Below are 55165 nucleotides of genomic sequence, written 5' to 3'. Positions count from 1 at the left end.
ATCGGCGTGAAGTGGTTCGCCGAGATGGAGTTCTGGTTCGCGCTGATCAAGGTGGTCGCCATCGCGCTGTTCCTGATTGTCGGCGTGGTCTTCCTCGGCACCGGCACCCCGGTCGCCGGCCACACCACCGGCATGCACCTGATCACCGAAAACGGTGGCATGTTCCCGCACGGCCTGCTGCCGGCGCTGGTACTGGTGCAAGGGGTGATCTTCGCCTTCGCCGGCATCGAGCTGATCGGCACCGCCGCCGGCGAGTGTAAAGATCCGGCCAAAATGATGCCCAAAGCGATCAACAGCGTGATCTGGCGTATCGGCCTGTTCTACGTCGGCTCCGTGGTGCTGTTGGTGCTGCTGCTGCCGTGGAACGCCTACCAGGCCGGCCAAAGCCCGTTCGTCACCTTCTTCAGCAAGCTGGGCGTGCCTTACATCGGCACCATCATGAACATCGTGGTGTTGACCGCCGCGCTGTCCAGCCTCAACTCCGGCCTCTACTCCACCGGCCGCATCCTGCGTTCGCTGGCGATGGGCGGCTCGGCGCCGAAGCTGATGGCCAAAATGAGCAGCCAGCAGGTGCCTTACGCCGGCATCCTGGTCACCTGCGGCATCTACGTGATCGGCGTGGTGCTCAACTACCTGGTGCCTTCGCAGGTATTCGAGATCGTGCTGAACATCGCCTCGCTGGGCATCATCGCCTCATGGGCGTTTATCATCGTCTGCCAGATGCGCCTGCGCAAAGCCGTGCGTGAAGGCCGCGCGCAGCCGGTATCGTTCAAAATGCCGGGCGCGCCGTTCACCTCCTGGCTGACGCTGGCGTTCCTGCTGATCGTGGTGGTGATGATGGCGTTTGACTACCCGAACGGTACCTGGACCATCGCCACCATTCCGGTGCTGGCGGTACTGCTGACGCTGGGCTGGTTCGGCCTGCGCAAGCGCGCGCAGGAAGTGAAGCGGGAACAGCAGGCTCACGAAGAGCAGAACCCGCACTGAATCGACAAACCGCCCTCCGGGGCGGTTTTTTTATCCGCTATAACCGGCCGTAGAACGTCATTCTGGCGCTTTCCGACAGCATCACGTCCGGCTGCGCATTGTAGGCCAGCACCACCAGCATGCGCGTGATGTCGCCTTCGGTCGGCGTCACCCGGTGCATGGCGTTGCGCCCGCGAAACAGCACCAAATCCCCCTCCTCCATCACCAGCCGTTTGACCGCCCGCTCGCCGTCCAGCACCTGCGTGACCCCGGCATAGTTCATCTCGCCGCGATCGGCGTCGCGCAGGTTCTCCACGTATTCGAAACGGCCGCCCGCCGCCGGTTTCTGGATCAGCAGCGTGATGGCGAACGACGAGTTGTCGAAGTGCCAGCCCAGCTCCTGGCCGGTGTGGGCGTAATGCAGGTTGATCGACGACAGCCGATCGGCGTAGGGATACAGCTGCGCCTCATCCAACACCGCGCAGAGGAACGCGCGAAACGCCGGGGCGTCGTACAGCGCACGCAGCGGCGACTGCGGCGGAATATCTTCGTCGGTAATGCAGCCCTTGGACGACACCACCAGCCGGTTGCGCGCGTGATCGGCCGGCAGCGCGTCGTCCTGCGGCCGTAGATACACGTTGTGTTTGCTGGTGGCGTAAAACGCCGCATGGTGCTGTTCGGCGCCTTCCAGCCTTACCGTCGCCAGCGCGGCGGCGCTCAGAAATCCCGGCAGCACCAGCGCGCCGCTGCGCTCCAGCGTTTGCCGGCAACGGGCGCGGAACGCGGCGTCGTCGATGGGATGGGCGGACAGATCGATAATATCGGCAAGTTGCGGCATGACGTTCCCCTCGTGTGCGATAGCCGGATGCCTCTCACTGTAGCGAATGCCGCATTGCCGCCATAACAAAAATACGTTATGGATAAGCTAACCAATTCTTAGCGATAGCCCTGCCCATGCACTCACCGTCCCGCGCGCGCTTGCCCAAGCTGAGCGCCATTCTGGCGTTCGAAACCGCCGCCCGCACCGGCAGCCTGGCCCGCGCGGCGGATACGCTGGCGTTGACCGCCGCCGCCGTCAGCCAACAGATCCGCCAACTGGAGCAACACCTGGGGATCACGCTGTTCATCCGCGCCAAAAGCGGCGTCACGCTGACCGAACAGGGCGCGGACTACCTGGCCTACGTGCAGGAGGCGTTCGAAACGCTGCGCGTGGCGCAGCAACACGTCGAGCGCCAGCGCGGCAAACAGGCGCTGACGGTGTTCGCCCTGCCGGCGTTGGCCTCCAAGTGGCTGAACCCGGCGCTGGGCGACTGGCTGGCACAGTGCCCCGACGGCGATCTGCGGCTGCACGCGACCCATGCGGCGGTCGATTTCGCCTATTCGGCGGCGGACTTCGCCCTGTGCTTCGGCGATCAGGATTATCCGCTGCTGGAAAAGGTGCGGCTGTTTCAGGATCGGGTGCAGCCGGTGTGCAGCCCGGCGCTGCGCGATCGCGGCGACTGGACGCAGCTCCCGCTGATCCACGTCGACTGGGGCAAAGAGAGCCAGTTTCTGCCGGGCTGGCACGAGTGGTTTACCGCCGCCGATCGAATGCCGCCGGCGCGGCGCGGGCTGACCTATAACCTGACTTCACTGGCCATCGACGCCGCCGTGCAAGGGCGCGGGGTGCTGCTCGGCCAGCGGCGGCTGATCGGCCGTGAACTGGCGGAGGGCCAGTTGGTCACCCTGGCCGAACCGGCGCTGCCGCTCAGCAAACCCTACTACGTGGTTTACCCGCCGCACACGCTGGAAAAACCCGGCGCAGCGGCGTTTCTGGCCTGGTTGCAAACCATCGCATCTACAGACCAAGCCTGAACCCCAACGGCGATGTTTGCTGGCGTCAGGCACAACCCTGAACGCTTAAGCCTCTCACCTCAGCCTGTTAATTTATCTCTGCCGGCCGGGATCGCGAACCGATCCGCCCTTCGGCCACAATGCCATTTCCCTATGCCGCCGCCCCTGCAATCGCCATATTGCATCGGCCTCTTACTGTTCAAAATGAGGGTTACTCCATGATTTCATTAAATGATTACGCCAACCTACGCAGCTATGCCGGTAGCGAAACCGCGGTGATGCTCGAAAACCGCTACCACCACGGCGTATTTACCCGAGACGATGCAGATACCACCAGCCAGGACAACGGCGTCACCCTGCTCGTCGACGCGCAAAACCGCCGCTGGAAGCGCATCATCAATGACGGCGATTACAGCATCGATTGGTGGCACCTGCCGGGCGATGAACTGGATTACTCGCTGACCATTACCCGCGCGTGCAACTTCTTGCAGGTCAAAGGCGAAGAGTGGTGGCAATTGCCTATCCCTACGACCCCTGCGGGGATTACCTTGGTTGGCCCCGGCGGCGTTCGCCCTTGTAAAACCACCGCCAACCTGAAGCTGTGGAAAAACGCCGTCGATTTTAAGGGCACCATTCTGGACTTCAGCGGCGCCGCCAACATCGAGTGCGTACGCGTGCAATATTCGCTGGGAGCGCCGGCGATTTATAACCTGCGCATCGTGGGTGCCCCTGGCGCGGCGGCCAATCTGCGCGGCCTGTGTGTCTACAGCGATGCCTCAAACATGCACGGCCTGCCGGCCTGCCAACTGCTGGTGCAAAACGTCTGGCTGACCAACCTGTATAAAGGCATCGTCTTCGGCAATAACGCCTATATCCAGAGCTGGCACAGCATCATGGTGCGGGGCTGCTTCTGGCCGATCTGGTCTGAAACCACCGCCAACGCCGGCGAAAAAATCGTCTTCTACAAATGCCTGTTCGGCGACAGCCGAAACTATTATCAGGGAGTGCATAACCTGGCCTTCCGCGATTGTTCGTTCGACTACAGCGGCTTTAACAATGAAACCGAACAGTTGGCCAATACCGACTATGGTTTGTTCGACCTTAAGGGCGGCACGCTGGACTTTAAAAATTGCCACTTCGAATGGGGTAACGCCAACTGCCGCAACTACCGGCCGGTCTTTACCAGCAACAACGGTGGTACGGTAAAAATCAAAGACAGCCAATGGCACAGCGTGATGACCAACAACACCGATGCCGGCAGCAGTGTGCCCTACCAATACGTCGAGTATTTCTTCTTCGATAAGTCCAGCGAGCTAAGCGGAAAATGTTATATCGACGGTTTCGATCTGGTGAACGCCGACATTAAAAAAGGCTGGTCCAACAACCATATCGAGATGAAAAAGATCGTCGCGCCCGGCTACATCAACATGTGGCGCCTGCTCTATCTGGGCGATGGCGTCAACCATCTGCCGGAGCCGAGCTGGAAAGAGAGCGGCGCGCTGGCATTGAATAACGTCTACGCCTTCGGCGGCGCACGCCTCTCGCAAACGGAGACCGCCGATCTGGCGGTGACGCTACAAAACGGCGTGCTGACCGCCACCACCAAAACGGCGACAACGACGGACAAACGCGTCGAGATCTACTTCCCAATCGAGAAAAACGATCTGGTGCTGTGGCGCGCCACGCTGGCAAACCTGAAAGGCCAGAACAGCCTTGATGTCACCATCGGCACTTACCAAGGCAAGTATGTCCTGAACGGCGATGCCGGCGTCACTACCCTACTGGAAAAAGCTTGCCAGTGGGGGCGCACCGGCACGGTAACGCCGGCCGCTTCGGCAACGATGACCTCGGATCGGATCACTGCGCTTAACTCGTCGGAATATTTGCCGCTGCCTGAGGGCTATGTCAATTACGCCCGCATCGCCATCGTGCTGAAAAACTTTACCGGCAGCGCCGCTCAGCCCACCTCGGTGGATATCACCCAACTGTTGTGTCAAAAGATCGACATCGTCTCCCGCAACCCGCGTAAATCCTGGTAACCGAACGGGCCCCGTCAGGGGCCTGTCTTCCATTAACGCGCGGTATAACCGCCGTCGATGCTGTAAAACGCGCCGGTGGTGAAACTGCTGTCGTCCGAGAGCAGGAAAGCCACCGTTTTCGCCACCTCTTCCCGCGTCGCCATTCTCCCCATCGGGTGCGAAGCGGCCATCTGCGCCCGCGCCGACGCCGGCAGTTCCCTCATCGCCGGCGTCTCCACATAGCCCGGCCCGACGGCGTTGATGCGCACGCCGCGCGTGGCGAACTCCAGCGCCGCCGAGCGCGTCAGGCCCAACACGCCATGCTTGGCGGCGGTATAAGGCGCGATCCCGGCAATGCCCACCACGCCGTTGGCGGAAGAGAGGTTCACCACCGCCCCGCCGCCGCCGGCGACGATCGCCGGCAGGCCGTACTTCATGCCGAAAAACGTGCCGCTCAGGCAGGTGGCGATCACCTCATGCCAATCTTCGACCGCGTACCGATCGATGTCCACCTCATGCGGGCCGGTGATCCCGGCGTTGTTGACCAACAGATGCAGCGCGCCGCAGCGCCGCACCGTCTCTTCAATACCCTGCTGCACCGACGGCGCCTCACGCACGTCCATCCGCAACGTCATCACCCGTCGGCCCTCGGGATCGAGCCGCGCGGCGGCGGCGGCGAGAGGCGCGGCGTGGCGGCCGGTCATCACCACCGTGGCACCGCGCCGAAACAGTTCGGCGGCGATCGCTTCGCCGATGCCGGTGGAAGCGCCGGTCACCAGCGCCACCCGATGTTTGAAATCTTGCATAGCCGTTCTCCTGCCAGATTGAACTCAGGGGAACAGGCTAGCGCCGGCCAGTGACAGTTTGCGGCAGCAGCGACAGCGCAGCACGTAATGCGCTCACAAAAGCCGCAAAGCCCGCTATTTTATGCCTACTTTTTCTCATGCGAGACTCCCTGTGGATACCCAACGCTACCTGCAGCATATCGGCTTTACCGGCGCCGCCCGCCCAGACCTCCACACGTTGCAACAGCTGCACCATCGCCACATGCTGAGCGTCCCGTTCGAGAACCTGAGCATTATTTATCATCAGGGTATTCAGCTGGCGCCGGAGGCGCTGTTCAGCAAGGTGGTCGAGCGCAACCGCGGCGGTTTCTGTTATGAGCTGAACGCGCTGTTCGCCCTGCTGCTGCGGGAGATCGGTTTCAAGGTGAGCTTCATCTCCGGCGAGATCCGCGCGCGCGACGGCCATTTCGGCCCGCCCTACGACCATCTGGCGCTGCGGGTGGATCTGGCGAGCCAGGCCTGGCTGGTGGACGTCGGTTTCGGCGATTCCTTCCTGACGCCGCTGAAGATCGTCGCCGCCGAGCCGCAACCGCAGGCCAGCGGCACCTTCCACCTGGAGCGGGAAGGCGACTATTACCTGCTGGAGCGCCGCAACGGCGACCAACGTTCGCATGCCAAAACCCTGTATCGCTTTACCGTTCAGCCGCGCGAGCTGCATGAGTTCGACGAGATGTGCCGCTTCCACAGCACCTCGCCGCAGTCGCACTTCACCCAGCGCCTGGTGTGTTCACGGCCGACGAACCACGGCCGGGTGACCCTCAGCGACATGAAGCTGATCGTGACCGAAGATCATCAGCGCCACGAAACGACGCTGCATTCGGAAGAGGAGCGGCGCGCCGCGCTGTGGCAGCATTTCGCCATCGATTTGGATCGTTGACGGCGCAGGCGGCGCCCTTTTATTACGATTCTGTTACACCGATTGCATAACCGCGCTTGGCTGATTGCCAGCACCGCGGCGGCAGGCATCATAGGGCCATGATTCGGCAACAGAGTGCGAAAAATGATCCGTGTGATACTGGTGGATGACCATGTGGTGGTGCGCTCCGGCTTTGCGCAATTGCTCAGCCTCGAGGACGATCTCGACGTGGTGGGGCAATACAGCAGCGCGGCGGCGGCCTGGCCGGCATTGCTGCGCGACGACGTCAGCGTCGCGTTGATGGACATCGCCATGCCGGATGAAAACGGCCTCAGCCTGTTGAAGCGCCTGCGGGCGCAGAAGCCGCAGTTCCGTGCGATCATCCTCAGCATCTATGACTCCCCCACCTTCGTGCAAAGCGCGCTGGACGCCGGCGCCAGCGGCTATCTGACCAAACGCTGCGGGCCGGAAGAGCTGGTGCAGGCGGTGCGTTCCGTCGATATGGGCGGCCATTACCTGTGCGCCGACGCGCTGCGAGCGCTGCGCGGCGGCGAGCAGCCGGCCACGGCGCTGGAAGCGCTGACCCCGCGCGAGCGTGAAATCTTCGATCTGCTGGTCAAAGGCGACAGCGTAAAGGAGATCGCTTTCAAGCTCGCGCTCAGCCATAAAACGGTGCACGTGCATCGCGCCAACGTCCTGGGCAAGTTGCAGTGCAACAGCACCATCGAGCTGGTGCATTTCGCCCTCGACCATCAGCTGCTGGCGGGGCATTGATGTCGCCCAAACTCCGGCCCTGGGTTATCTCGCTGTTTATCCTGTTGGCCTGGGGCAGCGGCTGGCTGATGCTGTGGACGCTCGGCTTCTATCTGACCCACAACGGCAACCAGGCGGCGCTGTTTCTGCCGCACGGCGTCTATCTCGCGCTGCTGATCCTGCTGGCGCGCCGCTATTGGCCCGCCCTGATAATTCCGCCGGTGCTGTTGCTGTTCTGGCTGCACGGCGAACGCCTGCTGAGCGGCTACGGCCTGCTGGCCGCGCCGTTTATCACCCTGCTTCCGGCCGCGGTCGCGCAACGACTCTGGCACCGTTTTCCGCTCTACTGGCAGCGGCTGACGCTGCTGCTGGCTGCGGTGACCGCCGCCTCGCTGCTCAACACCGCCCTGCTTTCGCCGTTTGTGCCAAGCCCGGCGATGCTGCTTGGCCTGGCGTCGTTTACCGGCGGCGTCTTGCTGACCCCGTTCGTCTACCTGATCTTTGAATTTCTGCGCCAGCAGCACCGTTACCACCTGCTGGGGCTGGACACCCCCAACCCGCCGCTGCGCGCGTCCTTAATCATCTGGTGCAGCCTGTTTTTCGTTATCGGCATCGGCACGCAGATGGTGCTGTCGCCGGAAATCGAACGCCTGCTGCTGATCGTGGTGTTTCTGCCGAACGTGGTGATGGCGTGGAAGTTCGGCTGGCAGGGCGGCGTGCTGTCCGGCCTGCTCGGCAGCATGATGATCACCCTCGCCCGGCAGGTCGGCGTGGGGTTCGGCAATCTGGTCGAGCTGGAAATCTTTCTGGCGACGCAGGCGCTGCTCGGCATCGGCTTGGGCATCGCCATCAGCCGTCAGCAGCACCTGGCGCAAAACCTGCACCACTATCAGCGTCGCCTGGAAGAAGAGCTGGCGGCGCGGCGGGCGCTGACAGAAAAACTGATCCACACCGAAGAAGACACGCGGAAAAATCTGGCGCGCGAGCTGCACGATGAAATCGGCCAGAACATCACCGCGATTCAAATCCAGTCGCAGCTGGTCAAACGGGCGCGCGATCCGGCGCAAACCCAGGCCGCCGCGCACCAGATAAGCGAGCTCGCCCGGCGCATTCATCACTCCACGCGCCAGCTGCTGCGCCAGCTTCGCCCGCCCGCGCTGGACGAACTGGCGTTCAAAGAGGCGCTTCACCACCTGCTGAGCGAATTCGCCTTTGCCGAACGGGGCATCCGCTGCCGTTTCGACTACCGACTCATAGACACGCCCGCCGGCGAAACGGTGCGCTTCACCCTCTACCGGCTGCTGCAAGAGCTGCTCAACAACGTGTGCAAACATGCCGAAGCCAGCGAAGTCGCCATCGTCTTGTATCAACAGGGCGCGCTTTTGCACCTCGAGGTGCGGGACAACGGCGTCGGCATCCGCGCGGACAAGGCGCCCGGCCTCGGCATTCAGGGGATGCGCGAGCGGGTCAGCGCGCTGGGCGGCGAGCTGACGCTGGAAACGCATTGCGGCACGCGGGTAATTGTTAACCTGCCCACAAATTTGCAACAAACCATCGACTAACTAGGAAAAAGTCTTAGCCACTCCGGACTTTCTCTCATCCCCTTTCCCTTTCACCTTCTTATAGTCAGCACCAGGGAGGCGGCTATGCAGGCACGCTCGGCATCTGAAATCGATCATCGTTACCGCGCGCTGCGCCCGCGACTGCTGCTGTACATGGTCATCGGGTACGCCGCCTTTTACCTGACGCGCAAAAGCGTGAACTACGTGCTGCCAGCGCTGCAAACGGATTTGGGGCTGGATAAAGGGGACATCGGCCTGCTCGGCTCGCTGTTTTACCTGAGCTACGGCCTGTCGAAATTCGCCGCCGGACTGTGGCACGACGGCCACGGGCAGCGCAGGTTTATGGGGATCGGCCTGTTCGCCACCGGCTTGCTGAACGTGGCGTTCGCCTTCGGCGAATCGCTGACGCTGCTGCTGGCGGTCTGGGCGCTGAACGGCTTCTTTCAGGGCTGGGGCTGGCCGCCCTGCGCGCGGCTGCTGACCCACTGGTATTCGCGCAACGAGCGCGGCTTCTGGTGGGGCTGCTGGAATATGTCGATCAACCTCGGCGGCGCGATCGTGCCGCTGATCAGCGCCTTCGCCGCCCAGCGCTGGGGCTGGCAGGCGGCGATGCTGATCCCGGGCGCCGTCAGCATGGTGTTGGGCATCTGGCTCACGCGGCGGCTGACGGGCACGCCGCAGGAAGAAGGCCTGCCGTCGGTCGGCCGGTGGCGCCACGATCCGCTGGAACTGCGCCAGGAACAGCAAAGTCCGCCGATGGGGCTGTGGCAGATGTTGCGCACCACGATGCTGAAGAACCCGATGATCTGGCTGCTCGGCGTCTCTTACGTACTGGTCTATCTGATCCGCATCGCGTTGAACGACTGGGGCAATCTCTGGCTGACGGAAAGCCACGGCGTCAACCTGCTCAGCGCCAACGCCACGGTGATGCTGTTCGAGGTAGGCGGCCTGCTCGGCGCGCTGTTCGCCGGCTGGGGCTCGGATTTGCTGTTCGGCGGGCAGCGCGCGCCGATGATTTTGCTGTTCACGCTCGGGCTGATGGTTTCCGTCGCCGCGCTGTGGCTGGCGCCGGTGCATCACTACGCGCTGCTGGCGGGCTGTTTCTTTACGGTGGGCTTTTTTGTCTTCGGCCCACAGATGCTGATTGGCCTCGCCGCCGTGGAATGCGGGCACAAAGGCGCAGCGGGCTCCATCACCGGTTTTCTCGGCCTGTTCGCTTACCTGGGGGCCGCGCTGGCGGGCTGGCCGCTGTCGCAGATCATCGAAGGCTACGGCTGGTCAGGCATGTTCAGTTTGCTGTCGATCGCCGCCGTTCTTATGGGTTTATTGCTGATGCCGCTGCTGATGGCGAGCGTTACCACCTCTACCGAGAGAAGGATAAAACAATGAAAAAAACCTTAGTCACTACCCTGATAGCTTCCGGCATCGCGCTGGCCACGCTGAGCGGCGCCGCGCACGCCAAGGGCCGCCTGGTGGTCTACTGCAGCGCCACCAATGAAATGTGCGAAGCGGAAACCAAAGCCTTCGGCGAGAAATATGACGTGAAAACCTCGTTCATCCGCAACGGCTCCGGCAGCACGCTGGCGAAAGTGGACGCCGAGAAGAAAAACCCGCAGGCGGACGTCTGGTACGGCGGCACGCTCGATCCGCAATCCCAGGCCGGTGAAATGGGGCTGCTGCAGCCGTACAAATCGCCGAACCTCGAACAGGTGATGCCACAATTCCGCGATCCGGCGAAGCTGAAAGGCAACTACTCCTCGGCGGTCTACGTCGGCATTCTCGGCTTTGGCGTCAATACCCAGCGCCTGAAAGAGAAAAACCTGCCGGTGCCCAAGTGCTGGAAAGACCTGACCAAGCCGGAATACAAAGGCGAGATTCAAATCGCCGATCCGCAGAGCTCCGGCACCGCCTACACCGCGCTGGCGACCTTTGCCCAGCTGTGGGGAGACGATCAGGCGTTCGATTACCTCAAGCAGCTGAACGCCAACGTCTCGCAGTACACCAAATCCGGCATTGCCCCGGCGCGCAACGCCGCCCGCGGCGAAACGGCAATCGGCATCGGTTTCCTGCATGACTACTCGCTCGAAAAGGAACAGGGCGCGCCGCTTGAGCTGATCTCGCCTTGTGAAGGCACCGGCTACGAAATCGGCGGCGTCAGCATCCTCAAAGGCGCGCGCAACCTCGACAACGCCAAGCTGTTCGTGGATTGGGTGCTGTCGAAAGAGGCGCAGGAACTGGCATGGCAGAAAGGCAAGTCCTATCAGATCCTGACCAATACCACCGCCGCTACCTCGCCGAACTCGCTGAAGCTCGACGATCTGAAGCTGATCAACTACGACATGGACAAATACGGCTCGACCGAGGTCCGCAAGGCGCTGATCAACAAATGGGTCAGCGAAGTCAAGATGGGTAAATAAGCCCACATTCTGCGCCTGTTGCCGGGTAAGCCTCACGCCTTACCCGGCCTGAACATCCGGGAAACTTATGTCACATACACATGCTCTCCATCTCGTGGAAAAACGAGATGCGATATTCCTTTGGGTCTTGCTTGGCTGGCTGGCGTTCGCCCTGCTGCCGAGCTGGAGCCTGGATTACGGCCTGCTGGAGTCCACCGGCGATGAAATCCTCGCGGCCTACGGCTGGTCACACCGCAATGTCAGCTGGCTATGGTGCCTGTTGCCGAGCCTGCTGCTGCTTCGCCCCTACGCCCCGGCGGGCAGTGAACGGCGGCGGCGCCACGCGTTCGATGCCGGCTGGGCGCTGCTGTGCATGGCCTTTATCGTCGTCAGCGCCACGGTGGCGGGGCGCGGTTTAGGCTACGCCACCCTGGTGCAATTGACCGCGCTGGGCGCCATCATGACGCTGGCGCTGACCCGCCTCGAATGGCTGGGTGGCGACCGTTTCGTTATCGGTGCGCTGGTCACCATCGTGGCGCTGATCGGCGTCTTCATCGTCTGGCCGAGCATCGCGATTTTCATTCCGATGTTCACCGACCAGACGGGTGCGTTCGCGCCGCTGGCGTTTATGAACGTGCTGTCGCAGGCGCATATCGTTCAGGTGATCCTCAACTCCATCGCCCTGTCGATCGCGGTGGGCGCCGGCTGCACCTTCTTCGGCCTGGTGCTGGCGATTTACACCACCCGCATCGCCAGGCGCAGCGCCATTATCGGCCGCATCTTCTCCATCCTGCCCATCGTCACGCCGCCGTTCGTCGTCGGCCTGGGCGTCACGCTGATGATGGGGCGCTCCGGCTACGTCACCGAGTGGATGGTGGCCTGGTTCGGCCTGACCAACACCAACTGGCTGTACGGCTTTACCGGCATCTGGCTGGCGCAGGTGCTGGCGTTCACGCCGATGGCGTTCATGATCCTCGACGGCGCGATCAAGACCATTCATCCTTCGCTGGAAGAAGCCTCCTACACCCTGCGCGCCAGCCGCTGGCAAACCTTTAACGGCGTGTTCGTGCCGCTGCTGAAACCGGCGCTGGCCAACGCGTTTTTGATCGTGGTGGTGCAATCGCTGGCCGACTTCAGTAACCCGCTGGTGCTCGGCGGCAACTTCGACGTGCTGGCGACGCAAATCTATTTCTACATCACCGGCTCGCAGCTCGACTATCAGGCCGCCAGCACCCTCGGCGCCTTCCTGCTGCTGTTCTCGCTGCTGGTGTTCTGCATCCAGTACCTGTGGATCGGCAAACGCTCTTACGTCACCGTGTCCGGCAAATCCTATCGCGGTGACGTACAGCCGCTGCCGGTCACGCTGGTGTGGGGCGTGATCGCGTTGCTGGCGGTGTGGATAGCCTTTAACGCCCTGCTCTACGGCAGCATTTTCTACGGCAGCTTCACCGTCAACTGGGGGGTGGATTACACGCTGACGCTGGATAACTTCATCAAGCTGTTCGGCCAGGGCATGAGCGACGGCGCGTGGCCTTCGCTGCTCGACACGCTGCTGTACGCCGGGATCGCCGCGCCGATCACCGCCGCCTTCGGCCTGCTGATCGCCTGGATCGTGGTGCGCCAGCAGTTCAAGGGCAAAAAGACCATCGAGTTCACCACCATGCTGTGCTTTGCGGTGCCGGGCACCGTGGCCGGCGTCTCTTACATTCTCGCCTTCAACAGCGCGCCGGTGTACCTCACCGGGACGGCCGCCATCGTGATTATCTCGATGGTGATGCGCAACGTGCCGGTGGGCATTCGCGCCGGGATCGCCGGGCTGGGCCAGATAGACAAATCGCTGGACGAAGCCTCGCTCAGCCTGCGCGCCGGCTCGCTGCGCACCATCACGCACATCCTGCTGCCGCTGCTGCGCCCGGCGATCCTGTCGGCGCTGATCTACAGCTTCGTGCGCGCCATCACCACCGTCAGCGCCATCGTCTTCCTGGTCACCCCCGATACCCGGGTGGCCACCGCCTACATCCTCAACCGCGTGGAAGACGGCGAATACGGGGTGGCGATCGCCTACGGTTCAATTCTGATCGTGGTGATGCTGGCGATTATTTTCCTCTTTGACTGGCTGATCGGCGAGGCACGCATCTCCCGTTCAAAAGCCAAAAACCAGGCGTAATGGAGCCCATGATGAGCCAGAAAAATTTCGTTGAACTGCGCAACGTCTCCAAACGGTTCGGCAGCAACACGGTGATCGATAACATCGCACTCACCATCCCTAGGGGGCAGATGGTGACGCTGCTCGGCCCTTCCGGCTGCGGCAAGACCACCATTTTGCGCCTGGTCGCCGGGCTGGAGAAACCGAGCGACGGGCAGATATTCATTGATGGCGAAGACGTCACCCATCGTTCCATCCAGCAGCGTGACATCTGCATGGTGTTCCAGTCTTATGCCCTGTTCCCGCACATGTCGCTGGGGGAAAACGTCGGCTATGGCCTGAAGATGCTCGGCATTCCGCGCGCCGAAGTGAAAGCGCGCGTGCAGGAAGCGCTGGCGATGGTGGATCTGGCGGGGTTCGACGATCGCTATGTCGATCAGATCTCCGGCGGCCAACAGCAGCGCGTGGCGCTGGCGCGCGCGCTGATCCTCAAGCCGAAAGTGCTGCTGTTCGACGAGCCGTTGAGCAACCTCGACGCCAACCTGCGCCGCAGCATGCGCGAAAAGATCCGCGAGCTGCAAAAGCAGTTTGATATCACTTCGCTGTACGTCACCCACGATCAGAGCGAGGCTTTCGCGGTCTCAGACACCGTGCTGGTGATGAACAAGGGGCATATCATGCAGATAGGCTCGCCGCAGGATCTCTATCGGCAGCCGGCGTCGCGCTTTATGGCGAGCTTTATGGGGGACGCCAACCTGTTCCCGGCCGGCTTCAGCGCGGACTATGTCGATATCAGCGGCTATCGCCTGCCGCGCCCCGCGCACTTTGCCACCGAAGGCGCCGGCACGGTGGGCGTGCGGCCGGAAGCGATCACGCTGAGCGAGCACGGCGAGGAAAGCCAGCGCTGCGTGATCCAGCATGTCGCCTACATGGGGCCGCAGTAGGAGGTGACGGTGGCGTGGCATGGGCAGCAGATTTTGCTGCAGGTTAACGCCACTCGCCTGCAGCCGAACGTCGGCGAACATTATTATCTGGAAATTCACCCCTACGGCATGTTTATGCTGGCGGACGCGGCATAATAAGCATCACTCTTAAGCGTTAGAATAACGGCCATTCCGCATGGAATGGCCGGAAATAACCGTCTCAAAAACCGTATTTATCTATTTTTACAATTCCGCCCAAGTCCTTGTTCAATCGAAAAATAAATACATCCGCATTCACTCAAAAATAACCACCAGGGCCGACAAGGGTGATATTTTTATTTAGATAGGGTAATCTTAATCCCGCAGTCGAAATTATTTAACGGCCAACTCAAGGAGAAATTCATGAGCAACAATGCAAACGCACAGGCGCAGCTGGATAATTTACGCAACGTCGCTTCCCAGCTGAAGGAAATGCGCCACTATGCGCAGTCGAATACCGAGACGCTCTCCGCACACTGGCTGGCCTTCGATCAGGGGGAATGCAAAAATAAGGCATTCGCCGAAGCCATTAACGACCTGTTGAATAAACAGGGTGCCTGTCTGGAAGGACTGGAAAAAACCATTCAGGATATCGAGATAGAATTGAACCGTCTCGACAACGCCGCCTGATAATACCGATTTAAATAAACCCGCCGCGTGCGGGTTTATTTTTAGCTGCGGCAGATGACGCGCGCAATATCCCCTGACGTCGTCAGCGCGCGTATTTCGCTGAACAGTTCGGTGGCTTCGTCATATTCCTTGCGCAAATAGCCCAGCCACTGTTTGATACGCGCCACGTGATACAGGCCGGTGTCGCCCTGCTTTTCCAGATGGACGTATTTTTGCAGCAGCTCAACCACCTGCGGCCAGGGCATACGCGGTTCGTTGTACTTCACCACCCGGCTCAGGTTCGGCACGTTGAGCGCGCCGCGCCCCAGCATGATGGCGTCGCAGCCGGTCGTCTGCAGGCAATCCTGCGCGCTCCGGTAATCCCAGATCTCGCCGTTGGCGATCACCGGAATGCTCAGCCGTTGGCGGATCTCGCCGATCGCCGCCCAGTTGATGCGATCCGCCTTGTAGCCGTCCTCTTTGGTGCGGCCATGCACCGTCAGCTCGCTGGCGCCCGCCTGCTGCACCGCATCGGCGATTTCAAAACTGCGGTTGGAGGAGTCCCAACCCAAACGCACCTTCACAGTGACCGGCAGATGGGCCGGCACCGCCGCGCGCATCGCTTTGGCGCCCTGGTAGATCAATTCCGGATCTTTGAGCAGCGTCGCCCCACCGCCGCTGCCGTTCACCAGCTTGGACGGGCAGCCGCAGTTGAGATCGACGCCGTAAGAGCCCAGCTCCACCGCGCGCGCGGCGTTCTCCGCCAGCCACTGCGGGTGCTGCCCCAGCAGCTGTACGCGCACCAGCGTGCCCGACGGCGTGCGGCTGGCGTGGCGCAGCTCCGGGCACAGCCGGTAGAACGACTTGGCCGGCAGCAGCTGATCGACCACGCGCAAAAATTCGGTGATGCACAGATCGTAGTCGTTCACCTCGGTGAGCAACTCACGCACCAAAGAATCGAGAACGCCCTCCATCGGAGCCAATAATACGCGCATGACCAATCCCAGCTAAAAAAAGACCCGCAATGATACGGGTGAATGCCCGCGCCAGACAAGCCTCTGCGGGCATTAAAAGCGCCGTCAGCCCAGCCGGCGGATCGGTTGGCCGGCGAGGAACGCCGCAATATCCTCGACCGCCTCGGTGAAGTAGGCGCGGTAGTTGTCGTCCGCCACGTAGCCCACATGCGGCGTCGCCAGCACGTTGGGCAGCTGACGAAACGCATCGTCGGCCGGCAGCGGCTCCGTCTCGAACACATCCAGCCCGGCGCCGGCGATCTTCCGCTGTTGCAGCACGTCCACCAACGCCGCCCGATCGACGATCGCCGCACGCGAGGTGTTGATCAGGTAAGCGGTGGGCTTCATCGCCGTCAATTCGTCACGCCCCACCAGCCCGCGGCTGCGATCGCTCAGCACCAGGTGGATAGAGACAAAATCGCTCTGCTCGAACAACGTCCGTTTGGACGGCGCCAGTTCAGCCCCCTCCTGCGCCGCCCTTTCCGCCGTCAGGTTCTGGCTCCAGGCCAGCACCCGCATGCCGAACGCCTGCGCCACCCGGGCCATCTGGCCGCCGATCTTGCCCAGCCCCAGCAGCCCCAGCGTTTTCCCCTGCAGGGTGACGCCGAGATCCCGCTGCCACGGGCCGTTGTTTTGCAGCCCGACGCTTTCCGGCACGATATGCTTCGCCAGCCCGAGCAGCAGCGCCCAGGTCAGCTCCATCGGCGCCGCCGACCCGCTGCTGGTGCCGCACACCACCACGCCGCGCTCGGCGGCGGCGGCCAAATCGATAGCGGCGTTGCGCATGCCGGAGGTGATCAGCAGCTTCAGCTTCGGCAGCCGCGCCAGCAGCGAGGCGGTCATCGGCGTGCGCTCGCGCATGATGACCAGAATGTCGCACTCCTGCAGATGCACCGCCAGCTCCGCCTCATCGGTAAAGTGCGCGCTGATGGCGGACACCTCCACCCGCTCGGCCAGCGCCGACCAGTCCGCCATCTTGAGCGCCACCTGCTGGTAATCATCGAGAATTGCGCACTTCAATTTCATCTCCGTCTCCTGGAATCTAGGGGTAGCCACCGTCCAGCCTAGTACGAAAATGCCGTTCCGCCAGGCAAAAAAAAGCCGCCCGTATCGGCGGCTTACTCTTAGAGCAATCAGGCTTATTCGGCCGGTTTGCGATTGCGCGGGCGGCGCGAAGGCGCGCCGGAACGGCGCTGGCCGTCACCCTGCGGGCGGGCGTTACCGTTGCCGTTGCCGTTGCCACGGTTTTCACGCTGGCCGCCGTTCGCGTTACCGCTGCGCTGACCGCCGCCGTTACCGGAACGCTGGCCACCGCCGTTGCCGCGCGGCGCACCGCGCCCGCCACCCTGGCGGCCGTTGATGATCGGCTCGGCCTTGATGGTCGGATCCGGCTCGTAGCCCGGCAGCGCGATGCGCGGAATTTCACGCTTCAGCAGACGCTCGATGTCGCGCAGCAGCTTGTGCTCGTCCACGCACACCAGCGAGATAGCTTCGCCGGTGCGCTCCGCGCGGCCGGTACGGCCGATACGGTGCACGTAGTCTTCCGGCACGTTAGGCAGCTCGTAGTTCACCACGTGCGGCAGCTGGTCGATATCCAGACCGCGCGCCGCGATGTCGGTGGCCACCAGCACGCGGATGCGGCCGTCTTTAAAGTCCGCCAGCGCACGGGTACGGGCGCCCTGGCTCTTGTTGCCGTGGATAGCCGCGGCGGTGATGCCGTCTTTGTTCAGCTGCTCCGCCAGGTGGTTGGCGCCGTGCTTGGTGCGGGTAAACACCAGCACCTGTTTCCAGTCGCCTTCGCCGATCATCTGCGACAGCAGTTCCCGCTTACGCTTCTTGTCGACGAAGTGCACGCTCTGTTCGATCTGCTCGGACGCGGTGTTGCGGCGCGCCACTTCTACCGAAGCCGGGTTGTGCAGCAGCTTGTTGGCCAGCGCCTTGATGTCGTCGGAGAAGGTGGCGGAGAACAGCAGGTTCTGACGCTTGGCCGGCAGCTTGGCCAGCACGCGGCGGATGTCGTGGATAAAGCCCATGTCCAGCATGCGGTCCGCTTCGTCCAGCACCAGAATTTCGATTTTGGACAGATCAACCGCGTTCTGATGTTCCAGATCCAGCAGACGGCCCGGCGTCGCCACCAGGATATCGACGCCGCCGCGCAGCTTCATCATCTGCGGGTTGATGCTCACGCCGCCAAACACCACCAGCGAACGCAGGCGCAGGTGTTTGCTGTAGGCATCGACGTTTTCGCCGATCTGCGCCGCCAGCTCACGGGTTGGCGTCAGGATCAGCGCGCGCACCGGGCGACGGCCCTTGACCGGATGGTCATGCTTGCTCAGCAGCTGCAACAGCGGCAGGGTAAAACCGGCGGTTTTACCGGTGCCGGTCTGGGCGCTGGCCATCAGGTCACGACCTTCCAGCACGACAGGAATAGCCTGACGCTGAATTGGCGTCGGTTCGCGATAGCCCTGTTCTTCAACAGCGCGCACAATTTCAGCACTTAAGCCGAGGGTTTCAAATGACATAAAGAGAAAAACTCCAGATCCCCCCTAACCTAACGGTGTTCGGTGCAGTTTCCTGGGAGGATGATCAGACGGGGCATTAAGCATGACCACGAGGGATTGGCACAAACTGCAGTGCACCAGGCGGCGATTGTAACAGAAGTCGCGCAATAAAAAGCACTTTTACGCGTGGAGAGCACAATCTGCCGTAAATTCAGCATTGTCTGAAGCCGATCACATAACGCATTGTGATTAGCGGTTGCGTTTTAAACAATCTGGCATAAAGTTAATCATATGATTGATTAACTTCGAGCGTGACCCATGCCAGCTTCCGTACCTCATCAGGCCGCCGGCCGGGCGCGCGGCGAGCAAGCGCGCCGGCAGCTGCTCGCCGCGGCGACCGACCTGTTCGGCGAATATGGCCTGCAGGGCGCCACCACCCGCGATATCGCCCAGCGCGCCGGCCAGAACATCGCCGCCATCACCTATTACTTCAGCTCTAAAGAGGGGCTGTACCTGGCCGTGGCGCAGTCGCTCGCCGATTTCATCCAGCAGGCGTTCGCTCCGCTGGCCGAAGAGGTCGATCGCTTCTGGCAACAGCCCGTCGCGCTGCGCTCACCCGACGCGGCGCTGCGTTTGCTGCAGCGTGGCCTGCTGGCCTTCAGCGAACTGATGACCCAGCCGCACACGCTGAACCTGAGCAAAATCATGTCGCGCGAACAGCTCGCCCCGACCGACGCCTACCCGCTGATCCACAGCCAGGTGATCGCGCCGATGCACGAGCGGCTGTGCCGCCTGCTGGCGGCCGCCACCGGCATCGACGAACGCGCCCCCCGCCTCGTGCTGCATACCCATGCGCTGATCGGCGAGGTGCTGTCGTTCCGCGTGGCGCGCGAAACCATCCGCCGTCAGGCCGGCTGGCAAGAGATTGGTGAGGGCGAAGCGGCGCAAATCGCGGCGGTGCTGAGCGAGCATATCGAGATTCTGGTTGTTGGGCTGCGCCAACGTCACGGCGCGTAAATTCAGGCAGGGAGTGTTATGAACAAAAAACGCAGTGCCTTGATCGTGTTGTTAATTCTGCTGATCGCGGCCGCCGCTTACGGGGTATGGCATTACCAACAGCAGCAGGATAAGCCGCTGACGCTGTATGGCAACGTCGACATCCGCACGGTGAACCTCGGCTTTCGCGTCGACGGCCGCCTGGCGTCGCTGACGGTGGATGAGGGCGATGCCGTTCAGCCGGGCCAGCTGCTCGGTAAGCTGGACGACGCCCCCTACCGCAACGCGCTGCAGCAGGCCGAAGCCAACGTCGGCAGCGCGCGCGCCAAGCTGTCGTTGCTGCAGGCCGGTTACCGCGCCGAAGAGATCGCCCAGGTACGGTCGGAAATGGCGCAGCGCCAGTCCGCCTTCGCCTACGCCGACAGCTTCCTGAAACGCCAACAGGGGCTGTGGGCGAAAAACGCTACCTCCGCCGACGCGCTGGAGGATGCGCGCACCGCCCGCAATCAGGCGCAGGCCAACCTGCAGGCGGCGAAGGACAAGCTGTCGCAATACCGCAGCGGCAACCGCCCGCAAGAAATCGAACAGGCCAAGGCCGACGTGGCGCAGAGCGAGGCGGCGCTGGCGCAGGCACAGTTGAACCTGCAAGACGCCACGCTGGTTTCCCCTTCCGCCGGCACGGTGCTGACCCGCGCGGTGGAGCCGGGCACCATGCTCGGCGCCGGCGGCACGGTCTTCACCCTGTCGCTGACCCGGCCGGTGTGGGTGCGTGCCTACGTCAACGAAACCAGCCTGAGCCAAGCGGTGCCCGGCACCGAACTGGAGATCTACACCGACGGCCGCCCCGGCAAGCCTTATCACGGCAAGATCGGCTTCGTCTCGCCGACCGCCGAATTCACGCCGAAAAGCGTTGAAACGCCGGATCTGCGTACCGATCTGGTGTACCGCCTGCGGGTGATCGTCACCGACGCCGACGACGCGCTGCGCCAGGGCATGCCGGTCACCCTGCGCTTCGCCAAACCCTGAGGCCGGCCATGGAACAGGCGCACACCATTGAGCTGGAAGGGCTGGAGAAGCGCTTCCCGTCGCTTGAGAAACCGGCGGTCGCCAGCCTGACCACCACCCTGCGCAGCGGCGCGGTGATCGGGCTGGTCGGCCCGGACGGCGCCGGCAAAACCACCCTGCTGCGCATGCTGGCCGGGCTGCTGCAGCCCAGCAGCGGCAAACTGCGGGTCGCCGGGCTGGATCCGATCGCGCAGGATCGTCAACTGCACGCGATCCTCGGTTACATGCCGCAGAAGTTCGGGCTGAATGAGGATCTGACGGTGATGGAGAACCTGACGCTGTACGCCGATCTGCGCGGCGTCACCGGCGATCTTCGCCGCCAGACCTTCGAGCGGCTGTTGAAATTCACCGATCTGACCCGCTTCACCGAGCGCCTGGCGGGCAAGCTGTCCGGCGGCATGAAGCAAAAGCTGGGCCTGGCCTGCACGCTGCTGGGCGAACCTCAGGTGCTGTTGCTGGATGAGCCGGGCGTCGGCGTCGATCCGATCTCGCGCCGCGAGCTGTGGCGCATGGTGCACGAGCTGGCCAACGACGGCATGTTGATCCTGTGGAGCACGTCTTATCTCGACGAAGCCGAGCAGTGCCGCGAAGTGCTGCTGCTCAACGAGGGCGAGCTGCTGTTCAGCGGCGCGCCGCAGGCGCTGACCCGCCGTATGGCCGGGCGCACGGTGTTGATCGCCGCGCCCCCCGGCAGCCATCGATCCTTGCTGCAGCGGGCGATCTGCCTGCCGGCGGTCACCGACGGGGTGATCCAGGGCAAGTATCTGCGCCTGATCCTGAAAGAAGGCGAAGATCACCGGCAGCTGCTGCAGGCGCTGGATCTGCCGGACGTCGAACTGGACGAAGCGGATCCCCGCTTCGAGGATGCGTTTATCGATCTGCTCGGCGGCGGCCCCAACCACCGCTCGGCGCTGGCGGAGATCATGCCGACCGTCAACGGCGCAAGCGGTGAAACGGTGATCGAAGCGGTGCAGCTGACCAAAAAATTCGGCGACTTCGCCGCTACCGATCACGTTGATTTCCAGGTGCGGCGCGGCGAAATTTTCGGCCTGCTCGGGCCGAACGGCGCCGGCAAGTCCACCACCTTCAAAATGATGTGCGGCCTGCTGATCCCCTCCAGCGGCAAGGCGTTGGTGCTGGGGATGGATCTGAAGACCAGCTCCGGCAAGGCGCGCCAGCGGCTCGGCTACATGGCGCAAAAATTCTCGCTGTACGGCAACCTGACGGTGGCGCAGAACCTGAAGTTCTTCTCCGGCGTCTACGGCCTGAGCGGCAAGGCGCAGCGCGACAAAATCGACGAGATGTCCCGCGCCTTCAACTTCGCGCCGATCCTCGATCAGACGCCGGACGCGCTGCCGCTCGGCTTCAAACAGCGCCTGGCGCTGGCCTGCGCGCTGATGCACGAACCGGATATCCTGTTCCTCGACGAACCGACTTCCGGCGTCGATCCGCTGACGCGGCGCGAGTTCTGGTTGCACATCAACGGCATGGTCGACAAGGGCGTCACGGTGATGGTGACCACCCACTTTATGGACGAGGCGGAGTACTGCGACCGCATCGGCCTGGTGTACCGCGGCAAGATCATCGCCGCCGGCACGCCGGACGATCTCAAACAGCAGGTGGCGCGCGACGACAATCCCAACCCCTCGATGGAGCAGGCGTTTATCGAGCTGGTGCAGGGCTACGATGAGGAGAAATCACGGTGAGCGATAACCGAACCCCAATCGACGACGGCGGCTTCTCCTGGCGCCGGCTGCGCGCGCTGTGCCTGAAGGAAACGCGGCAGATACTGCGCGATCCCAGCAGCGGCCTGATCGCCTTCGTCATCCCGCTGATGCTGCTGTTTATCTTCGGCTACGGCATCAACCTGGACTCCAGCAAGCTGCATCTGGGCATTCTGATGGAGCAGCAGAGCGAAGACGCGCGCGATCTGGCCCACGCCTTCGCCGGCTCGCCCTATATCGAACCGACCATCAGCGACAACCGCCAACGGCTGATCCAGCAGATGCAGGCCGGCACGATCCGCGGCCTGGTGGTGATCCCGGTGGATTTCGACCAGCGCATGGCGCGCCCGCACGACAGCGCCCCGATCCAGGTGATCACCGACGGCAGCGAGCCGAACACCGCCAACTTCGTGCAGGGTTACGCCCAGGGCGTATGGCAAGTTTGGCAGCAGCAGCGCGCCACCGATCGGGGCAACAGCGACAAACCGCTGATTGACGTGCAGATGCGCTACTGGTTCAACCCGGCGGCCATCAGCCGGCACTACATCATTCCCGGCGCCATCACCATCATCATGACGGTGATCGGCGCCATCCTCACCTCGCTGGTGATCGCCCGCGAATGGGAGCGCGGCACCATGGAGGCCCTGCTGTCCACCCAGGTGACGCGCAGCGAGCTGCTGCTCTCCAAGCTGATCCCTTATTACTTCCTCGGCATGGCCGCCATGGCGCTGTGCATGGCGGTGGCGGTGTGGGTGCTCGGCGTGCCCTATCGCGGCTCGCTGCTGATCCTGCTGCTGATCAGCAGCCTGTTCCTCGCCAGCACCCTCGGCATGGGCCTGCTGATCTCCACCCTCACCCGCAATCAGTTCAATGCGGCGATGGTGGCGCTGAACGCCGCCTTCCTGCCGTCGATCATGCTGTCCGGCTTCATCTTCCAGATCGACAGCATGCCGGCCATCGTGCGCGCGGTGACCTACATCATTCCGGCGCGCTACTTCGTCAGCACGCTGCAAACGCTGTTCCTGGCGGGCAACGTCGGCACCGTGCTGCTGATCAATCTGCTGTTCCTGATCGCTTCCGCGGTGGTGTTCATCGGCCTGACGGCCTGGAAAACCCAGCGCCGGCTGGATTGAGGAGAAAAGTGATGTTTCATCGTCTGTTGACGCTCATCATCAAGGAAATGCAGGCGCTGCTGCGCGATCCGCAAACCCGCGCCATTTTAATCATGCCGGTGATCCTGCAGGTGCTGCTGTTCCCGTTCGCCGCGACGCTGGAAGTCACCAACGCCACCATCGCGGTCTACAGCGAGGACAGCGGCCAGGCCTCGGTAGAGCTGACCCAGCGCTTCGCCAAGGCCAAGGCCTTTCAACACGTGCTGCTGCTGCGCAGCCCGCAGGAGATAAAGACCACCATCGACAACCAGCGGGCGCTGCTGCTGATCCGCTTCCCGGCGCAGTTCTCGCGCGATATCGCCACCGGCAACACCGCGCCGCTGCAGCTGCTGCTCGACGGGCGCAACTCCAACAGCGCGCAGATCGCCGCCAACTACGTGCAGCAGATCGTGCAGGAATATCAGAACGAGCTGCTCGGCAACCGCGCTAAACCCAACAACAGCGAGCTGGTGGTGCGCAACTGGTATAACCCGAATCTGGACTACAAATGGTTCGTGGTGCCGTCGCTGATCGCCATGATCACCACCATCGGCGTGCTGATCGTCACCTCGCTGTCGGTGGCGCGCGAACGCGAACAGGGCACGCTGGAACAGCTGCTGGTCTCGCCGCTCACCACCTGGCAGATCTTTATCGGCAAGGCGGTGCCGGCGCTGATCGTCGCCAGCTTCCAGGCCAGCATCGTGCTGCTGATCGGCATCTTCCTGTATCAGATCCCGTTCGCCGGATCGCTGCTGCTGTTCTATGCCACCATGCTGATCTACGGGCTGTCGCTGGTCGGTTTCGGCCTGCTGATCTCGTCGCTGTGCGCCACTCAGCAGCAGGCGTTCATCGGCGTGTTCGTGTTCATGATGCCGGCGATCCTGCTCTCGGGTTACGTCTCGCCGGTAGAGAATATGCCGGTGTGGCTGCAGGATCTGACCTGGGTTAACCCGATACGCCACTTCACCGACATCACCAAGCAGATCTACCTGAAGGACGCCAGTTTCAGCATCATCTGGCACAGCCTGTGGCCGCTGCTGGTGATCACCGCCACCACCGGCAGCGCCGCCTACGCGCTGTTCCGCCGCAAGATCGCATAAAAAGGTTCATAACGCTTTACCGGGAAACGCTGCTTTGATTTTCAAAAAGAAGCAATCGCTATCCCGGTATCCCTAGGCCATTCTTTTTATCGCCTTCATTTAATTATTCTGATCCTACCCAGCAAAAAGCGCCGCGTCTTGCGAATGAGTTGCCGCAATAAAACATCAAAACCATCGCAGCAAGCCTACGGCGTCAGAGACTTCGTGCGAAAGCAGCCCGAAACAGTTCAAAAATCAGAACCTCGCTTAGGGCTGTGTCCATATTACATGGGTAGGATCAGTTTTTGGTCTAATATCTTCCTCAAACTTAGATAAATCAATGAGATAGCTGCCATTTCCCTCTATATCAACGAGTACGGGCTGAGTGCCAATTGAATTGATAACAACAACTGTTGGAGCTGCAGTATTAGCTACTGTGATTACTTCATCCCCAGTACAAATACCGACAGCTCTGAGAGACAGCATTAAAGCGTTCGTGCCGTTATCAACGCCAATACAATGACGAGAGCCATGGTACGAAGCGAATTCTTCCTCGAACCCGGCTACACTTCTGCCCAAGATCAGTTGGCCCGAACTAAAACCCTGTCAACCGCAGCAAGTATTTCCGCTCGTTCATTTTCGTATTCTCTTCTGGAGCTCCAAACGCCAACATCCATTTTTGAAACACATCTCCTCCTTAAGAATTCACTTCTCTAATCAAGACTGCTCTACATTTCTTGGACGAACATCACAGTATTTCCGGCTGGATCGCTGACCTGCGCAAGCTTTATAAATCCTAGATCCTGTGTTTCGCTAACGGTAACACCAGCGTTTTGACAAATCACCCTCTGTGCTTCGATATTACGAACACAGCAAACTACAAATGACTTACCAGCAAGGTTTGGATCAGGAGCAACCGAAACTTGAATCAAAGCATTTTCTACCAGCTGCCATTCGGCGATTCCCTCATCAGGTGTAACATCTGGCTTGCGCCCAAGCCATTTGGCGTACCATTCAACAGCTTCGTCGAAATCACTTACGTGAAGAACGGAAACAAGACTCGTAAAGTTATTATTTGACATTATCTTACTCTCCTAATTAAGTTGAAAAATCCTTTTTTTACTATCTTGGTAGTCTCAAGCCATTGCTCGATTATTAATCACAAAATAAATTCATTTTCAACTCCAACTCAAAAATTAAATTTAGCAATTAAAAAAATGAGAGCCGCCTCTAACTTTGTTAAACTCAATGTATAAGGCTAACTTATGTCATTATTTGGAGGTATATCTATAACTTTAATTAATAATAGTTAAATGTATTTATTAAATCATAGTGAGCCACACTGTTTCACCAAGACATCGAATGTCCTTTTTTTCAAAACTCATGGTTAGGAAAATGATGTGACCGCAATATTTGTCGATTTTGTTGAATAAATCAGCATTAACTGGCCGGACAACATCAGCGCTTTGACCATCGCTATCGCTTAACCGATCTGAACATCATAGTCTCTCAGGTTCAGATAGCACACAGCGATGTACTGATATAAAAAAATTATTAAAACTTTCAAAAAAAATCAGATAGCACTGCACGAAGGAATAAATTTGGTGTCCAAAAAATCGTAAAAATTTGACTCTTGAACCTCCCCTGAAATTGAATCGGGCGATTTGCCCTAGACGAATATTTCCTCAGCACCTCCACCTGTTTCTAACAATATTTTATTATAATCTCATCGGCTGTTGCCTTCTGGATGTTCCGTTTTATGTTACCCCCTCTTCTTTTCTTGAAAAATTCGAATGATATAAATATTAATATTAGTAAAACAACGCCAATTTCCGTCTCAGTTGCGCCAGAAGATTTTCTGTCTCGGAACCTAGACATGGTGCGATTCGTAGTACTAATATTAAAAAGGTGCTAAATCATCCAAATCAACTTTTTGAAAAAATCGAACTATTGAGTGTATTAGATAATTGGCTGTTCTGAAGACCACATTCGTTTTAACACCAGGTCACCATGGCAAAGTAGAATTTTAAAATCACTAACTGGCCCGCATACAAAAAATACGCCAAGGCAACACGACTCCCTGACTCTATGGCTTGATGAACTCGCCATCGCTGCATGGACTACCAGTACAAAGACTGGGGGGCATGGTCAGCCACTTCATCAATATGGCGATCACGACAGTACTGATTGATAAAACGCGTGTTCAACCTGTTACTCCAGACATTACAAGGTGTTGTGTGTTCAATTTTCAAGCTGATGGGGCTTTCGTTGTCCTGCCCTAATTACTCTCTGATCAGCAGGTAGATCGCATAATGGGTGAAACGGATGCAGTCTTGCCAATTAACTCTGATTTATTCGCCAAATCCGACTAAATCCACCAAGAACCCAACAACGTGAAAGGAAAAATTATGATAAAGCTTGCAGATATGATGCTAGAGGAGGCAGCTCCTGCACTCCCAGATGAAATTGCAACTCCCTGGAAGGCCCTCCGCACCGCGCAAGCGAAATCTTGCTGAGAATAGAGCCGCGACGCACATTCCCAGATGGTTCGCGTAGCTACAAAGCTACGTCGCAGACAACTATTGAAGTGGTTGTCGGAACAAAACATGACGAGCCTAATGCCCCGCGCTAGCGGTTCGAGTTCCCTGACACTGAGTTCGCGAGCATGAACGGTACCATTTGGCTAGACCTGCAAATGAAGAACTATCGAACTGAGACGATGAGCAAAGTCCTTTTCCCCGGCCAAACTGTCGCTCTCGGTGTGGGCACTTCTTTTAATGCCGATCTTAAACCTTCGATTGGCCATCTGGAAATTCCTCTTGGAACAGAGTTCGGGCCGCTATCGTTGCCAGCCACCAAGCTGTTCGAGTTTGCCGTTGATGAAAACGTTGGGGGAGCCGGTGACGATATTGTCTTTGGGGGTCAGGCTACCGGTACCAGCAATGCCGTCGCGAGAAATATTGTTCGAGGGGAAAACGTTCATCACCGGCCAGAAGCACTTTGACGGAGCGATCGGGGTAACCACCCGGTAGGACCGCACTGCCTTCGATAAAGATACAGCGGAAAGTATCGGGCATCATGCAAAATCCTTTTGCTTAACGAAAGCTTAAGCATCGCAAAATCGCATAAAAAAGGCTCTGCATGTCACATGCAGAGCCTGGTAAGTCCTATGGATTTCAAGCTGCTGCTTGAAAGGCCACGGATTTAGCGACGGTTGCCGAAGATACGCAGCAACATCAGGAACAGGTTGATGAAGTCGAGATACAGCGTCAGCGCGCCGACGATGGCGTACTTGCGGAAGCTGTCTTTATCATCGGCATTCAGCTGCTCGCCCATCGCCTTGAGTTTTTGCGTGTCGTACGCGGTCAGGCCGACGAACACCACCACCCCGATGTAGGTGATCGCCCACATCAGCGCGGTGCTTTTCAGCCAGATGTTCACCAGCGAGGCCAGCACGATGCCGATCAGCGCCATGAACAGCATGCTGCCGAAGCCGCTCAGATCTCGCTTGGTGGTGTAGCCATACAGGCTCATGGCGCCGAACATGCCGGCGGTGACCACGAAGGTGCTGGCGATCGAGCTGTAGGTGTAGGCAATGAAGATGCTCGACAGCGTCAGCCCGGTCAGCGCCGAGTACAGCATGAACAGCGAAGTGGCCACCGCGCCGCTCAGGCGGTTGACCATGCCGGAGATCACGAACACCAGCGCCAGCTGGGCGATGATCAGGCCGAAGAAGGTGATCTGGCTGGAGAAGATGAAGTTGAGGATCGCGGGCGTGTTGGCCGCATACCAGGAAACGAACGCCGTCAGCAGCAGACCGCAGGTCATCCAGCCGTAAACCTGCGCCATGTAGGCCTGAATGCCGCTGTTGGCACGTTCGACGATTGAACCATTAGAGCGTGGATATCGGTCCATGACGGTTACCTTTTGCGTTGTAAACAAGATTCCGAAGCCCCGCGAACGGGGCTTCGCCTGCTATAAGCGTACCACAGAATATGCCGGGCGAAAGCGGCAAAGGTCTTGATTTGTTTCCGCTGTTGACGCGTTATTTAGCCGCGTCGTGCCAGCGCTGCGCGGCCTCGCGATCGCTGTCGCGGGCGTCCACCCAACGATCGCCCTGGCCGGTGGCTTCGCGCTTCCAGAACGGCGCGCGGGTCTTCAGGTAGTCCATGATGAACTCGCTGGCGGCGAACGCCATGCTGCGGTGTGCGCCGGTCACGCCAACGAACACGATCTCGTCGCCGGGATACAGCGCGCCGACGCGGTGGATCACCGTTACCCGCTGCAGCGGCCAACGGCTGCGCGCCTCGGCCACGATCTCCGCCAGCGCCTTCTCGGTCATGCCGGGATAGTGTTCCAGCGTCAGCGCGCTGACGTCGTCACCCAGATTATGGTTGCGCACCTTGCCGGTGAAGGTCACCACCGCGCCATCGGCGTCGCACTGCGCCAGCCACTGGTACTCGTCGCCGACGTTGAACGGCGCTTCGCCCACGCGAATGCGGGTATTTTCCATGCTTACCCCCCGGTGACCGGCGGGAAGAAGGCCACTTCATCGCCGGCGCGCAGCGGATGATCCGCCGCCACCAGCGACTGATTGACCGCCGCCAACAGTTTGCCGGATTCCAGCGCCAGCGCCCAGCGATCGCCGCGCGCGCACAGCGCCTGGCGCAACGCCTCGACGGTCGGGTAATCCGCCGGCATCGACAGGCCGCCGGTGCCCACCAGTTCGCGCACCTGCGCGAAGAAAAGAATATCGATCATACGTTCACCTTAAAATCGCCGGATTTGCCGCCGCTTTTCGCCAGCAGGCGCACCGGGCCGATCACCATGTCTTTCTGTACCGCTTTGCACATGTCATAAATGGTCAATGCCGCCACCGAGGCGGCGGTCAGCGCCTCCATCTCGACGCCGGTTTTGCCGGTCAGCCGGCAGCAGGTTTCGATGCGCACCCGGCTGTGCTGCGTTTGCGCCTCCAGCTGCACTTCGACCTTGCTCAGCATCAGCGGGTGGCACAGCGGGATCAGCTCCCAGGTGCGTTTGGCCGCCTGAATGCCGGCGATGCGCGCCGTGGCGAACACGTCGCCCTTGTGATGGCTGCCGTCGACGATCATCGCCAGCGTGGCGGGCAGCATCTCGACGAAGGCTTCGGCGCGCGCTTCACGCACCGTTTCGGCCTTGGCGGAAACGTCGACCATATGGGCTTCGCCGGCGGCGTTAATGTGGGTTAGCTGTGTCATGACTCAGGGCTTCTTCAAATGGGGCTGGAAGTTGCACGGGCGATGGCGCGCGTCCAACTGCTCTTCGATAATCCGCTCCCAGGCGGTGCGGCAGGCGCGGGTGGAGCCCGGCATGGCGAAGATCACCGTGCGGTTGGCCAGGCCGGCCAGCGCGCGCGACTGGATCGTCGCGGTGCCGATCTCTTCGTACGACACCATGCGGAACAGTTCGCCGAATCCTTCCACCTCTCTGTCGAACAGCGGCAGCAGCGCTTCCGGCGTGTTGTCGCGGGCGGTAAAACCGGTGCCGCCGGTGATCAACACCGCCTGCACGTTGTCATCGGCGATCCAGGCGGAAACCCGCGCGCGGATCTGGTAAATGTCATCTTTGACGATGGCGCGATCCACCACCTGGTGGCCGGCTTCCTGCGCCGCGTCCTGCAGATAGTGGCCGGAGGTGTCTTCCGCCGCGCCGCGGCTGTCGGAGACGGTCAGGATGGCGATATGCGCCGCAATAAACTCGCTGCTCGCATGGCTCATGGTTCAATAGGCTCCTATTCTGAGATACCCAACAGATTTCAAGCTGCAGCCAGGCGGCCAGTGCGTAAATCCCCAGGAGCTTACTCCGGTAAGTGACTGGGGTGAGCGCACGCAGCCAACAACGCTGCGGCTTGAAATATGTGGGTATCAGCCGCCGATAAACGACAGGTTCTGGGTGATCCCGCTGTTGCCCTGATGCAGGAAATGGGTCTGCTTTTTGCTCAGCAGCCCGCTCTGGATGCGCGCCTTCAGCGCGTCGAGCTGGCCGTCGTCCGCCAGCAAATCGCGCAGGGGCACCCCCTGCTCGCCGAACAGGCACAGGTGCAGATTGCCGATGGAAGAGACGCGCAGCCGGTTACAGCTGGCGCAGAAGTCTTTTTCATACGGCATGATAAGCCCCACCTCGCCCTGGTAATCCGGGTGGCTGAACACCTGCGCCGGGCCGTCGCTGCGGCCGCGTGCCTGGCGCTGCCAGCCCTGCTGCTCCAACTGCAGGCGAATCACTTCGCCGGAAACGTGGTGTTTGCGAAACAGCTCGCCGCCCTCGCCGGTTTCCATCAGTTCGATAAAGCGCAGCTGGATAGGCCGGTCCTTGATCCAGGCGAGAAAGGCGCCGAGCTGCTGGTGGTTAACGTCGCGCATCAGCACCGCGTTGACCTTGACCTTGCTGAAACCGGCGCTGAAGGCGGCGTCGATGCCGTCCATCACCTGGCGGAACTTGTCCTGGCCGGTAATGGCGTGAAACTGGCGGGGATCCAGGCTGTCGATGCTGACGTTGATCGCCGTCAGACCGGCGTCACGCCAGGCGGCGACGTCGCGCGCCAGACGGTAGCCGTTGGTGGTGACCGCCAGGGTACGGATGGCCGGGTTTTCCCGCACGGCGGCGATGATCTCGGTAAAATCGCGGCGCAGCGAAGGCTCGCCGCCGGTCAGGCGCACCTTTTCGGTGCCCAGTTCGGCGAACGCGCGGCTGACGCGGCGGATTTCATCCAGCGACAGGAAGCTTTTCGGGCTGCCGCTCGGCTTGTAGCCGTCGGGCAGACAATAGGTGCAACGAAAGTTGCACACGTCGGTGATCGACAAGCGCAGGTAATAGAACTTGCGCTCATAAGCATCAATGAGTTGCGGCACCATAACACCTTTCCAAAGTCGGGAGATGCGAGCGTTTCCCCTCTGCACCCTGGTGGCTGACTTCGCCACGGCCCAGGCGCCATATCGTTCCGGATGAACAACGTAGGCGCAGGGGCTAGGAGTTTGATTTCTCTTCCCGCTACCTTGAGTAGCCGGAATGAAACCGTGGTTTTCAGCAGAATTCTAGCGCTAATCGGCAACGATAGCCAACGCGTAAATTCGCTATATAATTGTCTATACAGCGTTTTTAGACGCCGCGTATTCTGGTAAACCATGATAAACATCACTTGCGCGGACGAATTGACCGGAATCACGCAAATGACACTCTTATCGCGTTTTTATGCCGGATCCGTTACCTTATGCGGGCAGTTCAGCCCCTTTGTAAGGAAATTTATGCGTAATCGTACCCTGGCCGATCTCGACCGCGTGGTGGCGTTAGGCGGCGGACACGGCCTGGGCCGTGTGATGTCGGCCCTGTCGTCCTTAGGCTCCCGCCTGACCGGCATCGTCACCACCACCGACAACGGCGGTTCCACCGGCCGCATCCGCCGTTCGGAAGGCGGCATTGCCTGGGGCGATACCCGTAACTGTCTCAACCAGCTGATCACCGAACCGAGCGTCGCCTCGGCGATGTTCGAATACCGCTTCAGCGGCAACGGCGAACTGGCCGGCCACAACCTCGGCAACCTGATGCTGAAAGCGCTAGATCACCTGAGCGTGCGCCCTCTGGAAGCGATCAACCTGGTGCGCAGCCTGCTGAAGGTGGACGCGGCGCTGATCCCGATGTCGGAACAGCCGGTGGATTTGATGGCGCACGATCACGAAGGCAATCACGTTTACGGTGAAGTGAATGTCGATCAGCTGGCCCATATGCCGCAGGAGCTGATGCTGTCTCCCCCGGTCAACGCCACGCGCGAAGCGCTGGACGCCATCGCGCAGGCCGACGTGATCCTGATTGGGCCGGGTAGTTTTCTCACCAGCCTGATGCCGCTGCTGCTGCTCGACGATCTCACCCAGGCGCTGCGCCGCAGCAGCGCCAGCATGATCTATATCGGCAACCTCGGCCGTGAGCTAAGCGTGGCCGCCGCGGCGCTGTCGTTAAAGGATAAGCTGACGCTGATGGAAGAGAAGATCGGCCGCCGGATGATCGATGCGCTGATCGTCGGCCCGGCGGTGGACGCCAGTGAAGTGCAGGATCGGGTGGTGATTCAGCAACCGCTGGAAGCGAGCGACATCCCTTATCGCCACGATCGCCAGCTGCTGCGCCAGGCGCTGGATCAAGCGCTGGTGGAACTGGCCGCCCGCCGCTGACCGAATTTAACCGTCTCGCCCGCGCAGCCAGGGATTATCGCTGGCTGGGGCGGGATGGCTGACCATATCGATATACAGATCTTCCACCTCTTTGCGCGCCCAGGGCGTGCGACGCAAAAACTTCAGGCTGGACTTGATGCTCGGATCGCTGCGGAAGCAGTTGATGCGAATGCGTGCGCCCAGCTCGGACCAACCGTAGTGATCCACCAGCTTATTCAGCAGTTGCTCCAGCGTCACGCCGTGCAGCGGATCTTTGGACTGGTGTTGGCTCATGTTCGGTACTCTTCGTGGTCAAATCGGGCCGCACACCTTAACAGCTTTGACGCGGCCGACAAGGAATTTCGACGCCCGCTACGCGGGCGCCATCCAACGGTCAGGAAATCGCAATAAACTGCTCGCGCAGCTGGTGGATCTGGTCGCGCAGCGCAGCCGCCTGCTCGAACTCCAGGTTTTGCGCGTGGGTGTACATCTGCGCTTCCAGATCGCGGATTTTCTGATCCAGCGCTTTCGGCGTAAGGTTCTGCAGCGAAGCGCCGCCGTCCGCCGCCTTGCCCTTGCCTTTGCTCTTGGCGCGGTTGACCGGCTGGCCGATCTGCAGAATGTCGCCGATCTTCTTGTTCAGCCCCTGCGGCACGATGCCGTTGGCTTCGTTGTAGGCCTGCTGCTTGGCGCGGCGCCGCTCGGTTTCACCGATCGCCTTGGCCATCGAATCGGTGATGCGATCGCCATAAAGGATCGCCTTGCCGTTCAGGTTACGCGCCGCGCGGCCGATGGTCTGGATCAGCGAACGCTCGGAACGCAGGAAACCTTCCTTGTCGGCGTCCAGAATCGCCACCAGCGACACCTCAGGCATGTCGAGCCCCTCACGCAGCAGGTTGATGCCCACCAGCACGTCGAACTCGCCCAGACGCAGGTCACGGATGATTTCGACCCGTTCCACGGTATCGATATCCGAGTGCAGGTAGCGTACGCGCTCGCCATGCTCTTCCAGGTATTCGGTCAGGTCTTCCGCCATGCGTTTGGTCAGGGTGGTCACCAGCACGCGCTCGTTGATCGCCGCGCGCTTGCGGATCTCGGAGAGCAGATCGTCCACCTGGGTGGCGACCGGCCGCACCTCCACGATCGGATCCAGCAGCCCGGTCGGCCGCACCACCTGATCGATCAGATCGCCGCCGGATTTCTCCAGCTCGTATTTGCCCGGCGTCGCGGAGACATAGATGGTCTGCGGCGCCAGCGCCTCGAACTCCTCGAAGCGCAGCGGGCGGTTGTCCAGCGCCGACGGCAGGCGGAAGCCGTACTCCACCAGCGTTTCCTTGCGCGCGCGGTCGCCCTTGAACATCGCGCCGATCTGCGGAATGGTGACGTGGGATTCGTCGACCACCAGCAGGCCGTCCGCCGGCAGGTAGTCGAACAGCGTCGGCGGCGGCTCGCCCTCGGCGCGCCCGGACAGGTAGCGCGAGTAGTTTTCGATGCCCGAGCAGTAGCCCAGCTCGTTCATCATCTCCAGATCGAACTGGGTGCGCTGCGTCAGGCGCTGCTCTTCCAGCAGCTTGTTGTTGGCCAGCAGCACCTTGCGGCGGTCCGCCAGATCGACCTTGATCTCTTCCATCGCCTGCATGATCCGCTCGCGCGGCGTCACGTAGTGCGATTTCGGGTAGATGGTAAAGCGCGGCACCACCTGCTCGATCTGCCCGGTCAGCGGATCGAACAGCGACAGCCGCTCCACTTCTTCGTCGAACAGCTCGACGCGCAGCGCCAGCTCGTCCGACTCCGCCGGGTAAATGTCGATCACCTCGCCGCGCACACGGAAGGTAGCGCGCTGGAAGGCCTGGTCGTTGCGGGAATATTGCAGCTCCGCCAGCCGGCGCAAAATGGATCGCTGATCGATGATCATCCCCTGGGTCAGGTGCAGCATCATCTTCAGGTAAAGATCCGGATCGCCCAGGCCGTAGATCGCCGACACCGACGCCACCACCACCACGTCGCGCCGCTCCAGCAGCGCCTTGGTGGCGGAAAGGCGCATCTGCTCGATGTGCTCGTTCACCGAAGCATCTTTTTCAATGAAGGTGTCGGAGCTGGGCACGTAGGCTTCCGGCTGGTAGTAGTCGTAGTAGGAGACGAAGTATTCCACCGCATTCTCCGGGAAAAACTCTTTCATCTCGCCGTACAGCTGCGCCGCCAGCGTCTTGTTCGGCGCCAGCACCATGGTCGGCCGATTCAGATCGGCTATCACGTTGGCGATGGTGAATGTCTTGCCCGAACCGGTGACCCCCAGCAGCGTCTGGTGCGCCAGGCCGTCTTCCAGCCCCTCTTCCAGCTTGCGGATGGCTTCCGGCTGATCGCCGGCCGGTTTGAAATCAGAATGCAGTTTGAAAAGTTTACTCATTGCTCGGCTACCCTGTGGAGATGCGCGCGCTCAGGCGGCCAGCCGACTCTGCGCCGGGCATGGCCCCTAATTATGGAAAGTGTCGGCGATTTGCGCCAGTGCCCATGATACTGGATATAAAACCAGCTTCAAGCGGATTCGTCGCTGCGCCCGATGCCGCGGCAACGCCGTTGCACCGTGGCGTTACAGTCCGGTGACATTTTTATTGTCAATAACAGATTTATCCCCAGAACTTGCCGCAAATTAACTTATTGATAGCACCGCGTCGAAAAATCATACATAGAGACCTGATCAATACCCTCGCGTCTTGATTTTAATTAAATTATTGATAATTAATTACTTTAATAAAAAGACGAGAATGCGGGCAAAGCGAACAGAACCCGCGTCCGCTCTCGCTTTACAGCGTTTTTCTAAATCTAATACACAAGGTTATCCACAGGAATAGTGGATAACTCTCACCGCCCCGCCCGGGGCGGGAGTTACAGAAAGAAAGCTTTTCGCCCTTTACACTGGCCAAAATGCCTTTTTTAGTTATTTTTTCATAAAAATATCGCTTTGTTTATGCCGATTAATACTAAAAATCCCCATTGCCAAAATCGCATTGGCTCCTTTCACGCGGATCGCTCTTGACGGCGGCGCAATGCCTTGCACCATGCCCACACCGAACAGCACCACAAGAGTGCAAAAAACGTCCGGGTTAACTTGCCCGCGTATTTTCAGGCCGTCACGGCAGCGCGCGTCAGGCCTGACGTGCGGTTAACAAGGCGATAACAATCCCCCGTTTTCACCCGGCGGCAAAAATTGGCCTGGGAGTTGCTTTATCTTCCTGCGTATAAATGCGGTGCGGCAGCATGATGCGCTGCCGGCCGCGAAGTTTCACCGCCGCGGCGTTATCGCCCGTAAAAACGCAAGAACGACACCAAGTCGTCACAAGCGTCGTTTTTAACGACATATTGACTGTCATTCCGTCCACCGCAGACCTGGCTCTGGCTCCTCGGACGGACGGCATTTTGTTCCAGACATTGCCACACTCGGGAAATTCGCCGCTCATGTGGCCTTTGCAGCCCCCGCCAACGAGTGAAACGAGCGTCTATGAGGAGAATGCCAAATGCTGAGCCTGAGATCGGTCAATCAATTTTACGGGCAGAACCACACCCTGTGGGACATCAACCTGGAGCTGCCGCGCGGCCAGTGCACCGTGCTGCTCGGGCGCAACGGCGTGGGCAAGACCACGCTGGTCAACTGCATCATGGGGCATGTGCCGGTGGTGAGCGGCAGCATGACCTGGCAGCCGGCGGATCAGCCGCCGCAAAATCTGCTGCTGCAGCCGATGGAGCGCCGCGCCGCGCTGGGCATCAGCCACGTGCCCCAGGGGCGGCAGCTCTTCTCGCAGTTGAGCGTGGAGGAGAATCTGCAGGTGGCGCAAATGGCCGGGTGCGGCGCCCCTCGCCGCATTCCGCCGCTGATCTACAGCCTGTTCCCCCATTTGCGCCAGATGCGCGCGCGCCGCGCCGGCGATCTGTGCGTGGGCGCCCAACGCCAGCTGGCGATTGGTCGGGCGCTGGCCCAGGAGCCGGCGCTGCTGATCCTCGACGAACCGACGGCGGGCGTACCGCCCTCGATCGCCGCCGACATCGGCAACGTGATCCGCCGGCTTAACCGCGAACTGGGCATGACCATTTTATTGGTGGAGCATCAGCTGCCGTTCGTGCGCCGGGTGGCGGACCGCTTCTGCCTGTTGGATAGCGGGCGCACGGTGGCGCACGGTGCGCTGGCGCAGCTGGATGAGGCGCTGATCGGCGCCGGGTTGGCAGGGCAAGAAGAAGGATGAGGGAGAGAAGCCCCCCCCCCTCATTGAGCGTTTATAGCAGGCTGATATCCAGATACTGCCCCAGCGGCGCCCGCTCAGCCTGCGGCAGGTGCGGGATTTCGCCCAGCAGCGGCGCCGGCAGCATGCGGCGCAGCGTGGCCAGGTATTCCTGATGCCGCCGCCCCGGCGGCGCCACGTCGTTGGCGATCCAACCGGCCAGCGTCAGCCCGGCCTGCTGCACCGCCTGCGCCGTCAGCACCGCGTGGTTGATGCAGCCTAGTTTGATGCCCACCACCAGGATCACCGGCAGTTGCTCCTGCTGCACCCAGTCGGCAAAGGTGTACTCCGCCGACAGCGGGGTAAACCACCCGCCCGCGCCCTCGACCAGCACCCAGTCGGCGCTCTGCTCCAGCCGGCGCAGGCCGTCGGACAGCCGCGCCGCGTCGATCGGCCGGCCTTCATCGGCGCTGACGATATGCGGCGAGGTGGGTTCGGCAAAAACGTAAGGGTTCACTTCATCGTAGCTGAGCGCCACGCCGCTGTTGGCCTGCAGCGCCAGCGCGTCGCCGTTGCGCAGTCCCTCGGCGGTCATCTCGCTGCCGGAAGCCACCGGCTTATACCCGGCGCTGCGGTAGCCCGCCCGGTTGGCGGCCTGCAGCAAGGCGCTGCTGGCGACGGTTTTCCCCACTTCGGTGTCGGTGCCGGTTACGAACCAACGTTTAATCACGATAAATCACTCCATAAGCCAGATGATAGCTGAGCGGGAACTGCCCCCGCCGGCACGGGTAAGCCGCCTGCAGCGCGGCGAGACGGCCGCGCGACATCAGGCCGCCCTCGCGCCCCTGATGCAGATGCGTGGCCCCGATGCCCTTGAGCGAACGCATCAGCGTCATCACGTCCGGGTAGTTCAGAGTGCGCAACTCCGTGACCAGCTCGTGTCGATAGCCAGCACAGGCGGCGCGGATCTGCGCCAGCGGCAGAAAGGCGTTCACGTGGCGCTCGCCGTCCACCTGTTGCCAGGCATCCCCCAGTTCCTGCAGCGATCCCGCCGCCAGCGTGGAAAACAGGATCGCGCCGCCGGGGCGGGTCACGCGGTACAGCTCCGCCAGCGCGGCGGGCAGATCGCTGCACCACTGCACCACCAGGCTGCTGAAACAGATGTCCATCGCCGCGTCGGGCAGCGGCACCTGTTCGATATCGCCCAGCAAATAATGGTGCGCCGCCTGCCGTTGACGGGCGACATCCAGCATGCCCGGCGCCAGATCGAGCGCGGTCACCTGCTTGCCGCGCTCGCGCCACAGGCGGCTGAAATAGCCGGTGCCGCAGCCGGCATCCAGCAGCCGTTCACCCGGATGGGCACTCCCCATCCCCAGTAAGCGCTCGCCAACGTCACGCTGCAGCGCGGCGGCGGCGTCGTAGCTGCCGGCGGCGCGGCTGAAGGCCGAAGCGACCGCCTGTTTGTTCACCCAGTCATTGGCTGACGTCATGCAATACCTCCAGCAGGCGATCGATATCCTGCGGCTGATGCGCCGCCGTCAGGGTGATGCGCAGCCGCGCGCCGCCCGGCGGCACCGTCGGCGGGCGGATGGCGCTCACCCACAGCCCGCGCTCGCGCAGGCGGGTCGCCAGATCGAGCGCGCGTTGATTGTCACCCACCAGCAGCGGCTGGATGGCGGTGTCGGAGTCCGTCAGGGTCAGCGCCAGCGGCGCAGCGCCCTGGCGGAAACGGCGGATGTTGTCCTGCAGCCGGGCGCGCAGTTCATCGCCCTCTCGAATGCAGGCCAGCGCCGCCTGCAGCGCGCAGGCCTGCGCCGGCGGCATCGCGGTGCTGTAAATCAGATGACGGGCGAACTGCAGCAGATACTCGGCGGTCGGCTCATCACACAGCACCGCCGCGCCGCTGACGCCGAACGCCTTGCCGAAGGTCGCCACCAGCAGTTCAGGGCGCACGCCCTGCTGCCAGCAGCTGCCGCGGCCTTGCTCGCCGCGCACGCCGACGCCGTGGGCATCGTCCACCATCAGCCAGGCGCCCGCCGCGCGGGTTAGGCGATGTAGTTCCGCCAACGGCGCACCGTCGCCGTCCATGCTGAACACTCCTTCGGTCACCGCCAGCCGCTGCCCGTCGCAGGGTTTGGCCAGCAGATCTGCCAGCGCCTGCGGCTGATTGTGCTGGAAGCGGCGCAGCTCGGCCGGCGACTGCGCCGCCGCCTCCAGCAGCGAGGCGTGGCTGAGGCGATCGGCCAAAATGCGATCGCCCTTTTGCATCAACGCCGCCAGCACCGCCTGGTTGGCGGCGTAACCGGAGATGAACAGCGGCGCGCGCGGATAGCCGAGCCACGCCGCCAGTTGCTCCTCCAGCGCCTGATGCGCCGCGCTAAAGCCGGTGACGTGGCCCGAACCGCCGCTGCCGACGCCGTAGCGCTGCGCGCCCTGCTGCCAGGCGGCGATCACCCGCGCATCCTGGCTCAGCCCCAGGTAGTCGTTGCCGGAGAAGTTCAGGTAGAGACGATCGCCGAGCCGAATCTGGCGGCCGTTGCCGCCCTCGGTGGTCTGTCGCCGACGGTAGGCGGCGTTGAGGCGCCGCTCTGCCAGCGCCTGCTCGATACGTTGTGGCCAGCTCATCACAGCGCCGCGTTGTAAAACTCGGCGGTATCGGCGGTCAGCAGTTGCTTAGCCAGCGCCTGCTGTTGCTGGTTGTCGCCGTGTTCGGTGGCGGTCTGCTGCGGGTTCAGCCCCAGCTTGCGGAACAGCTGCAGGTCTTTGTCTTCTTCAGGGTTCGGCGTGGTCAGCAGCTTGCAGCCGTAGAAGATCGAGTTGGCGCCGGCCATAAAGCACATCGCCTGCGTCTGTTCGTTCATCTGTTCACGGCCGGCGGAAAGGCGGACATAAGAAGACGGCATCATGATGCGCGCCACCGCGATGGTGCGGATGAAATCGAACGGATCGACGTCGTCGTTATCCGCCAGCGGCGTCCCTTTCACCTTCACCAACATGTTGATCGGCACGCTCTCCGGCGGCTTCGGCAGATTGGCCAGCTGCACCAGCAGCCCGGCGCGGTCACGCACCGTTTCACCCAGCCCGACGATGCCGCCGGAGCATACTTTGATGCCGGCGTCGCGCACTTTGTCGAGCGTATCCAAGCGTTCCTGGTAGCTGCGGGTGGTGATGATGCTGCCGTAGAACTCCGGCGAGGTGTCGAGGTTATGGTTGTAGTAATCCAGTCCGGCCTCCGCCAGGCGCTCGGCCTGAGTGCCGTCCAGCGTGCCCAGCGTCATGCAGGTTTCCATGCCCATCGCTTTCACGCCCTGCACCATCTGCTGCAGATAAGGCATATCGCGCTCGTGCGGGTTCTTCCACGCCGCGCCCATGCAAAAACGGGTCGATCCGTTCGCCTTGGCCTTGCGCGCCGATTCCAGCACCTGCTCGACCTGCATCAGCCGCTCCGCCTCCAGGCCAGTCTTGTAGCGCGAACTCTGCGGGCAGTATTTGCAGTCTTCCGGGCAAGCGCCGGTTTTGATCGACAGCAGCGTGCTGACCTGCACCTGACGCGGGTCAAAGTGTTGGCGGTGTACGGTTTGCGCTTCGAACAGCAGTTCAAGCAGCGGTTTATCAAACAGGGCCTGGGCTTGCCCTACTGTCCAGTGAATGCGATCGGCCATCATGGCGTCTCCAAAACGAAAAAGTGTCGCCAGTTTAAATATTGTGGATATACTGTCAACCAATCTTAATTCAATTTGGTTTACAAGTATGTCTGTCACCGCTTCCGACCTGGCGTTTGACCAACGTCATATCTGGCACCCCTACACCTCCATGAGCCGCCCGTTACCCTGTTACCCGATCGAGTCGGCCAGCGGCGTCGAGCTGCAGCTGGCGGACGGCCGGCGTCTGGTGGACGGCATGTCCTCCTGGTGGGCGGCGATCCACGGTTACAACCATCCTCGCCTGAATCAGGCCGCCAGCCAGCAGTTGGAGAAGATGTCGCACGTGATGTTCGGCGGTATTACCCATCCGTCCGCCATCTCGCTGTGCCGTCGGCTGGTGGAGATGACGCCGGAAGCGCTGCAGTGCGTGTTCCTGGCGGATTCCGGTTCGGTGGCGGTGGAAGTGTCGCTGAAGATGGCGCTGCAGTATTGGCAGGCGCGCGGCGAGCGGCGGCAGCGCATCCTGACGCTGCGCCACGGCTATCACGGCGATACCTTCGGCGCGATGTCGGTCTGCGATCCGGACAACTCGATGCACAGCCTCTATCAGGGCTATCTGGCGCCGCACCTGTTCGCCACCGCGCCGCAGTGCCGCTTCGACGAAGAATGGCGTGAAGAGGACATCGCGCCGTTCGCCGCGCTGCTGGAGCAGCACGCCGGTGAAGTGGCGGCGGTGATCCTGGAACCGGTGGTGCAAGGCGCCGGCGGCATGCGCATCTACCACCCAAGCTACCTCAAGCGGGTGCGCGAGCTGTGCGATCGCCATCAGGTGCTGCTGATCGCCGACGAGATCGCCACCGGCTTCGGCCGCACCGGCAAGCTGTTCGCCTGCGAGCACGCGCAGGTGGTGCCGGACATTCTCTGCCTGGGCAAGGCGCTGACCGGCGGCTACATGACGCTGTCCGCCACCCTGACCACCCGCCACGTGGCGGAGACCATCAGCAACGGCGCGGCCGGCTGCTTTATGCACGGGCCGACCTTTATGGGCAACCCGCTGGCCTGCGCGGTGGCGGACGCCAGCCTGGCGCTGCTGGCAGAAAATCGCTGGCAGGCGCAGGTGAGCGCCATCGAAGCCCAGCTGAAGCAGGAGCTGCTGCCGCTCGCGGCGCTGCCGAAGGTGGCGGACGTGCGGGTGCTGGGCGCGATTGGGGTGGTGGAGATGCGTGAACCGGTGGACGTCGCCGAGCTGCAGCGCGGGTTCGTCGAACGCGGGGTGTGGATCCGGCCGTTCGGCAAGCTGATTTACCTGATGCCGCCTTACATCATCGAAGCGGAACAGCTCAGCCGCCTGACCGCCGCCGTGGCCGCCGCCGCGCGTTAATGGCTTACCAATGCTGGTCCAGATAGCGGGCCAGCAATCCCAGACACAGCAGCCAGAGTAAAATGATCATCACCGCCGCCATGCGGCCGGTGGGGTTATCGACGCGCTTTTGCGCCTTCTCGCGCAGCTCGGCCATCAGCGGCTTGGGGATCAGGCGCACCGCCAGCATGATGCCCAACGGTACGATAATCACGTCGTCCAGATAGCCCAGCACCGGAATGAAGTCCGGGATCAGATCGATCGGCGAGATCGCATAGCCGGCCACCAGCAGCGCGATCAGTTTGGCGTACCACGGGGTGCGCTTATCACGGGCGGCCAACCACAGCGCGTAAATATCGCGCTTGATGCCTTTGGCCCAACGGCGCAGCCAGCCGAACCACGGCGTGCGTTTTTTCAGTGAGATCATGGTGGCGTTGTTTGGCTATCCGGCGGTCTGTAGGAAGGAAGATGCGGCCATGGTAACCGATCCGCGCCGCCGTTGGCGAATGGCAATCCCGCTTGTATTGTCACGACGAAACGATCTAGCTTAAGGGTTCGCGTTTACCGACAACTGGGAGTCACTATGGCTTTTCGTTTGTATAGCAACGATCTGCAGGACGGCGGCAAACTGCCGCAGCAGCAGGTTTTCAACGGCATGGGCTATCACGGCGATAACCTGTCGCCCCACCTGGCCTGGGACGGCGTGCCGGCCGGCACCAAAAGCTTCGTGATCGCCGTTTACGATCCCGATGCCCCGACCGGCTCCGGCTGGTGGCACTGGATCGTGGCCAACATTCCCGCCGACGTGCGCGAGCTGCCGCAGGGCGCGGGCTCCGGCAAAGCCCCGCTACCCGCCGGCGCGCTGCAGACCCGCACCGACTTCGGCTCAGCCGGCTACGGCGGCGCGGCGCCGCCGAGTGGCGAAAGCCACCGCTACCAGTTCACCGTGCATGCACTGGACGTGGAGCGCATCGATGTGGATGAGGGTTCCAGCGGCGCGCTGGTGGGCTTTAACGTCCATTTCCACAGCCTCGGCAGCGCCACGCTGACGGTGACGTTCAACTGATCCCCCGCCAATAAAAAAGCGCGGTTCAACCGAACCGCGCTTTTTCCATACTCGTCTGACCGCCGAATTACTTCGCCAGCACGCTCACCCACATCGGGCCTTTGCCCACCGGATAACGCGCCAGCGTGGTCAGCTTACCGCTGGCCTGGTCAATTTCATGCACCGCGATGTGATCGGATTTCTGGCCGGACGAAATCACGAAACGGCCGCTGTGATCGATGTTGAAACCGCGCGGCTGCGCTTCGGTCGGATGATAGCCGACCACGCTCAGCGTGCCGCCGTCTGCGGAAACGCTGAAAATGGTCAGAATGCTGGCGGTGCGGTCGCTGGTGTACAGGAAGCGGCCGTTCGGCGTGATATGGATGTCCGCCGCCCAGCGGGTGCCGTCGAAGTCGGCCGGCATGATGTCCAGCGTCTGCGTGACGGTGTATTTGCCGCCGTTTTCCGAGATGGCCAGCACGTCCACCGTGCCGTCCAGCTCATTGACGCAGTAGGCGAACTTGTCGTTGTGGTGGAACGCCATATGACGCGGGCCGGCGCCGGCGGCGGTCGCCACCGCTTCCTGCGCGTGCGGCGTCAGCTGGCCCGCCAGGCTCAGGTTGAACAGGCGGATGCGGTCTTCTTTCAGGCAAGGCACCAGCACCAGCTGGTTGGTCGGATCGATGTTCGCCGAGTGCGGCGCGGTCAGGCCGTCGATCTGCTGAATAGGCGCCGTCACCACGCCGTCGTGGCCGATCGGGCTGATGCTGGCGCAGTTGCCGCTGTAGGAGGCGGAGAACAGGTAACGCCCCTGCAAATCGGTGGAGATATGGGTCGGGCTGCCCGGCAGCGGCGCCATGCCGGCCTGCTGCAGCGTGCCGTCCGCCTCGATGCGGTAGCTGACGATGCCGAACGCCGGACGCACGCCGACGTACAGGTGGGTCTTGTCCGGATGAAGGGTCATCGGCTGCACCTGGCCCGGCACGTCAACGGTTTGCAGCAGCGCCAGCGCGCCGGCGTCGTCCAACTGCCAAACGTGGATCTGCTGGCTCTCCGGGCTGGCGACATAAACGATTTGCTTCATGTGTTCTCCTTGCAAAGGGTAAAAGAGGAACCGGTTTCAGGCCGTTCGATTGCCCCTAGCTTACCGCACATCCGTCGCATGGCAACCCCGCTTAGCACCGGAAGCTCACGCGGTTTTCTCCGTTGGCTATCCGGTGTACCATCGGATTAATTTTATGGCTAACGATAACGAGAACCCTATGAGCTACCGCGTCATCGCCCTCGATCTTGACGGCACCCTGCTGGACAACCAAAAACGCATCTTACCGCAATCGCTGGAAGCGCTGGCGCAGGCGCGCGCCGCCGGCATCCAGGTGGTGGTGGTCACCGGCCGCCACCACGTCGCTATCCATCCGTTCTACCAGGCGCTGCAGATAGATACCCCGGCCATCTGCTGCAACGGCACCTATCTGTATGATTTTCAGCAGAAGAAGGTGTTGGCGGCCGATCCGCTGGCGAAAGATCAGGCCAGGCAGGTGCTGCAGATGCTCAAACAGACCGACATTCACGGGCTGATGTACGTCGACGACGCCATGCTGTATCAGGAGCCGAGCGGCCACGTGATCCGCTCGCTGGCCTGGGCCGAAACCCTGCCGGCGGCGCAGCGCCCGACGCTGCTGCAGGTCGGCAGCCTGGCGCAGGCGGCCGACGACGCGCAGGCGATCTGGAAATTCGCCACCTCGCACGCCGATATTCCGGCGCTGCGCGAGTTTGCCGACACGGTGGAAAAAGAGCTGGGGTTGGCGTGTGAATGGTCCTGGCACGATCAGGTGGATATCGCCAAAGGCGGCAACAGCAAAGGCAAGCGCCTGCGCCAATGGGTGGAGTCGCAGGGGCTGAGCATGGATCAGGTGGTGGCGTTCGGCGACAACTACAACGACATCAGCATGCTGGAAGCGGTCGGGTTGGGCGTGGCGATGGGCAACGCCGATGATGCGATCAAGGAACGCGCCGATCTGGTGATCGCCGATAACCTGCAGCCGGGCATCGCCGAGGTGATCCGCACCCGCTTACTCTAGTTTTTTCGCCCTCCCGCCGGGAGGGCCTGTCTTAGCGGCTCTCGCGGCTGATAGACACGCTCTTCACCTGCGCGTACAGCCACTGCCCAGGGCGGATCGCCAGTTCATCGCGCGCCCAGGGCGTGATCCGCGCCCACAGCACGTGTTCCCCGACCGCCAGCTTCACTTCCACCTGCCCGTCCACCTCCAGACACTCGCTTACCTTGGCCGGCAACACGTTGCGAATGCTGCTGTTGACCGGTGGCTGCAGCACCAGCGAGACGTCGGCGGCGTTGATGCGAATGCGCAGCTGGGTGCCCAGTTCGGCGTCGATGCCGCTGACCCACAGCCTTTGATCGCCGAGCGCCAGCGCGGTCATGGCATAGCGTTGATGATGCTCAATCACGCTGACGCGCAGCACGCTGCTCTGATCTTCACGCTGCAGCCACGGCCGCAGCGCGCTGCTGGCCCAAACGGCTTCCAGCCCGCCGAACGCGCGCACCTCGCCGCGATCCAACACCATCACCTGCTCGGCCAGGCGCAGGATCTCGTCCAGGCTATGGCTGACGTAGAGGATGGGGATGTTGACGTCCTGCGCCAGCCGCTCCAGATACGGCAGTAGCTCGCGTTTGCGCGGCAGATCGAGCGAGGCCAGCGGCTCGTCCATCAGCAGCAGTTCCGGCGCGGTCAGCAGCGCGCGGCCGATCGCCACCCGCTGTTTTTCACCGCCGGAGAGCGTCAGCGGCAGCCGATTGAGCAGCGGCCCGATGCCCAGCAGCTCGACGATGGTGTTGAACTGCGCGCGCATGCCGGCCGCCATGCCGTATTGCAGGTTGCCGCGCACCCGATAGTGCGGGAACAGCCGTGCATCCTGAAACACGTAGCCGATACGGCGCTTTTCCGGCGGCAGGCAAAGGCCCGCGGCGGTATCCACCAGCGTGCGGCCATTGAGCGCGATGCGCCCCTGCTGCAAACGGGTCAGGCCGCCGATGGCGTTGATCAGGGAAGTTTTGCCCGCGCCGGACAGGCCGAAAATCGCGGTGATGCCCTGCGCCGGCAAATCGGCGCGGACGTTGAGATTAAGGTCGCCCAGTTGCTGCGAGAAATCCAGCTCCAGCATTTACACCCCCATCCGTTTGCGGCCCCAGCGGGCCAGCCATTCGGACACCATCAGCGAAGCCAGCGACAGCACGATGGCGATCGCGCACAGCCGCGCGGCGGCGGCTTCCGCTCCCGGCGTTTCGATCAGCGTATACATCGCCAGCGGAATGGTGCGGGTTTCACCGGGAATGTTGGAGACGAAGGTGATGGTGGCGCCGAACTCCCCCAGCGAGCGGGCGAAGGCCAGCACCACGCCGACAATGACGCCGGGCAGCGACAGCGGCAGCGTGACGGTGAAAAACACCCGCCACGGGTTGGCGCCCAGCGTGCGCGCCGCCTGCTCCAGCCGGGTATCCACCGCCTCCAGCGCCAGCCGGATGGCGCGCACCATCAATGGAAACGCCACCACCGCCGATGCCAGCGCGGCGCCGCGCCAGCTAAAGCTGAAGCTGAAGCCGAACCAGTCGTACAGCCACTCGCCGATGACGCCGCGCCGCCCCATGGCGATCAGCAGCAAATAGCCGACCACCACCGGCGGCAGCACCAGCGGCAGGTGAATGACGCCGTCCAGCAGCGCCTTGCCGGGAAAGCGGCAACGCACCAACACCCAGGCCATCAGAATGCCGAACGGCAGGCTGCAGACCACCGCCAAACCGGAGACTTTCAGGCTCAGCTCAACCGCCTGCCACTCGTACTCACTCAGAATCATTTACGCGGGGTGAATCCATAATGTTCGAAAATAGCGGCCGCTTCCGGGCCCTTCAGATAGGTATAGAAAGCGCTGACCGTCGGATTTTGACGATCTTTCACCATCGCCATCGGATATTCAACCGGTTTGTGGCTGTCTTCCGGGAACACGCTCACCACTTTCACCTTGTCGCTGGCGACCGCGTCGGAGCCGTAGACGATGCCGAGCGGTGCTTCACCGCGCTCCACCAGCGCCATCGCGCTGCGCACGTTGTTGGCGCGCGCCAGTTTCGGTTCCAGCGCGCTCCAGGCGCCCAGATGTTCCAGCGCCTCTTTGGCGTAGATACCGGCCGGCACGTGATCCGGATCGCCCACCGCCAGGCGGCCGCCGCTGAGCAGCTTGGTCCAGTCGGTCTGCTTGTCGATGGCGATCTTGTCTTGCTTATCGCTCTTGGCGGCGATCAGCACCAGTTCGTTGCCCAGCAGCGTATAGCGGGTGTCTTTCACCATCTGCTGTTTGTCGATGGCGTAATCCATCCACTGTTGATCGGCGGAGATGAACAGATCGGCCGGGGCGCCCTGCTCAATTTGGCGCGCCAGCGTCGAGGACGACGCGAAGGAGGAAACCACCTGCACGTCCTTGCCTTTTTGATACTGGGTGGCGATGTCCTGCAGCGCGTTGGTCAGCGACGCGGCGGCGAACACGGTGATCTTTTCCGCCGCCGAAGCCTGTGCCACCAGGCCCGATGCCAACACGATCCCGCCAACCCATTTGGTCCATTGCTGTTTCATTGTTTTTCTCCGCAAGTTAACGTGCATTATCACTCTTCGTTATATAAAAAATAATATAACGTTGCGCGAAAGCTTGTCATGCGGTTTATCGGCAAAGCGTGAGATAACTTGAGGAATGCCCGCCGGGCGATGCCGGCGGGTATCGGGATGGGGAACGGTCAGTGCTGAGTGCGGTTTTCTTTCGAACGGCCCACTTTGGAGAAGACGTTGAACACTTCGCCAAAACCGTAAATCAGGCCGAGGATCAGCGCCATGACCACCGGCACCATGACCACGGCAAACAACAGACTTTTCAATAATTCCAACATGATAGCCTCGCTTAACTGCCCATTGAGCGGAAAATGCCTTTCACCGCATATCGGGTTATTCTAACCCAAAAAAATCGCTAAAACCGGAGTTATTTTAGCCAGCGGGGCGAAATTGTGATCGGCCAAACGTGCCCTTTCCACCGGGCTCATACCGGGGTGGGGTAATAGATCAGCGGCGGCGCATAGCCGGCGGGCGCCGCCAGCCGGGCCTCCACCCCGTACACCGCGCGAATGTGCTCCGGCGTCAGCGCCTGCCGCGGCGTGCCCGCCGCACAGACCCTGCCCCGTTGCAGCAGCGCCACCCGATCGCAATAACAGGCGGCCAGATTCAGATCGTGCAGCGTCACCACCACGCTGAGTTTCAGCCGCCGCAGCAAGGCCATAAACTGCTGCTGATGGGCGATATCCAGATGGTTGGCGGGCTCATCCAGCAGCAGCCACGGCGTTTGCTGCGCCAGCGCGCGCGCCAGATGCACCCGCTGCCGTTCGCCGCCGGACAGCCGCTGCCAATCGCGGTCGGCCAGGTGGCTGATGCCCACTTGCTCCATCGCCTGCCCGGCGAGGCGGCGATCCTCGGTACCAAAACCGCGCCAGCGGCCGACATGGGCCAGGCGCCCCAACAATACCGCCTCCTTCACCGGCAGCGCGAAAGCGCCGGGGGCGGATTGCTCGAGAAAGGCGATGCGCCTGGCGCGCTCCCGCCCGGAAAACGCGGTAATTTGGCGCCCTGCCAGCCAAACGCGGCCCCCGGCGGCGGGCTGCAACCCGGCCAGCAGCTTGAGCAACGTGGATTTACCGCTGCCGTTGACGCCGAGCACGCCGGTGACCTCACCGGGCAAGGCGCAGAAATCCAGATTTTCCAGCACCGTGCGTTCGCCCGCTCGCCAGCTCACCGCCTCGGCGCACAGGCCGGATCGCGCTTTTTCAATCGTCATGCATTGACCTTCCGATACAGCAACAGCAGGAATACCGGCACCCCCAGCAGCGCCGTCAGCACGCCGACCGGCAGCTCGCGCGGGGCAAACAGCGTTCTGGCCAGGGTGTCCGCCGCCACGGCGAACAGCGCACCGCACAGCGCGCTGGCCGGCAATAGCCGCCGATGCCGCGAGCCGACCAGCCGCCGGGCGACGTGCGGCACCGTCAGCCCGATAAATCCCACCGCGCCGCTGAACGCGACGATCGCCGCCGTCAGCGCGGTGGTCACCACATACAGCAGCAGCTTCAGCGGAGCCACCGCCACCCCCAGCGAAGCGGCGGTCACGCCGCCAAACGCCAGCGCGTCCAACTCACCCGCCCGCAGCCAACATAGCAGCAGCGCCGCCGCCAGCGCCAACCCGCACAGCCCCACCTGCGGCCAGCGCGCGTCGCTGAACGAGCCCAGCAGCCAGAACATCACGCCGCGCGTGGCGTTGGCGTCCGCCTGCCAGAGCGTGATCAGCGAAGTCAGCGCGGAGAGCAGCTGCGTCACCGCCACCCCGGCCAGGATAAACAGCGTGGACTCCCCCTGCAGCGAACGCCCGGCCAGCAGCATCACCAACGCAAACGCCCCCAGCGCGCCGATAAACGCACCGCCGGACACCGACAACAGGCCGCCCCCCAGTCCCAATACCAGCACCGTTACCGCCCCCACGCCGGCGCCGGAGGAGATGCCCAGCACCCAGGGATCGGCCAGCGGGTTGCGGGTCAGCGACTGCAGCACAGTGCCCGCCAGCGCCAATCCCGCGCCGGCCAGCGCCGCCAACAGCGCGCGCGGCATCCGCAGCGACCAGATGATGCGCTGATACACCTCGGCGTCGGTCGCCGCGCTGCCGCTAACGCCGAATACGATGCGCCAGGCGTCGTGCCACGCGATCGGCGCGGGCCCCGACAGTGTGGCGCCCAGCAGGGCCAGCGGCAGCGCCGCCGCCAGCAACAGCAGCCAGCCGGCCTCACGGCCGGGCAGTAACCGCCGGATCATGCTATTTCCAGCCTGCGATCACATAGTCGTCCAACAGCTGCCACACCGTCCCCGCCTCGCTGAAACCGGCCTGCCTGAGGGCCGCGAGCTGGAAATCCACCGGCGTCGGCGGCGGCACCGGGCGGCCGGCGAACAGCGCTTCACGCTCGGCTTGATAAGCGGCCAGCGCCGGCGATTGCAGCGCGCCCGCAAACCAGCGATCCCAATCCTCAACGCCGCTGTCCCAGGCGCGCTGTTGGGTCTGCTCGTCGTGCCGCTCCGCCAACGCTTTCAGCCGCGGTTGGCGCTGGTCATAGCGCTGATGATCGGCGTTCAGGAACACGCCGCCGTCGGCCAGCAGCCCGGCGACGTTGCGGTACAGCGCCAGCTGCTGCTCGGGCATCAGCCAGTGCAGCGCCGTGCTGGACACCGCCGCCTGCGGCGCGGGGCCGGACAGCGCGGAAAAACAGGCCGGATCCGCCAGATCGGCCTGCAGAATGCGGATCCGATCGCCGTACGCCGCCAGCGCGCCGCGCGCCACCGCCAGCAGCAGCGGATCGAGATCGATGGCGGTCACCCTGGCCTGCGGAAAGCGCTGCAAAATGCGCAGGCTCAGCGAGCCCGGGCCGCAAGCCAGATCCACCACATGAAAATCCTGACCGGCGGCCAGCGCGAGCACGTCCAGCTGGGCGTTAAAACGCGCTTCCCGTTCGGCGATGTAGGCCGCCTGCTGGCGATCCCAGGAGTCCAGCAGCGAAGAGAATGAAACGGCAGTCATATCAAGGTTCCTTGTTGGAAAAAGTCGGCGCCTGCGGCGGCAAGGCCGCCAGGCCCCGAATCAAACGGCCCAGAGCCGCCACGGTGCGGGCGGAAGGGTCCATGTCGTAACCGGGGAGGATCACGTAGCGCCGCTGACGCACGGCGCGTAGCGTCGCGGTCAGCGGGTGATGCTCCAGAAAGGCGATCTTGTCGGCCGCGCTGTCGCCGAGGCCGCCACGCGGCAGATCGCCAAGCACGATCGCATCCGGATCGCGGGCGGCGATGATTTCCCAGGACACCGTCGGCCACAGCTCGGACCGGTCGCCGAACAGGTTCTCGCTGCCGACGCTGCGGCTCAGCAAACCTGGCGCGCCGCAGCAGCCGGCCACGTAGGGCGTCTGCGCGCCGGCATACCACCACAGCAGACGTAAATGCGGCAGCTGAGCACGCTGTGGTTCGAGCGCCCTCAGCTGCCCGCGCAGCCGTTCGACCAGCGCTTCACCGGCGCGGCTGACGTTGAAAATGCGCGCCAGCTCCCGCAGCTCGGTGAAAATGTCTTCAAACGTCAGCGCGGCGGCGATCGCGCTTTGCTGGCCGCTGCAGGCGCCGGGTGAGAGATAAGTGCCGATGCCCCATTCTGCCAGCCGCGCCCGATCGGGCGTTTCCGGGCTGTGCAGCCAGTAATAGCTGGCCGAATAGACAAAATCCGGCCGCATCAGCAACAACGCTTCCGCCGTGGGCGGCGCCGGGCTGGTGGGCGCCTGCAGCGCATCGGCCGTCGGCGCGGGATCGCGCGCACGGTCATACCCGACCACGCCGATCGCGCGGGCGGCCAGCCCCAGCGCCAGCAGGTTTTCCAGCGCCGGGTTGGCGTAAACCAGCACCCGCTGCGGCGGCTGCGGGTAATCGTGCGTTACCCCGCAATTTTGCAGGCTGACGGCATCGGCGCGCAGCGGCGCGCCGCCGCCCAATCCCAGGGCGCACAACAGCAGAGCAAGCCGGCGTTTCACGCCGTCAGAACCTGACCGACACAAAGGTTTCATAACTGCGCGGCGGCGCGATCAGCGCCTGATCCGGGTAAGTGCGCTGGTAGGCGTACAGCTGGTTGGTGGCGTTGCGAATGCGAAAACCGACATCGACGATCGGCGTCAGCTGATAGTCCGCCGCCAGATCGAGCGTGGTGTACGCGCGCATCTTGCGCCGGTTGGCGTCGTCGTTGTAACTGCTGCCGACGTAGCGCAGTGAAGAAGCCAGCCCCAGACGCTCCGTCGCCTGATAATGCACGCTGAGGTTGGCGGTCCAGTCCGGGATATAGGCCGGGCGATTGCCGTTGTAGCTGCGCAGCGGGCTGCCGCCGCGATAGTCGTCGTAGCGGGCATGCGTGTAGGCGGCGTTGCCGGCCAGCTCCCAGCGCTCGTCGGGATGCAGCACCACGCCAAGCTCGATGCCGCGCGACGTCTGCCTGCCTACCGCGTTCAACGCATCCGGCCGCTGCACGTCGGGCACAAACAGGTTGTCCTTGCGCAGTTCATACAGCGCCAGCGTCGCCTCGCCTTTGTTACCCCAGAACTGCCCTTTGGCGCCGGCCTCCCACTGGCGCGCTCGCGTCAGCGGCAGATCGGTCTGCGTTGGGCTGAGGAAGAACAGATCGTTGCCCGGCTCCTGGCCGGTGGTGTAGTTGGCGTAGAGCGTGAGGTTATCGGTCAATGCATAGCTGGGGCCCAGGCTCCAGGTGCTGAAAACGTAGGTATGCGCGCGGCTCTCTTCCTGCGGCCCCTGGAAGCGCCAGTCCATGTTCATATGGTTGTAGCGCAGCTGGCCCAGCAGCGCTAAACGCTCGGTCAGGCTGAAGCGATCTTCAAGAAAGGCGGCGTACTGGTTCTGGGTAACGTGGCGCACCGGCGCGCGTTGGCGGTCGGTTCCCTGGGCGAACGGCTCTCGGGGCGGCGCGCCAAGCGGCACGTCTTCGGATCCGGGGAAGCCGTTGGAGTAGTATTGAAAATGCCGCTTGCTCAGATCGAGGCCGACCAGCAACCGGTTATCGAAACCGGCGATGGCGCGATCGAACACCAGCGAACTGCGGTTGCCGATCAGATCGTCGTCGTGCGCCAAGGCGCCGAAGGAGTCGCGGTTGACGTCACCGGGCCGGGCCGCCGCCGCGACGCGAAAGCGTTCGACGTTGCGCCACTCGCGAAAGCCGCTGTAGTAATAAAATTGGTTATGCCACTCCACTTCGGGCGTCATAAACCAGTCCAGACTGGCCTGAAATGCCGTGGCGTTGCTCTGGATGCGGCTGTCGGTCAGGTTGTTGTAATTGATGTCGCGCAGCTCGCCGGCAATGCGCCCGTCCAGCAGCGGCGTGCCGTAGTAAGGGTTGTTGGTGCGGTTGAGCATGCGGTCCAGGCTCAGCGTCAACAGCGCATCGTCCGTCAGTTTAAACAGCAGCGAGCCGGAAACCCGCTTCTGCCGATCGCGTTCGTACTGCACGTTGCTGCCGCTGTCGTTGCCGCTGACGTCCAACCGGTACGCCACCGCATCGTCCACCAGCGCGCCGCCGGCCCCCAGATGCAGACGCTGGCTGCGGTAGCTGCCGAAGCCATAATCGAGCTCGAACGGCTGGCGGCTGAAGGTCGGCCGCCGCGAGATCAGGTTGACGCTGCCGCCCGCGGCGCTCAGGCCGTTCAGGGCCGATCCCGGCCCGCGCAGTATCTCGATGCTGTCGTAATGCGCCGGATCGCCCAGCTGCAGCGTGCTGCCGGGCATCTCCACGCCGTTATACAGCCAGGCGATCGGCCGGAAACCGCGCGCGGAAAAGTTGTTGGACAGCGTCGGCGAAGCGACGCCGGACAGGCCAGTGGCGTGCTCGACGGCGGCGGCCAGCGAGCGATCGCCCCGCTGTTGAATCGCTCTTGCGCTGATGATATCGACGCTACGCGGCGTCTCCCGAGCGGTCAGCCCAAGCTGCGAAGCGCTGCGGCTCACGGCGCTCAACGCATCGTAGCGCCCGGCGGGGGCCGCCGCCTCCACGGTGAGCTGTTCTTCGCATCCCGTGGCATTGCGGGCTTTATCGCAGTCGGCGGCGAAAGCCAACGGCGCCGTCAGTGCGCCGCCGACCCAGGCGGCGGCAAGGCATAACGATTTTCTGGGCGTGACAAGACGCCGGCGTGTCGTACTCATGTGAAGCATCCCTGTGGTGAAATAAAAACCGGCCGCAGCCAGCGTAAAACCTTATCGTTTTTCTGTTATGTTATATTATAACAACAAAGCAATGCCAGTCTTTATTGCCCCGCCCTCCAGCGCACTGCGCTTGGCGCTTTGCCGCCAAATCGGCGACAATAAGATTTTTGCCGCCGACAGGATGCGCTATGCAGGCCGAAATTCTTCTGACTCTCAAACTCCAGCAAAAGCTGTTCGCCGATCCGCGCCGCATCGCGCTGCTGAAACAGGTGCAGCACACCGGCTCCATCAGCCAGGGCGCCAAACTGGCGGGCATCAGCTACAAAAGCGCCTGGGACGCCATCAATGAGATGAACCAGTTGGCGGAACAAACGGTGGTGGAACGCGCCACCGGCGGTAAAGGCGGCGGCGGCGCACAGCTGACGCACTATGGCCAGCGGTTGATCCAGCTGTATGACCTGCTGGGCCAGGTGCAGCAAAAAGCTTTCGACGTGTTGCAGCAGGACGATCTGCCGCTCGACAGCCTGTTGGCGGCCATCTCGCGCTTCTCGCTGCAAACCAGCGCGCGCAATCAGTTTTTCGGCACCGTCATCGAACGCGATCATCAGCAGGTGCAGCAGCACCTGGCGATTTTGTTGAATGACGGCACCACTCGCCTGACGGCGGCCGTCACCCAGCAAAGCGCCGACCGGCTGCAGCTGACGCCGGGCAAAGAGGTGCTGACGCTGATCAAGGCGCCCTGGGTGCGGTTAAGCGTCGATTCGGCGGAGCATATCGGCGCGGATAACGCGCTGGCGGGCGTGGTGGCCGGCATTCAGCCGGGCGCTGAACACAGCGAGGTGCTGGTGACGCTGGCGGGCGGCGAAACCCTGTGCGCCACCCTGATGACGGCGGAGCTGCAGCGCCTGCAGCTGAGCGTCGGCACCGCCGTACACGCCCTGTTCAACGCCGATCGCGTGATTGTCGCCACGTTGTGTTAAGCGCAACGTAACGTTGCGTTTTTGTTGATTGACATCACCCTGCAATGCGCCTATTCCTAAGGCAAATAATTGCAAAAAAAGGAACAGGTGATGTCGTCGTTGCACATTTCGCAAGGTTCATTCCGCTTAAGCGATACCCGCACCCTGACGCTGGACGCGCTGGAAATCCAGGCCGGCGACAGCTGGGCCTTCGTCGGCGCCAACGGCAGCGGCAAATCCGCCCTGGCGCGCGCGTTGGCCGACGAACTGGTTCTGCTGGGCGGTGAGCGCCGCAGCGACTTTCAGCACGCGGTGCGCATCTCCTTCGAACAGCTGCAAAAAATGGTCAGCGACGAGTGGCAACGTAACAACACCGATCTGCTCAGCGCGGACGAGGACGACACCGGCCGCACCGCGGCGGAAATCATTCAGGAAGAGGTGCAAGACGCCGCGCGCTGTGAGCGGCTGGCC

The 55165-nt window shown here is 62.1% G+C and carries 54 protein-coding genes, 2 pseudogenes and 1 riboswitch (2 of these 57 cut by a window edge); of the genes and pseudogenes, 25 read left to right on the top strand and 31 right to left on the bottom strand.

What is annotated here, in order from left to right; translation table 11 throughout:
* On the top strand, positions 1 to 987 hold the 3' portion of the coding sequence (gene ansP / locus ACJ8IM_RS06020; protein ID WP_033637529.1) for an L-asparagine permease. The gene continues 480 nt to the left of window position 1, outside the view; only the last 987 of its 1467 coding nucleotides appear in the window; its start codon lies beyond the left edge, outside the window; its stop codon occupies positions 985 to 987.
* Between the two features lie 37 nt (positions 988 to 1024).
* Here the strand turns inward: ansP and ACJ8IM_RS06015 are convergent, their stop codons facing one another.
* On the bottom strand, positions 1025 to 1804 hold the full coding sequence (locus ACJ8IM_RS06015) for a HalD/BesD family halogenase (protein WP_033653489.1): 780 nt from the start codon (positions 1802 to 1804) through the stop codon (positions 1025 to 1027).
* A 116-nt stretch (positions 1805 to 1920) separates the two neighbouring features.
* On the opposite strand from ACJ8IM_RS06015, the gene ACJ8IM_RS06010 reads away from it, so the two are divergent.
* Both ACJ8IM_RS06010 and ACJ8IM_RS06005 read left to right on the top strand, forming a co-directional pair.
* On the top strand, positions 1921 to 2820 hold the full coding sequence (locus tag ACJ8IM_RS06010; RefSeq protein ID WP_033653490.1) for a LysR substrate-binding domain-containing protein: 900 nt from the start codon (positions 1921 to 1923) through the stop codon (positions 2818 to 2820).
* A gap of 197 nt (positions 2821 to 3017) precedes the next feature.
* Positions 3018 to 4838, top strand: a complete 1821-nt coding sequence (locus ACJ8IM_RS06005) for a hypothetical protein (RefSeq protein ID WP_033653491.1) — start codon at positions 3018 to 3020, stop codon at positions 4836 to 4838.
* A gap of 32 nt (positions 4839 to 4870) precedes the next feature.
* On the opposite strand, the gene ACJ8IM_RS06000 is transcribed toward ACJ8IM_RS06005, so the two are convergent.
* Positions 4871 to 5623 carry an SDR family NAD(P)-dependent oxidoreductase gene (locus ACJ8IM_RS06000; protein ID WP_033653492.1) on the bottom strand — a complete coding sequence of 251 codons (753 nt, stop codon included), beginning with the start codon at positions 5621 to 5623 and terminating at the stop codon, positions 4871 to 4873.
* Between the two features lie 151 nt (positions 5624 to 5774).
* Between ACJ8IM_RS06000 and ACJ8IM_RS05995 the strand changes: the two genes are divergently transcribed.
* From ACJ8IM_RS05995 to ACJ8IM_RS05960, 8 genes and pseudogenes are all read left to right on the top strand, one after another.
* The gene (locus ACJ8IM_RS05995; protein WP_033653493.1) at positions 5775 to 6539 is read left to right on the top strand and encodes an arylamine N-acetyltransferase family protein; all 765 of its coding nucleotides are present in this window, start codon (positions 5775 to 5777) and stop codon (positions 6537 to 6539) included.
* A 123-nt stretch (positions 6540 to 6662) separates the two neighbouring features.
* Positions 6663 to 7292 carry a response regulator transcription factor gene (locus tag ACJ8IM_RS05990; RefSeq protein WP_033647090.1) on the top strand — a complete coding sequence of 210 codons (630 nt, stop codon included), beginning with the start codon at positions 6663 to 6665 and terminating at the stop codon, positions 7290 to 7292.
* Positions 7292 to 8833 (top strand): MASE1 domain-containing sensor histidine kinase, encoded by a 1542-nt coding sequence (locus ACJ8IM_RS05985; RefSeq protein WP_033653494.1) that lies wholly within the window; start codon positions 7292 to 7294, stop codon positions 8831 to 8833. The genes ACJ8IM_RS05990 and ACJ8IM_RS05985 overlap by 1 nt, the downstream gene beginning before the upstream one ends.
* Positions 8834 to 8893: 60 nt before the next feature.
* On the top strand, positions 8894 to 10222 hold the full coding sequence (gene uhpC / locus ACJ8IM_RS05980) for an MFS transporter family glucose-6-phosphate receptor UhpC (RefSeq protein ID WP_225845470.1): 1329 nt from the start codon (positions 8894 to 8896) through the stop codon (positions 10220 to 10222).
* On the top strand, positions 10219 to 11250 hold the full coding sequence (locus ACJ8IM_RS05975) for an ABC transporter substrate-binding protein (RefSeq protein WP_033647097.1): 1032 nt from the start codon (positions 10219 to 10221) through the stop codon (positions 11248 to 11250). The genes uhpC and ACJ8IM_RS05975 overlap by 4 nt, the downstream gene beginning before the upstream one ends.
* A 67-nt stretch (positions 11251 to 11317) precedes the next feature.
* A complete protein-coding gene (locus tag ACJ8IM_RS05970) occupies positions 11318 to 13396 on the top strand; it encodes an ABC transporter permease (protein ID WP_033653495.1) in 2079 nt (692 codons plus the stop codon).
* 11 nt (positions 13397 to 13407) lie between these two features.
* Positions 13408 to 14454, top strand: a pseudogene (fbpC, locus tag ACJ8IM_RS05965) (ferric ABC transporter ATP-binding protein).
* Between the two features lie 246 nt (positions 14455 to 14700).
* Positions 14701 to 14967, top strand: a complete 267-nt coding sequence (locus ACJ8IM_RS05960; RefSeq protein WP_033637517.1) for a hypothetical protein — start codon at positions 14701 to 14703, stop codon at positions 14965 to 14967.
* Positions 14968 to 15008: 41 nt separating this feature from the next.
* On the opposite strand, the gene dusC is transcribed toward ACJ8IM_RS05960, so the two are convergent.
* The 3 genes from dusC to rhlE form a co-directional block, all read right to left on the bottom strand.
* Positions 15009 to 15941 (bottom strand): tRNA dihydrouridine(16) synthase DusC, encoded by a 933-nt coding sequence (gene dusC, locus ACJ8IM_RS05955; protein ID WP_033653497.1) that lies wholly within the window; start codon positions 15939 to 15941, stop codon positions 15009 to 15011.
* Positions 15942 to 16025: 84 nt separating this feature from the next.
* Positions 16026 to 16985, bottom strand: a complete 960-nt coding sequence (locus ACJ8IM_RS05950) for a D-2-hydroxyacid dehydrogenase family protein (RefSeq protein WP_033653498.1) — start codon at positions 16983 to 16985, stop codon at positions 16026 to 16028.
* Between the two features lie 113 nt (positions 16986 to 17098).
* Positions 17099 to 18481 (bottom strand): ATP-dependent RNA helicase RhlE, encoded by a 1383-nt coding sequence (gene rhlE / locus ACJ8IM_RS05945; RefSeq protein ID WP_033653500.1) that lies wholly within the window; start codon positions 18479 to 18481, stop codon positions 17099 to 17101.
* 297 nt (positions 18482 to 18778) lie between these two features.
* On the opposite strand from rhlE, the gene cecR reads away from it, so the two are divergent.
* The 5 genes from cecR to ACJ8IM_RS05920 are packed head-to-tail and all read left to right on the top strand — an operon-like array spanning position 18779 to position 24496.
* Positions 18779 to 19477 carry a transcriptional regulator CecR gene (cecR, locus tag ACJ8IM_RS05940; RefSeq protein ID WP_033653501.1) on the top strand — a complete coding sequence of 233 codons (699 nt, stop codon included), beginning with the start codon at positions 18779 to 18781 and terminating at the stop codon, positions 19475 to 19477.
* Between the two features lie 18 nt (positions 19478 to 19495).
* Positions 19496 to 20482, top strand: coding sequence for a secretion protein HlyD (gene hlyD / locus ACJ8IM_RS05935; RefSeq protein ID WP_033647110.1), 987 nt, complete (start codon positions 19496 to 19498; stop codon positions 20480 to 20482).
* Between the two features lie 8 nt (positions 20483 to 20490).
* Positions 20491 to 22227 (top strand): ATP-binding cassette domain-containing protein, encoded by a 1737-nt coding sequence (locus ACJ8IM_RS05930; RefSeq protein WP_101455787.1) that lies wholly within the window; start codon positions 20491 to 20493, stop codon positions 22225 to 22227.
* On the top strand, positions 22224 to 23378 hold the full coding sequence (locus ACJ8IM_RS05925; protein ID WP_033653503.1) for an ABC transporter permease: 1155 nt from the start codon (positions 22224 to 22226) through the stop codon (positions 23376 to 23378). Before ACJ8IM_RS05930 ends, ACJ8IM_RS05925 begins: the two co-directional genes overlap by 4 nt.
* Before the next feature lie 11 nt (positions 23379 to 23389).
* A complete protein-coding gene (locus ACJ8IM_RS05920; protein WP_033647114.1) occupies positions 23390 to 24496 on the top strand; it encodes an ABC transporter permease in 1107 nt (368 codons plus the stop codon).
* A gap of 246 nt (positions 24497 to 24742) precedes the next feature.
* Here ACJ8IM_RS05920 and ACJ8IM_RS05915 read toward each other — a convergent pair whose 3' ends face one another.
* Positions 24743 to 25054, bottom strand: a complete 312-nt coding sequence (locus tag ACJ8IM_RS05915) for a DegT/DnrJ/EryC1/StrS family aminotransferase (protein ID WP_072008396.1) — start codon at positions 25052 to 25054, stop codon at positions 24743 to 24745.
* Between the two features lie 149 nt (positions 25055 to 25203).
* Positions 25204 to 25557, bottom strand: coding sequence for a VOC family protein (locus tag ACJ8IM_RS05910; RefSeq protein WP_072008397.1), 354 nt, complete (start codon positions 25555 to 25557; stop codon positions 25204 to 25206).
* Positions 25558 to 26506: 949 nt separating this feature from the next.
* Between ACJ8IM_RS05910 and ACJ8IM_RS05905 the strand changes: the two are divergent.
* A pseudogene (locus ACJ8IM_RS05905) lies at positions 26507 to 26776 on the top strand (transposase); the annotation flags it as partial.
* Between the two features lie 364 nt (positions 26777 to 27140).
* Entirely contained in the window at positions 27141 to 27479 is a 339-nt protein-coding gene (locus tag ACJ8IM_RS05900) for a hypothetical protein (protein ID WP_033653504.1), read from the top strand.
* Positions 27480 to 27679: 200 nt separating this feature from the next.
* On the opposite strand, the gene ACJ8IM_RS05895 is transcribed toward ACJ8IM_RS05900, so the two are convergent.
* From ACJ8IM_RS05895 to moaA, 6 genes are all read right to left on the bottom strand, one after another.
* Positions 27680 to 28390 (bottom strand): Bax inhibitor-1/YccA family protein, encoded by a 711-nt coding sequence (locus ACJ8IM_RS05895; protein ID WP_033637508.1) that lies wholly within the window; start codon positions 28388 to 28390, stop codon positions 27680 to 27682.
* 130 nt (positions 28391 to 28520) lie between these two features.
* On the bottom strand, positions 28521 to 28988 hold the full coding sequence (gene moaE / locus ACJ8IM_RS05890; RefSeq protein WP_004939764.1) for a molybdopterin synthase catalytic subunit MoaE: 468 nt from the start codon (positions 28986 to 28988) through the stop codon (positions 28521 to 28523).
* Between the two features lie 2 nt (positions 28989 to 28990).
* Positions 28991 to 29236, bottom strand: coding sequence for a molybdopterin synthase sulfur carrier subunit (gene moaD / locus ACJ8IM_RS05885; RefSeq protein ID WP_019453985.1), 246 nt, complete (start codon positions 29234 to 29236; stop codon positions 28991 to 28993).
* Positions 29233 to 29712: a cyclic pyranopterin monophosphate synthase MoaC gene (moaC, locus tag ACJ8IM_RS05880; protein WP_033637506.1), complete on the bottom strand. Its 480-nt coding sequence runs from the start codon at positions 29710 to 29712 to the stop codon at positions 29233 to 29235. Before moaC ends, moaD begins: the two co-directional genes overlap by 4 nt.
* Positions 29713 to 29715: 3 nt before the next feature.
* A complete protein-coding gene (gene moaB, locus ACJ8IM_RS05875; protein WP_033653505.1) occupies positions 29716 to 30231 on the bottom strand; it encodes a molybdenum cofactor biosynthesis protein B in 516 nt (171 codons plus the stop codon).
* Between the two features lie 147 nt (positions 30232 to 30378).
* Complete coding sequence (moaA, locus tag ACJ8IM_RS05870) at positions 30379 to 31365, bottom strand: GTP 3',8-cyclase MoaA (RefSeq protein ID WP_016928681.1); 987 nt, start codon at positions 31363 to 31365, stop codon at positions 30379 to 30381.
* A riboswitch (molybdenum cofactor riboswitch) is annotated at positions 31352 to 31496 on the bottom strand. Its footprint overlaps the gene before it by 14 nt.
* Positions 31497 to 31755: 259 nt before the next feature.
* Here moaA and ACJ8IM_RS05865 point away from each other — a divergent pair.
* Entirely contained in the window at positions 31756 to 32673 is a 918-nt protein-coding gene (locus tag ACJ8IM_RS05865; RefSeq protein WP_033653506.1) for a gluconeogenesis factor YvcK family protein, read from the top strand.
* A gap of 6 nt (positions 32674 to 32679) precedes the next feature.
* Here the strand turns inward: ACJ8IM_RS05865 and ACJ8IM_RS05860 are convergent, their stop codons facing one another.
* From ACJ8IM_RS05860 to ACJ8IM_RS05850, 3 genes are all read right to left on the bottom strand, one after another.
* The gene (locus tag ACJ8IM_RS05860; RefSeq protein WP_004939783.1) at positions 32680 to 32946 is read right to left on the bottom strand and encodes a VF530 family DNA-binding protein; all 267 of its coding nucleotides are present in this window, start codon (positions 32944 to 32946) and stop codon (positions 32680 to 32682) included.
* Positions 32947 to 33046: 100 nt separating this feature from the next.
* Positions 33047 to 35059 carry an excinuclease ABC subunit UvrB gene (uvrB, locus tag ACJ8IM_RS05855; RefSeq protein ID WP_033653507.1) on the bottom strand — a complete coding sequence of 671 codons (2013 nt, stop codon included), beginning with the start codon at positions 35057 to 35059 and terminating at the stop codon, positions 33047 to 33049.
* A 784-nt stretch (positions 35060 to 35843) separates the two neighbouring features.
* Positions 35844 to 36023: a hypothetical protein gene (locus ACJ8IM_RS05850; RefSeq protein WP_130042688.1), complete on the bottom strand. Its 180-nt coding sequence runs from the start codon at positions 36021 to 36023 to the stop codon at positions 35844 to 35846.
* 144 nt (positions 36024 to 36167) lie between these two features.
* Here ACJ8IM_RS05850 and ACJ8IM_RS05845 point away from each other — a divergent pair, with 144 nt between their 5' ends.
* Positions 36168 to 36890 carry an ATP-binding cassette domain-containing protein gene (locus ACJ8IM_RS05845; protein ID WP_033653508.1) on the top strand — a complete coding sequence of 241 codons (723 nt, stop codon included), beginning with the start codon at positions 36168 to 36170 and terminating at the stop codon, positions 36888 to 36890.
* A gap of 31 nt (positions 36891 to 36921) precedes the next feature.
* Here ACJ8IM_RS05845 and bioD read toward each other — a convergent pair whose 3' ends face one another.
* The 4 genes from bioD to bioB are packed head-to-tail and all read right to left on the bottom strand — an operon-like array spanning position 36922 to position 40528.
* Entirely contained in the window at positions 36922 to 37596 is a 675-nt protein-coding gene (gene bioD / locus ACJ8IM_RS05840; protein WP_033653509.1) for a dethiobiotin synthase, read from the bottom strand.
* Positions 37589 to 38356 (bottom strand): malonyl-ACP O-methyltransferase BioC, encoded by a 768-nt coding sequence (gene bioC, locus ACJ8IM_RS05835; RefSeq protein WP_033647122.1) that lies wholly within the window; start codon positions 38354 to 38356, stop codon positions 37589 to 37591. Before bioC ends, bioD begins: the two co-directional genes overlap by 8 nt.
* Entirely contained in the window at positions 38340 to 39491 is a 1152-nt protein-coding gene (gene bioF, locus ACJ8IM_RS05830; protein WP_033653510.1) for an 8-amino-7-oxononanoate synthase, read from the bottom strand. The genes bioC and bioF overlap by 17 nt, the downstream gene beginning before the upstream one ends.
* The gene (bioB, locus tag ACJ8IM_RS05825) at positions 39491 to 40528 is read right to left on the bottom strand and encodes a biotin synthase BioB (RefSeq protein WP_033653544.1); all 1038 of its coding nucleotides are present in this window, start codon (positions 40526 to 40528) and stop codon (positions 39491 to 39493) included. The genes bioF and bioB overlap by 1 nt, the downstream gene beginning before the upstream one ends.
* Positions 40529 to 40616: 88 nt before the next feature.
* On the opposite strand from bioB, the gene bioA reads away from it, so the two are divergent.
* Positions 40617 to 41891, top strand: coding sequence for an adenosylmethionine--8-amino-7-oxononanoate transaminase (gene bioA / locus ACJ8IM_RS05820; RefSeq protein ID WP_033637498.1), 1275 nt, complete (start codon positions 40617 to 40619; stop codon positions 41889 to 41891).
* Between the two features lie 4 nt (positions 41892 to 41895).
* Here the strand turns inward: bioA and ACJ8IM_RS05815 are convergent, their stop codons facing one another.
* Positions 41896 to 42297 (bottom strand): YkvA family protein, encoded by a 402-nt coding sequence (locus ACJ8IM_RS05815; protein ID WP_016928691.1) that lies wholly within the window; start codon positions 42295 to 42297, stop codon positions 41896 to 41898.
* A gap of 156 nt (positions 42298 to 42453) precedes the next feature.
* Here ACJ8IM_RS05815 and ACJ8IM_RS05810 point away from each other — a divergent pair, with 156 nt between their 5' ends.
* The gene (locus tag ACJ8IM_RS05810) at positions 42454 to 42936 is read left to right on the top strand and encodes a kinase inhibitor (protein ID WP_033647128.1); all 483 of its coding nucleotides are present in this window, start codon (positions 42454 to 42456) and stop codon (positions 42934 to 42936) included.
* A 67-nt stretch (positions 42937 to 43003) separates the two neighbouring features.
* Here the strand turns inward: ACJ8IM_RS05810 and pgl are convergent, their stop codons facing one another.
* Positions 43004 to 43999, bottom strand: coding sequence for a 6-phosphogluconolactonase (gene pgl / locus ACJ8IM_RS05805; RefSeq protein WP_033637496.1), 996 nt, complete (start codon positions 43997 to 43999; stop codon positions 43004 to 43006).
* A gap of 178 nt (positions 44000 to 44177) precedes the next feature.
* Here pgl and ACJ8IM_RS05800 point away from each other — a divergent pair, with 178 nt between their 5' ends.
* On the top strand, positions 44178 to 44996 hold the full coding sequence (locus ACJ8IM_RS05800) for a pyridoxal phosphatase (RefSeq protein WP_033653511.1): 819 nt from the start codon (positions 44178 to 44180) through the stop codon (positions 44994 to 44996).
* Between the two features lie 31 nt (positions 44997 to 45027).
* Here the strand turns inward: ACJ8IM_RS05800 and modC are convergent, their stop codons facing one another.
* The 9 genes from modC to ACJ8IM_RS05755 all read right to left on the bottom strand — a co-directional run bounded on the left by modC (position 45028) and on the right by ACJ8IM_RS05755 (position 53735).
* Positions 45028 to 46095 (bottom strand): molybdenum ABC transporter ATP-binding protein ModC, encoded by a 1068-nt coding sequence (gene modC, locus ACJ8IM_RS05795; protein ID WP_033653512.1) that lies wholly within the window; start codon positions 46093 to 46095, stop codon positions 45028 to 45030.
* Complete coding sequence (modB, locus tag ACJ8IM_RS05790) at positions 46096 to 46785, bottom strand: molybdate ABC transporter permease subunit (RefSeq protein WP_033653514.1); 690 nt, start codon at positions 46783 to 46785, stop codon at positions 46096 to 46098.
* Positions 46782 to 47555, bottom strand: a complete 774-nt coding sequence (gene modA, locus ACJ8IM_RS05785; RefSeq protein ID WP_033653515.1) for a molybdate ABC transporter substrate-binding protein — start codon at positions 47553 to 47555, stop codon at positions 46782 to 46784. Before modA ends, modB begins: the two co-directional genes overlap by 4 nt.
* A 158-nt stretch (positions 47556 to 47713) precedes the next feature.
* Positions 47714 to 47863: an AcrZ family multidrug efflux pump-associated protein gene (locus ACJ8IM_RS05780; protein WP_004939813.1), complete on the bottom strand. Its 150-nt coding sequence runs from the start codon at positions 47861 to 47863 to the stop codon at positions 47714 to 47716.
* Between the two features lie 146 nt (positions 47864 to 48009).
* Positions 48010 to 48798, bottom strand: coding sequence for an ABC transporter ATP-binding protein (locus ACJ8IM_RS05775; RefSeq protein WP_033653517.1), 789 nt, complete (start codon positions 48796 to 48798; stop codon positions 48010 to 48012).
* On the bottom strand, positions 48795 to 49820 hold the full coding sequence (locus ACJ8IM_RS05770; protein ID WP_033653519.1) for a FecCD family ABC transporter permease: 1026 nt from the start codon (positions 49818 to 49820) through the stop codon (positions 48795 to 48797). Before ACJ8IM_RS05770 ends, ACJ8IM_RS05775 begins: the two co-directional genes overlap by 4 nt.
* A 1-nt stretch (position 49821) precedes the next feature.
* Positions 49822 to 50577 (bottom strand): class I SAM-dependent methyltransferase, encoded by a 756-nt coding sequence (locus ACJ8IM_RS05765; protein ID WP_033653521.1) that lies wholly within the window; start codon positions 50575 to 50577, stop codon positions 49822 to 49824.
* Between the two features lies 1 nt (position 50578).
* Positions 50579 to 51568 carry an ABC transporter substrate-binding protein gene (locus ACJ8IM_RS05760; RefSeq protein WP_033653522.1) on the bottom strand — a complete coding sequence of 330 codons (990 nt, stop codon included), beginning with the start codon at positions 51566 to 51568 and terminating at the stop codon, positions 50579 to 50581.
* 4 nt (positions 51569 to 51572) lie between these two features.
* On the bottom strand, positions 51573 to 53735 hold the full coding sequence (locus ACJ8IM_RS05755; RefSeq protein WP_033653523.1) for a TonB-dependent siderophore receptor: 2163 nt from the start codon (positions 53733 to 53735) through the stop codon (positions 51573 to 51575).
* Between the two features lie 188 nt (positions 53736 to 53923).
* Here ACJ8IM_RS05755 and modE point away from each other — a divergent pair, with 188 nt between their 5' ends.
* Together modE and modF are read left to right on the top strand one after the other, a co-directional pair.
* On the top strand, positions 53924 to 54715 hold the full coding sequence (gene modE, locus ACJ8IM_RS05750) for a molybdenum-dependent transcriptional regulator (RefSeq protein WP_033653524.1): 792 nt from the start codon (positions 53924 to 53926) through the stop codon (positions 54713 to 54715).
* 90 nt (positions 54716 to 54805) lie between these two features.
* On the top strand, positions 54806 to 55165 hold the 5' portion of the coding sequence (gene modF / locus ACJ8IM_RS05745; RefSeq protein ID WP_033653545.1) for a molybdate ABC transporter ATP-binding protein ModF. Its footprint extends 1128 nt past the window's final position; 360 of the gene's 1488 nt are visible here — the first part of the coding sequence; the start codon lies at positions 54806 to 54808; its stop codon lies off the right edge, out of view.

The sequence above is a fragment of the Serratia sp. CY33525 genome, assembly GCF_052169115.1.
Taxonomy (GTDB): domain Bacteria; phylum Pseudomonadota; class Gammaproteobacteria; order Enterobacterales; family Enterobacteriaceae; genus Serratia; species Serratia sarumanii.
The sequence above is the reverse complement of the archived record's forward strand: the minus strand, read 5'-3'. Positions and strand labels throughout refer to the sequence as shown.

What these genes read in the sequence shown, in the direction of transcription:
- ACJ8IM_RS06015 (WP_033653489.1), bottom strand. Translation starts at nt 1,804, where the DNA reads ATGCCGCAACTTGCCGATATTATCGATCTGTCCGCCCATCCCATCGAC.
- ACJ8IM_RS06010 (WP_033653490.1), top strand. Translation starts at nt 1,921, where the DNA reads ATGCACTCACCGTCCCGCGCGCGCTTGCCCAAGCTGAGCGCCATTCTG.
- ACJ8IM_RS06005 (WP_033653491.1), top strand. Translation starts at nt 3,018, where the DNA reads ATGATTTCATTAAATGATTACGCCAACCTACGCAGCTATGCCGGTAGC.
- ACJ8IM_RS06000 (WP_033653492.1), bottom strand. Translation starts at nt 5,623, where the DNA reads ATGCAAGATTTCAAACATCGGGTGGCGCTGGTGACCGGCGCTTCCACC.
- ACJ8IM_RS05990 (WP_033647090.1), top strand. Translation starts at nt 6,663, where the DNA reads ATGATCCGTGTGATACTGGTGGATGACCATGTGGTGGTGCGCTCCGGC.
- ACJ8IM_RS05985 (WP_033653494.1), top strand. Translation starts at nt 7,292, where the DNA reads ATGTCGCCCAAACTCCGGCCCTGGGTTATCTCGCTGTTTATCCTGTTG.
- ACJ8IM_RS05975 (WP_033647097.1), top strand. Translation starts at nt 10,219, where the DNA reads ATGAAAAAAACCTTAGTCACTACCCTGATAGCTTCCGGCATCGCGCTG.
- ACJ8IM_RS05970 (WP_033653495.1), top strand. Translation starts at nt 11,318, where the DNA reads ATGTCACATACACATGCTCTCCATCTCGTGGAAAAACGAGATGCGATA.
- ACJ8IM_RS05960 (WP_033637517.1), top strand. Translation starts at nt 14,701, where the DNA reads ATGAGCAACAATGCAAACGCACAGGCGCAGCTGGATAATTTACGCAAC.
- dusC (WP_033653497.1), bottom strand. Translation starts at nt 15,941, where the DNA reads ATGCGCGTATTATTGGCTCCGATGGAGGGCGTTCTCGATTCTTTGGTG.
- ACJ8IM_RS05950 (WP_033653498.1), bottom strand. Translation starts at nt 16,985, where the DNA reads ATGAAATTGAAGTGCGCAATTCTCGATGATTACCAGCAGGTGGCGCTC.
- rhlE (WP_033653500.1), bottom strand. Translation starts at nt 18,481, where the DNA reads ATGTCATTTGAAACCCTCGGCTTAAGTGCTGAAATTGTGCGCGCTGTT.
- cecR (WP_033653501.1), top strand. Translation starts at nt 18,779, where the DNA reads ATGCCAGCTTCCGTACCTCATCAGGCCGCCGGCCGGGCGCGCGGCGAG.
- hlyD (WP_033647110.1), top strand. Translation starts at nt 19,496, where the DNA reads ATGAACAAAAAACGCAGTGCCTTGATCGTGTTGTTAATTCTGCTGATC.
- ACJ8IM_RS05930 (WP_101455787.1), top strand. Translation starts at nt 20,491, where the DNA reads ATGGAACAGGCGCACACCATTGAGCTGGAAGGGCTGGAGAAGCGCTTC.
- ACJ8IM_RS05920 (WP_033647114.1), top strand. Translation starts at nt 23,390, where the DNA reads ATGTTTCATCGTCTGTTGACGCTCATCATCAAGGAAATGCAGGCGCTG.
- ACJ8IM_RS05910 (WP_072008397.1), bottom strand. Translation starts at nt 25,557, where the DNA reads ATGTCAAATAATAACTTTACGAGTCTTGTTTCCGTTCTTCACGTAAGT.
- ACJ8IM_RS05900 (WP_033653504.1), top strand. Translation starts at nt 27,141, where the DNA reads ATGAACGGTACCATTTGGCTAGACCTGCAAATGAAGAACTATCGAACT.
- ACJ8IM_RS05895 (WP_033637508.1), bottom strand. Translation starts at nt 28,390, where the DNA reads ATGGACCGATATCCACGCTCTAATGGTTCAATCGTCGAACGTGCCAAC.
- moaE (WP_004939764.1), bottom strand. Translation starts at nt 28,988, where the DNA reads ATGGAAAATACCCGCATTCGCGTGGGCGAAGCGCCGTTCAACGTCGGC.
- moaD (WP_019453985.1), bottom strand. Translation starts at nt 29,236, where the DNA reads ATGATCGATATTCTTTTCTTCGCGCAGGTGCGCGAACTGGTGGGCACC.
- moaC (WP_033637506.1), bottom strand. Translation starts at nt 29,712, where the DNA reads ATGACACAGCTAACCCACATTAACGCCGCCGGCGAAGCCCATATGGTC.
- moaB (WP_033653505.1), bottom strand. Translation starts at nt 30,231, where the DNA reads ATGAGCCATGCGAGCAGCGAGTTTATTGCGGCGCATATCGCCATCCTG.
- moaA (WP_016928681.1), bottom strand. Translation starts at nt 31,365, where the DNA reads ATGGTGCCGCAACTCATTGATGCTTATGAGCGCAAGTTCTATTACCTG.
- ACJ8IM_RS05865 (WP_033653506.1), top strand. Translation starts at nt 31,756, where the DNA reads ATGCGTAATCGTACCCTGGCCGATCTCGACCGCGTGGTGGCGTTAGGC.
- ACJ8IM_RS05860 (WP_004939783.1), bottom strand. Translation starts at nt 32,946, where the DNA reads ATGAGCCAACACCAGTCCAAAGATCCGCTGCACGGCGTGACGCTGGAG.
- uvrB (WP_033653507.1), bottom strand. Translation starts at nt 35,059, where the DNA reads ATGAGTAAACTTTTCAAACTGCATTCTGATTTCAAACCGGCCGGCGAT.
- ACJ8IM_RS05850 (WP_130042688.1), bottom strand. Translation starts at nt 36,023, where the DNA reads ATGACAGTCAATATGTCGTTAAAAACGACGCTTGTGACGACTTGGTGT.
- ACJ8IM_RS05845 (WP_033653508.1), top strand. Translation starts at nt 36,168, where the DNA reads ATGCTGAGCCTGAGATCGGTCAATCAATTTTACGGGCAGAACCACACC.
- bioC (WP_033647122.1), bottom strand. Translation starts at nt 38,356, where the DNA reads ATGACGTCAGCCAATGACTGGGTGAACAAACAGGCGGTCGCTTCGGCC.
- bioF (WP_033653510.1), bottom strand. Translation starts at nt 39,491, where the DNA reads ATGAGCTGGCCACAACGTATCGAGCAGGCGCTGGCAGAGCGGCGCCTC.
- bioB (WP_033653544.1), bottom strand. Translation starts at nt 40,528, where the DNA reads ATGGCCGATCGCATTCACTGGACAGTAGGGCAAGCCCAGGCCCTGTTT.
- bioA (WP_033637498.1), top strand. Translation starts at nt 40,617, where the DNA reads ATGTCTGTCACCGCTTCCGACCTGGCGTTTGACCAACGTCATATCTGG.
- ACJ8IM_RS05815 (WP_016928691.1), bottom strand. Translation starts at nt 42,297, where the DNA reads ATGATCTCACTGAAAAAACGCACGCCGTGGTTCGGCTGGCTGCGCCGT.
- ACJ8IM_RS05810 (WP_033647128.1), top strand. Translation starts at nt 42,454, where the DNA reads ATGGCTTTTCGTTTGTATAGCAACGATCTGCAGGACGGCGGCAAACTG.
- pgl (WP_033637496.1), bottom strand. Translation starts at nt 43,999, where the DNA reads ATGAAGCAAATCGTTTATGTCGCCAGCCCGGAGAGCCAGCAGATCCAC.
- ACJ8IM_RS05800 (WP_033653511.1), top strand. Translation starts at nt 44,178, where the DNA reads ATGAGCTACCGCGTCATCGCCCTCGATCTTGACGGCACCCTGCTGGAC.
- modC (WP_033653512.1), bottom strand. Translation starts at nt 46,095, where the DNA reads ATGCTGGAGCTGGATTTCTCGCAGCAACTGGGCGACCTTAATCTCAAC.
- modB (WP_033653514.1), bottom strand. Translation starts at nt 46,785, where the DNA reads ATGATTCTGAGTGAGTACGAGTGGCAGGCGGTTGAGCTGAGCCTGAAA.
- modA (WP_033653515.1), bottom strand. Translation starts at nt 47,555, where the DNA reads ATGAAACAGCAATGGACCAAATGGGTTGGCGGGATCGTGTTGGCATCG.
- ACJ8IM_RS05780 (WP_004939813.1), bottom strand. Translation starts at nt 47,863, where the DNA reads ATGTTGGAATTATTGAAAAGTCTGTTGTTTGCCGTGGTCATGGTGCCG.
- ACJ8IM_RS05775 (WP_033653517.1), bottom strand. Translation starts at nt 48,798, where the DNA reads ATGACGATTGAAAAAGCGCGATCCGGCCTGTGCGCCGAGGCGGTGAGC.
- ACJ8IM_RS05770 (WP_033653519.1), bottom strand. Translation starts at nt 49,820, where the DNA reads ATGATCCGGCGGTTACTGCCCGGCCGTGAGGCCGGCTGGCTGCTGTTG.
- ACJ8IM_RS05765 (WP_033653521.1), bottom strand. Translation starts at nt 50,577, where the DNA reads ATGACTGCCGTTTCATTCTCTTCGCTGCTGGACTCCTGGGATCGCCAG.
- ACJ8IM_RS05755 (WP_033653523.1), bottom strand. Translation starts at nt 53,735, where the DNA reads ATGAGTACGACACGCCGGCGTCTTGTCACGCCCAGAAAATCGTTATGC.
- modE (WP_033653524.1), top strand. Translation starts at nt 53,924, where the DNA reads ATGCAGGCCGAAATTCTTCTGACTCTCAAACTCCAGCAAAAGCTGTTC.